We start from the raw sequence: 57671 nt of genomic DNA, 5'->3' as shown, positions 1-57671 counted from the left end.
TGGTACTGCCAGAGAATACAAAAATAAGAACATGGTGGAGGATACAACCTGTCTTGGAACTCAGGGATATGCGGCTCCGGAGCAGTTTGGAGGGCATGGTCAGACTGATGCCAGAACGGATATTTATTGCCTGGGAGCAACTATGTATCATCTGGTTACTGGTCATAATCCGGCTAAACCTCCATATGAGATGTATCCGATAAGACAGTGGAATCCGAAGCTTTCATCAGGACTTGAAGAGATAATTCTAAAATGTACCAGAAAGAACCCTGATGATAGATATCAGTCATGTAGTGAATTGATGTATGCGTTGGAGCATTACAACGAGCTGGACATTACATATAAGAAATCACAGAAAAGAAAAATGTTCGGATTCGCAACGGCGGTTGTGTTGTCGGCGGCGCTCTTTGGTACAGCAGGATATATGAATTACAAAGAGAAATCTTACAAGAGTCAGAACTTTGATACGTATTATACATATGCGGGTACGGCGACATCGGAATCGGAGTTTAAAGACATGGTTAGCAATGCTTTAAGCCTGGATGATACTTCACCTGAGACATATGATCTTATACGTACTAAGTATCTTGAATATTTTGAGAATGGACAGCCTCAGGGTTCTGGGGATAAATCGATAACATTCAATGAGCTCAACAGTATAAAGGAACTGATTGAAAAGGATGGACATCTGGATAATTTCAAAAAAGCAGATCCTCTTGAATATTACAATTTCTGTTACAATCTCGGACTTAATTTGTGGGCATATATGAATAACGGAAGCTCCGACGCAATAGCGTGGTTTAGCAAGGTTGAACCATATTCGGATGGAAATAAAAACAACAATAAGAATGCGTCAAATGCAAAACTTTTCATAAGGCTTGGAGGATATGTGAATTCTTCAGGTGGAAGCGGAGTGGATATATTTGATGAGGATGTAGATTATTCTGCCGAGTGGGATGATCTGGTAAGCTTGTATGACCTCACGATATCACAGGATGACAATTATACTGATGATAAATTCAAAGCGTATACATATCAGCTTATTCTTAACCAGATTGTTGCAAAGGCAAGGGAATATAACGGTTATATAGATGCGTCCCAAATGTATGAAATGATAGACAACATAGAGACACAGGTAAAGGGTGCTTTGGTGGAGGTTGTCGGTAACAGCTATGATGGAGTGTTTGACAGCCTTATAGATACAGCGCGGGGAAAGGTGAACAGTGCAGTCACCGGATCAGGTAAGACTGGGGGTGAGAAGTAATGTCACTTAGTGTAGATGAGATAGAACGTACCATGAATACATATCATACAGCGTGGCTTGTGTGTATGATAGCGGCATGTGTATTTCTTGTTGCAGCGGTTGTATTGTTTATTGTGTTTCGTATTCCAAGGGTGTTCATGAACCTCACAGGTATTGAGAGAAAACGCCAGATCAAGGAGATCACGGAGAATGTCGGAACAGAGGCACAGACTGCACGGCATAAGTCGGTACAGAAAAGAAAAACTGTACAGCCTGAGCCACCTGGTGTTCAGCAGAATAGTGCATACCAGATGAATGCCGGACAAATGCAGACGACAATGCTGGCGGGGCAGAATTCGAGTAACATTGATTCGACTGTCAAGCTGGCAAATTCTGAAAACACTGTATTGTTATCAAACAATGGCGGTGGTGCAGGGGCGACTGATGTTCTGGTTGCCAAAGCAAAGCCGGAGAAGTCAACAAGAAGCAGTGTGTTCAATATAACGCAGCAGATAATTCTGATTAATACAGAAGAAATCATATAAGTATAAGAGAGGAGCAAAGAGAAATGAGAAAATCAAGGTTTTTTAAAGCGTTGATGGCATGGACACTGGTTGTGATTATGATAACCGCAAATGCAGGAAGTGTACTTACATCAAGAGCAGTAGAGAGCACACCTGTATCTCAGGACGGACAGGATGGGCAGAGCCAGAAGGATCAGCTCAAAGAGCCTGCTTCAGAAGAATTTAAAAAACCGGCAGGAGTCGGTGATATCACATTTATACAGAATGAGATCAAAAGCGGGCTTGGACAGGTTACAACGGGCTTGAGGGTAGCCATAGACAATGGAGAAGAATTCAAGAATAGTGTTGATAAGGTGGAGTTCTGGATAGGGTCTATATGTGCAAGCTGTATTCACACTAAAGATTATGTGGATGAAGAATATTATGATTTTGATTTATTGGGTTCCCAGTTGAAAGCCGGGGATGAGCTGAGTGTCAGATTCTATCCGTTTCAGGGTGATTTTACTGCATGGACCGGCAATGTTGATTCAGATATAAATATAATACATGGAATTGACAGAGCATATGTATCTGAGGATAACGGCAGCTATAAGCTTAATATAAACACAAGCTTTGAGGGCAAAAGAAAATACAGTGTAGATATAATTGGAACAGATGATGGAAAGTCTCTTGCGGGACAGCCATATGAGCTTGTTACATCAGATGGAACAAGTGAAATAGAGCTCAGTTCAATTGTAAAGAATATCTCGGAAAAGAATTTCTATGTGAAAGTATCCGGTATAGATGCTTATGGAAACGCATTGGCAGAGGTAACTACAAAAGTTGTGACGAATTCGACATATCTTACGGTTAAGTATCCTGACAATGTAGAGATTTTAGCTGTCAGCGGAAAAAATGACCAGACAGCTATAGATGGCAGATATACTCTTTTAAAAAATCAGAAGATAACATTAAAAATAAAGGCAAATTCACCAAAGCCAATTATAAGCAGTATAACTGACAATGGAAATAACCTGGCATTTACTTCAACAGCTTCTGGCAAATCTGACAGCACGGTGTATTCTCAGACGAGCGTAGATATAGCTTTTGATGGAAATAATCATGAAGTTCAGATTGAGACTTCCGATGCACAGGGCGAGGGAGTATTGTCCTTTGCAAAGAATATAAAGAGTAACGAGTTCTATCCTACATATAAATATACTGCATTTTTCACAACGAGAAACGTGAAACCGGAGAATGCAATAGATGAGTATAGCGTGAAATTTAGCTCTGACTCTGCTGCAATAGAGTCGATCAATGCAAAAACCGGAGTATTCACAATTGCGGAGGATGCTCAGGAGAATTCTACATTTGAGATTAAGGCAACATACAAAATATGTGATACTGAGAAGACGGTTTCTATCAAGGGAACGGTGAAGTATGGTCAGTTTGACAATTTCAATTATGTATATGTAGATAAAAACAACACCACTTACCCGACAATGGTTGACAACAGCTATGTGTGGATGAATAGGCCGGTATTCCTCCGACTGGGCTTTGATACTGATAAGGTTGTATCCTATAAGGTAAATGATGGCGCATATACATCAATAGGAGACTCATCTCAGAAAGATATATATGCAGACGACAGTAACAGCTATTTTGAAAAGGAAACTAAAGTAAATATTACAACCAAAGCAATAGGTGATAACAAAAATCAGGATTCCTCTACGGATAAGAATAATTTCAAGTATAAGAAGGATGAAGTCCCTGTATATGTTGATCTCAATGCTCCTGAAGCAAAGGTTTCATACATGAAATTTTATGCAAAGAACTCAACAGAAATTCAGATAGACAATGCATCTGAGAAAATACCTGAGGCATATAAGAAGGTTGTGACACTTGACATATCCGATCCAGAGTCAGGCCTTGTTGACAAGGTTGTGTATTCGGATCACGAGCTGACAGATATCGATGTAAATAATACGACTACGGACAGTGTAAATAAGATATTGAGTAAGTACAGTAATCAGACAATATCCGTCAATTCAGGAAGAGCAGAGCTTACAGTTACTGCAGATAAGAATCCAAGCAATGACGCTCGGAATACGTATTATTTCTATACATTTGACAAATCCGGAAACTGTACTATGATCACCTGTGATATTGGTGCACTTCCACAGATAAAGGGTGGCGCAGTCAAGTATAAAAATGAGCTTAAGGATGGTTTTACAAAGGCTGGAAACAGTGTTTATTTCACAGTAAATGGTTCATTTGGAATATATGAAACAGATGTGGATAAGGAGTATGGCTCAGATACAGCTTATATCAAGTTCTATTACGTTAAGGCTGGAAATCAGAACAACAAGATTGCAATAGATAATATAAGTGTATCAGAAAATACAGAGCAGGGAGCATATGACGTAACAGGAACATTTGATATACCTAAGGGTAGTGATGCTGATGGCGTATACGATGTGTATATGGATGTTCAGGATGCTGCAGGAAATAAGCTGGATAATATGCTTCATGCACATTTTACAGTAGATAACACTGCTCCTGTACTGACTGCGAACAAGGAGTTTGGAGACAGCAGCTATACATATCTTAACGCATCAAGTAATAGCGCATGGGGAGTAAAGGCTGTTGAGAACAATCTTAAAAGTATAAGTGTAGAGAGCGTTGATATTGCTAATGTTGGCGACTCATCAAAGAGCGCAGAGGATATCAAGAAGATCGTAACAGATACATTTACATATCCGGGTCAGGCCACACAGTTTGTCAAGAACAATGATGGCACATACAGTACCGGAAGCTGCAAGATTCCTGCTGAGGCAAAGTATACAGTAAATCTTAAGGCTGAAGATGTTGTGGGTAACATATGCAGGCTGTCTATGAGATTTTATTATGACAAGACATCAGCCAATATATCCGGTTTTTCTGTTAAGCCGATGTCTGACGATACAAAATACGAGGATTATAAGTCCTTCTCCAATGGAGCAATCCAGTTATCATTCAGTGCAAATGATGATGTCAGTGGAGTAGGAAAGGTTGTCATTGATTTTGAATCGGCAGATAAAAAGAACAGTGACACAATTGATTCTGAGGTATGGACATGCGGATCAGGAGAGAAGCTAACTAAGGCGTTTACCAAGCTTATAGACAAGAACTTTAAGGGTAAAATAAACATAACTGTATATGATGTTGCAGGCAATAAGGCATATCAGAGCAAAGAGGATGTGACAAAGTATTTTGGTGTAGTCAGAGAGGACAGTAATCTTCATGAGAGAACGTCATCTGTGGATATCACTGAGAACAGTTCAATTGCAACAAAATATGGTAACGTATATTATTATGGCAAGGATGAGAATGTAAGCCTGTCAATAAAGGCAAATGATGATTTCTCGGGAATAAAGAATGTTGTGCTTAAGGACAATGGAAACGTTCAGACTCTATGTGATAATACTGATAAAACATCCATTAAGACAAAGTTCAGTGGATCATACACGATAGGTTCCGCAGAAGAAAACGAGGGAGAGCACCGTGTGATGGCAACGCTCACTGATAATGCGGGAAACGTAATTACATCTGGTGTATATCGCAGATATGTGATTGATACCATAGCTCCAGTTATAAGCTGTACATATGATTCAAATAATGACTCAAACTTCTACAACAGGGCAAGAACGGCACATATCAGAATTGATGAAGTGAATTTTGATCCTGAAAAGGTTACTGTGTCAGTGTCTAAGAATGGTGTTGTGACTAAGCTTAAGAATAACTTCAGTAAGGATGGTAATACATATGTAATGGACTATGTATTCTCAGACGATGCAGATTATATTCTTACAGTTACATGTCGAGATAAGGCTGATAATAAGGCAAATGATTATTCGTCAGGAAAGTTCACAGTGGATGCGACAGCACCTGTATTGGAGGTTTCGTACGATAATAACAGTGCTCAGAATGGCACATATTACAATGCATCCAGAACGGCTACAATAAGGGTTGAGGAGCATAACTTTGATGCTTCACGAGTTAATATAGCTGTAACATCGGAGGATGGAACATCCGCAGCTCCGGGAGCAAGTGGATTTACATCAAATGGTGATACGCACGTTGCGACAGTCAATTTCTCTGCAGATGGAAAGTTCCGTATAAGGGTAAGCGCAACAGACAGTGCGGGAAATACTGCATCAAATACAGTTGATGATTCATTTACCATTGATATGACTGCTCCTGAGATTAGCATATCGCAGGTAGAAAAGGATGGAGTATACACAGATGAGGTATCGCCGGTTATATCTGTAACGGATACAAACTATAACAAGGATGGCATATCAATAAGTGTGACCGGCACAAGAGGCGAAGCTGGCAGTGATGATGTGGCATACAGCGCCGAGACGGTTTCAAATGGTGAGAAATATTCATATTCTAACTTTAAACAGAGCGAGAATGTTGATGACAATTATACTCTGGTTGTGACTGCTAAGGATATGGCTGGAAATGAAACAAGTCAGGAAATAGGATTTAAGGTAGATAGATTTGGATCTTATTTCGTACTTGGAAAGGCTGCAAAGGCAAGCGTCGACAGATATTATACGAATCTGAGCGATGGTGACATAGTTATAGATGAGTATAATGTTGCCGGTTTTGCGGATTCTGATGTGTACTATACAGTTGGCGACAAGGTAGTAAACCTTGAGAGCAATGAGTATACAGTCAAGGAAGACAAGCCGTCAAATGGATGGAACAAGCGTTCATTTACAATTCCTGCTGATACCTTCAAGGACGAGGGTGTGTACAGTATAGTTATCCATACCAAGGATGCAGCGGGAAAAGAAACAGATAATGAAGTAAAGAATGCTGCGGTTAAGTTCTGTATAGATAGAACAGCACCGGAGTATCATGTAGCTGGTGTTGAAAATGGTGCTGTGTATGAGAATACGGATTCTGTAAGTGCGTCGGTTTCATTCCATGATAATCTTGCGCTGGGATATGCGGACATCACGGTTGACGGAGTCAAGACGAGATATGAAGCTAAGGACATTGAAAAGCTCGGCGGAGAGGTTAAGCTTGACGATATAAAGGCATCTGCAAAGAAGCACACAATAGTTGTGGAATGTTTTGATGCAGCAGGTAATGGCGCATCGGATAATGGTTCAGAAATAACATTTACTGTATCGAGTAATGCTATTCAGACGGCTATGGCTGAGGCTGGCAGCATCTCATGGATCATTATACTGATCATAGTTATTGTGGTATTGATTATTGCGGGAATAGTTATATTCCTTGTAAGAAAGAAAAAGAAGGATAATAACTAAGTTATTGGTATGGGCAAAGGGGATAGCCACATCTCCTTTGCCCATTATATATAAAAAAACTCATTAAGCATCATTTCCCCCAAAAATATGTTGACTAATAACTCTCAATGATATAGAGTAATGATTGCATTTATAGATATTAGAAAAACGCTCTTATTCAGAATGGTGGAGTCAGAAGGGACGAAGAAGCCATGGCAACCCCGATGTCAGATTCGGAAGGTGCCGACCTGAGCGACGCAGATATGTAGGTGATACAAGATCTGTGCTCGAACAATGAGAGGCTTGACAGACACGATCAAACCGCTCATACGAAGCGGTTTTTCTTATGTACAAAAAGGAAAGGAAGTAGTATGGAAAGAAGATTATTTACATCGGAATCAGTAACAGAAGGACATCCTGACAAAATCTGTGACCAGATATCGGATGCAGTGCTTGACGCGCTGATGGAGCAGGATCCAATGAGCCGTGTGGCATGTGAGACATCCATCACGACAGGTCTTGTGCTTGTCATGGGAGAGATCACAACCAACGCTTATGTGGATATTCAGAAGATCGTTCGTGAGACGATCAGAGAGATCGGATACGACAGAGCAAAGTACGGATTTGACTGCGATACATGCGGCGTTATCACAGCCATAGACGAGCAGTCATCAGATATTGCCATGGGAGTTGACAAGGCACTCGAGGCAAAGGAGCATCTCATGAGCGAGGATGATATCGAGGCGATCGGTGCCGGAGATCAGGGTATGATGTTCGGATTTGCAACAAATGAGACACCTGAGTACATGCCATATCCAATAGCACTTGCCCACAAGCTTGCAAGAAAGCTCACAGAGGTAAGAAAGAACGGAACACTCCCATACTTAAGACCGGACGGTAAGACACAGGTAACAGTTGAGTACGATGAGAATGACAAGCCTGTAAGACTTGATGCAGTCGTTCTCTCAACACAGCACGGAGAGGAAGTCAGCCAGGAGCAGATCCACGCTGACGTTAAGAAGTATATATTCGACGAGGTTCTTCCACAGGAGCTCATCGATGAGAATACCAAGTTCTTCATCAATCCAACAGGAAGATTCGTAATAGGTGGACCAAATGGTGACAGTGGTCTCACAGGACGTAAGATCATCGTTGACACATACGGCGGATATGCCCGTCACGGCGGCGGAGCCTTCTCAGGCAAGGATTGTACCAAGGTAGACCGTTCAGCGGCTTATGCGGCCCGCTACGTGGCTAAAAACATAGTTGCAGCAGGTCTGGCTGACAAGTGTGAGATACAGCTCTCATACGCTATCGGTGTTGCAAGACCTACATCCATCATGGTAGACACATTTGGCACAGGAAAGCTTTCAGATGAGAAGCTTGTCGAGATCATTAGAGAGCACTTTGACTTAAGACCAGCAGGTATCATCAAGATGCTTGACCTCAGAAGACCTATCTACAAGCAGACAGCAGCTTACGGACACTTCGGAAGAACAGATCTTGATCTCCCATGGGAGAAGCTGGACAAGGTGGATGTGCTGAAAGCATACTTATAAGCAGATTAAAAAAATTCAGACAAATATAAAAGCACATGTATCAGATTGAAACTGATACATGTGCTTTTTGTATATCACGTTATTCCGTGAGTATTAATCTTTGTATTTCTTTGCGGATTCAAGTGCCGCATCTATCTCGTCGAGGGATGCCTGGATCTTGCTCTCCGTACTCTCCGTATCCTCTTTGACGTCAAATGCTGAATCTATAGGCTCGCTGTCATCGGCGACATCCTCAAATGCAGTGTCGTCATAGTCGTCAGTGTGGATGACATCGTCCTCATCAGGAGATACCTGATTGTCGTAATCGGAGTCTGCGTAACTCTCGTGGATAACCTCGTCGTCCCCAGGGAAGAGCGCTTTGTTGTTGATGGTGGGCACCTCGCTATTGTCGTGGTGAGGCATTCTGACGTGTTCAGCGGCTTTTGCGGAAGGCTCGGCAGCTTCTGATGTTTCATTTGCTGTGCTTTCCTTCTCCTCGTTGTCCTTCTTCAGCTTGTCTATCTGAGCCTCGTAATCAGCGATGAGACCCTTGAGTGAGACAGCAAGGATGATGATGACAACGACCAGTATCACAAGAACTATGATGGCTATGAGCATTATTACGAACTTGTGCTTGTCTATGAAGCTGGACAGCGAATCCGTCTCCTCGATGAGATCCGTTGCGTCAAGGAAAGTTCCTTCATTTGGATTGAAGAAATACCAGCCCTGGTGTCCGTCGTTTGTTGCTGCGTAGAGGAGAACGGTGTTGGAACTGCTTCCCTTCATATAAGCTCTGATGTCCGTGTCGTTCAGGTTGATCTTCACTGGAAGATATCCGGTTGGCACTGAGACTGAATTAGGCTTTGGAATGATGTTATAAGTGTTGTTGTTTGAGTGAACGCTTACAAGGGTATCTGCAGGTGCGGATGCGTTCTGATCTGCCTCTGTGAGTGTTCCTACCTCATCCTCAGTAACAACAGGCTTGGTCTCGCTGTCGATCAATGCAAGAGGTGTTGCAGGCTCGGCTTCTGAACCGGTATCGCTGACAGTAGATGAAGCTGCTTCGGTGGAAGCGGCGGCTGACTTGTCGCTGATGGTTACCGAGTTGTATGACGGTGTCATGTCTATCGACTCTTCTGTGTCGGAGATGACCTCAACTGCTGATGTCTCTATGCTGGCAGTTCCGCTCGCAATGGCGGTAAATGTAAATGTTGCTGTCATTGCATCTCCAGGCTTTACATTTGCCTGGGAGTAGCTTACGGTGCCCTCAGATTCCACGGTGCCGCCGCTCACAGCCTTGAGCAATGTGGAATCATATGTGATATTGTAGCTGTAGCTTGATAAAGCCTGATCGGCTGCGTTTATACTTACCTTGATCTCCACGGTATCGCCAACAACGACCGTGGTGGATGGAACCTCAACACTAAATGCGACTGTAGCGGCATAAGTGGTATGAAGCATGAAAAGCATCATAGTCAACACACATGCAACTTCTGTCATAAACGTTCTAAAGCTAAATCTTGTAGTCCTCATAATATTCATATACGGTTATCCACCGAGTCCTCCTTATCCTCTGTTAATTATTATGGTGTAAGTACGTGTAGCTTTACTCTGGGATTTACATACTATCTTAAATGTATTCTTTCCTGATTTCAGGGTTTTTGTTCCCGTTCCGCTCACTGTGGAGTAGCTGCTTACAGGTGAAGCGTTTATTGTCGCACTTGATACAGATGAGCGCACATTTACCGTGTACTGTGTAGTGCTGTTTATTGCAAATGTAGGTGACAGCTTCTGGCCGCTTACAGAGAGTGTTTTCAGGTAGTTGTTCTGGTTGCCCGGATTAGCCGCAGGCATCTTCATTGCTGTGCTTGGCATATTCTTGTAAACAGGTATGGCAAATGTTATGGCTTTGTTGAGTGCTCCTGAAGACTTGTAGGCATCATATACCTTCCATGCCTCTGTTGTAGGGGCCTGTACATTTCCCATGTACTGATGCCAGTACAGGCAGTCTGTGTAGGTTACGTTGAACTTCTGAGTATACAGAGTGTTCTGACCCTTGTTGATGTAGGACTCTCCGATATACATCGCACCGCCGATTATTGATTTGGCAGGTGTTGTCCATGGCCTGTTGTACGATGTGCCCGATGAAGCCCATCTCAGACCGTTTGTTATAGCGTTGCCTGATGCACTCTCAAATGCACCGATATTGTAGAAGTTATATATGCCGGGATATGTGGCATTCTTACCGTTTGTTCCCGAGGTTATCGAGCCTCCGACCTCCTGCTTGATACGTGAAGCAATGTGGTAAGGGCTGACGCCGGATTTCTGTGCTGCGGTGATTATCATGGACGAATATGTGGTGGTCGAACCGGTTGGGTGCGCATTGTGCATAAACGAACCAGATAATATAGCCTCAACTCCTGACTTTGTCTGTGATGAGTCGTATGACAGCTTTTCAAATGCGAACATGGAGCTTGCGGATGACATATATGTTCTCGGATCGAGGTAATACTTTACAAGATCGTCCGAGGCTGCAAACCATGTTGAACCATCATATGATGAGTAGGAGTCTGTCTTGTAGTTGTATCCAACGGTCTGTGATCTCCAGCCGTAGTTAGGACTGGAAGATGTACAGTTTACAAGGTTGTTGACACGTCCCTGTACGTTGACCTCGTTCTTGACCACGTCGTTCCAGTTAAGGTTGGTGTGTACCGCCTTGAATATCCAGTTTGGGTGCTCCGCATGGAGCTTTCTGAGAAGCACCTTGTAGCTCTCAGGGAAGTTCTGGGCGGATAATTGCTTTTCAAATGCTGCATCCGATGTCTGGTTACCGTCAGGTTCCTTGTATGTTCCCATTGTGATGAGCGATGAGGAGATAAATCCTGTATACTTCTTGCTGCTGTATGTGAGGTTGACCTTGTACCATGACTTGTTGGATGTATCAGTCACGGAGAGTGCCTGTCCCTTCATGAGCATGATCGCGCTTCCGTTGTAGGTTATAGGTGTACCCGCTGCCGTCTTGCGGAAGTATACATAGTCTTCATTCACATAACCGCTCTTGGCTGCCTGAGCCGCTGTGGTAGGCTGCTGCGTAGTAGCCTTGGTCGTGGCCTTTGTTGTGGCTGAAGTGGAGTCGATCACGATGAACTTGGAATATACATAACCGGTGTAGCGCTTCTTCTTATATGTAAGCTTGACCTTGTACCATGTCTTGTTGGAAGTACTCAGTACGGTCATGCTCTGACCGCCCATGAGCATGATCGGCGATCCGTTATACTTCAGCGGCGTGCCGTTTGGCGTTTTTCGGAAATATACATAGTTTTCATTTTTTCGAAGGTGAGCCTTCTTGGAGGTTGTCCTTGTTACCTTGATAAATGCGGAGTACACATAACCGGTGTAGCGCTTCTTCTTATATGTAAGCTTGACCTTGTACCATGTCTTGTTGGAAGTGCTCAGTACGGTCATCTTCTGACCCTTCCTGAGGAGTATGGCCGAGCCGTTATATTTTATAGGCGTGCCGTTTGGTGATTTGCGGAAATACACGTAGTCAGACGTGAGAGTTCCCGTGGTCGCGGCTTCTGCGTGATTGTTTCCCACATACAGTCCGGTCACCGCGATGCAGACGACCGCCCAAATAAGCATTACGATAGAAATAGTAGTCCGGGTTCGTTTAGTATTGATATCCATAGTAACCTCCATTTTTCATAAAACAAATCTATATATAAAATAGTATTTATGACAAAATTACATCAGTCTAAGTTTACCATAATTATTGCAAATGAGCACCATTTTTGTGAAAAAAGTTATAAAAAAGTAATAAAATTGCAACAAAAAAGCTTTTGCCGGTCAGACAAGTGCTGACCGGCAAAAGCTTTTCGCCTTATGTCGTATATATTAACCTACTTTGAGCTTGAATTTCTGGATCTCTTTGTCCGTCTCTACCTTCTCGATGAGAGCACCAAGTCCGCGAAGCTTTTCGTCGAACTTCTCGTAGCCTCTCTGGATATACTTGATATCACATACAGTAGAGAAGTCGTTGGCCACAAGTGCCGCAATTACAAGTGCTGCGCCTGCTCTCAGGTCAGGTGCTGCAACATTTGCACCGGTGAATGTCTCCACACCATCGAGAATAGCGGTGTTGCCCTCGACTCTGATGTGTGCGCCCATTCTTGAAAGCTCTGCGACATACTTGAATCTGTTCTCAAATATGCTCTCGGTGACGATGCTTGTTCCGTTGGACAGTGCAAGTGTAACCGCCATCTGTGGCTGCATATCTGTCGGGAATCCCGGATATGGCAGAGTCTTGATGTTGGTAGCCTTGAGTCTCTTGTTGCACATTACTCTCACTGAATCATCGTACTCGATGACAGTGGCACCTATATCTGTAAGCTTTGAGGTTATAGCCTCAAGATGCTTAGGAATTACGTTCTTGATGAGGACGTTGCCTCTGGTGGCTGCTGCTGCAACCATGAAGGTTCCTGCCTCGATCTGATCCGGAATGATGGAATATGTAGTTCCGTGAAGTGACTTTACGCCACGGATACGGATGACATCAGTTCCGGCACCCTTGATGTTAGCACCCATACTGTTGAGGAAATTGGCAACATCAACGATATGTGGCTCCTTGGCTGCGTTCTCTATGGTAGTCTTGCCGTTTGCCATTACGGCGGCCATCATGACATTGATGGTGGCACCTACTGAGATCACATCCATGTAAATGTGGCTTCCGATCAGCTCATCAGCCTCAACGGATATCATACCGTTTGCTATATCAACGTGGGCTCCAAGTGCTTCAAAACCTTTTATGTGCAGATCTATCGGACGGGCTCCGATGTCGCATCCGCCTGGAAGAGCGACCTGTGAATGGTTATATTTGCCAAGCAGTGCGCCGAGCAGATAGTAGGATGCTCTGATCTTTCTGATATATTCGTCGTCGACACAGAGATCGGTATTCGGATTGATGGTTCCACCACATATAGCAACCGTGTGCTCGTCTATGTAACGGACCCTTGCGCCGATACCCTGAATGGCCTGAAGAAGGACTCTTGTATCTCTGACGTTCGGTACGTTTTCTATTGTGACTTCCTGGTCGGTCATGACTGCAGCGGCAAGTATTCCAAGTGCGGCATTCTTAGCACCCGCAATGGTAACTTCGCCCTCCAGAGGACGACCTCCCTTGATAACATACTGTTCCATATTTCACCTCTTAGATAATTCTCGGATTATCGCAACTTTATAGATTATAGCACATAAAACTGAAAAGTAAACAGTTACTTGTCTGCTTCACAGTATATACATCTGTAAATTCGCTTTTCTCTGTCTGTGAGTTTGAATATATGGGTTATTCCCTGCTCTGTGGTCGTAATGCATCTTGGATTGGTACATTTCTTTATTCCAACCAGTCTCTCAGGCAGTTCGATCTTACGTTTTTCAACGAGCTTGCCGTCCTTGATGATGTTGACGGATATATCCGGGTCGATATACCCCAGAACATCAAGGTTTATGTCGATATCTTGATCTATCTTAAGAATGTCCTTTCTTCCCATCTTCTCGCTTTTAACATTCTTGATTATAGCAACGGAGCAATCCAGCTTATCAAGATGAAGATCGTTGTATATCTGCAGGGCTTTGCCTGCTGTTATATGGTCAAGTACAATACCATTCTGAATACTGTCAATATTCATGATCATTCCTCCTATGCCTTAAAATCCTTGTCGAGTCCGAGAAGGTCCATGATGAGTGCCATTCGGACATATTTGCCGTTGAGTGCTTGTCGGAAATAACATGCTCTCGGATCGTCATCCACCTCAACAGATATCTCATTTACACGAGGAAGCGGGTGAAGGATCGACAGGTCAGGCCTAGCGAGAGCCAGCTTTGACTTGTCAAGAATATAGGTATCTTTCAGTCTTATGTAGTCCGCCTCGTTGAAGAAACGTTCTTTCTGGACTCTTGTCATATAGAGAACGTCCAGAGATCCGATAGCATCCTCAAGAGAGGAAATCTCCTCATATGGTATATTATTCTTTTCGATGACTTCTGTTCTTATATAATCAGGTAATTTTAATTCATCCGGTGATATGAGAATAAATTTTATGCCTTCGTATCGTGACATGGCCTTTATAAGTGAATGAACCGTACGACCAAACATAAGATCTCCGCAGAAACCTATGGTCATATTGTTTAGTCTGCCCTTCTCTCTCTTTATTGTGAGAAGATCGGCCAATGTCTGCGTAGGGTGATTGTGACCGCCGTCACCAGCATTAATAATAGGAACATCTGATTTCATGGAAGCCAGCATCGGGGCACCCTCTTTATAATGTCTCATAGCTATAATATCGGCATAACAGCTGACGATCTTGACGGTATCGCCCACACTCTCACCTTTTGTTGAAGATGAGGAGCTCGCAGATGAAAATCCGAGAACGTTTCCGCCAAGTTCCATCATGGCAGCCTCGAAGCTAAGTCTTGTGCGTGTGCTTGGTTCAAAGAACAGAGTTGCAAGCTTCTTGCCCTTGCACACCTCGCTGTATTTTTCTTTGTTATCGATGATGTCCTGCGCCAGAGTGAGCAGATGATCAACCTCCTCAACTGACAGGTCCATTGGGTCTATTAAATGTCTCATTTGACATGATCCTCCTTAGGTTATCAGAATGAATATTTTAAGAATTAAGAAGGGTATACATAACAGCCTTCTCAGCGTGACGTCTGTTCTCAGCCTCATCCAAAATGTGGTTGAGGTTCTTGTCGATAACGCCCTGTGAGATCTCAAATCCCTGGTGCATAGGCATGTCGTGGAATACTATAGCCTTGCTGCCCTCTGTAAATTCCTCGTTGAGCTGGTAAGGCATCATCTTGGCGAGAGTCTCTTCCTTCTGCTGCTTGTATGCAGGGTTGTTGAAGAACTCCATGTCTACCCATGTATCTGTGTAGAGGATATCCATATCCTTTGCGTACTTCTTTGCCTCCTCCATGCTCATGGTAGGATCGAGTTCAACATAGTGGCCTGTAGCCTTTGCTGCTTCAAAGAAGTCATCACCACATACAGTGTTGTTTACAAGTGGTGTGAGTCCATAGATGGTTCCTTTCTTCATCTTTGCGAAGAACTCAACAAGAGAGTTGAATACATTATTCTTGGCACCGATGTACATAAGTTTTACATCGAGACTGCCAAACTTTTCTATAATAGTGAGGGCATCTGCCAGGATCTGGCATGGATGATAAGAACTGTCACATCCGTTGATAAATGGAACAGTAACATTGTCACCGAACAGCTCAACAGTCTCGTTCTTTACAAGACGAGCCATGATGATATCTACATTTCTGCATACATACTTAATCTCTGATACAGGCTCACCGAGTGTAAAGTTGGAATCCTTCCAGAGCTGGTTGTAATATGTACCGCCGAGCTCAGTTATACCTGTTGTAAATGAAAGGAATGTTCTTGTGGAAGTTTTCTCAAAAAGAGTGTAGAGCTTCTTGCCATCAAGAGCATGAGCGTACTTCTCAGGGTTCTTCTTCATATCAAGTGCCAGATTGAGAATATCCATCAGCTCACCAGCTGTGAAATTCTTGAAGTTAAGCATGTTTTTCATAACAAATGTCCTCTTTTCTCTATAATTATAAATTACTTGCAATACGGACAAACATAATCTATGGATCCTGGCAATATATTTAGGATACGGGTGTTGATATATGTCTGCCTGAAATTTTATTATATAGCACATGGTTTCAAAAGTAAAACAGTTTACGACATCACATAAATTATGAATGTAAATATTTGAAGATTTATGCCTGATTATAAAAAAAATATAGATAATAAAGCAAAAAACAGCTTAATTTTTTGATTTTTATTGACAAAGATGTGCATATATGGTTTTATTATTTTATAAAATTTTTATAAAAAATTTATAATTAAATCAAAGGGAGGACATTTTATGATCAAGCAGAGAAACATTGCTTTGTGCATAGTATTTTCAATCATTACATTTGGAATATATGCACTGTATTGGTTCGTTTGCCTTACAAATGATGCTAATCAGGAATCTGGACAGACAGATGCAACAAGCGGTGGGGTAGCATTGTTGCTTACTATCGTTACATGTAATATCTATGGATGGTTCTGGGCATACAAGATGGGCGAGAAGATTGATGCCATAAAGACAAAGAATGGTCAGCCAGCAGGAAACTCAAGCATACTTTTCCTTCTGCTCCAGTTATGCGGACTTGGAATCGTATCATATGCTATTATGCAGGATACCATCAATAAAAATGCGTAATGAATCAAATTGCATACAAATATACATTGAAAAATGTATAGATGCAGTTGCATACAGACAAAATGTATGAGAAAATAGTCCCGTAGGCTGAGTTGTGTCTGCGGGGCTATTCTATTATTTTTATTGCAGTTATGTAGTGGTTATATAGGAACAGTATAATTGCAGTCATACACAAGTCATACATATGTAATTAAGGATCTAAATTTAAGGAGGATTATCAATTATGATCAAACAGAGGAATATTGGAATATGTATTCTGCTTTCAATTGTGACATGCGGAATATATGGATTGTATTGGTTTGTTGTGCTGACAGACGATATCAATCAGGAGTCAGGAGAGACAGATGCAACAAGTGGTGGAATGTCGCTTTTGCTCACTATCGTTACATGTAACATCTATGGATGGTTCTGGGCATATAAGATGGGTGAGAAAGTTGATATCATAAAGAATAAGAACGGTGTACCATCAAGCAACTCAGGCATCTTATATGTTCTTCTTCAGGTATTTGGACTTGGAATTATTGCATATGCGCTTATGCAGGACACTGCAAACAAATATGCAGAGGCTATACCTCAGATGAATACAGGATATGGTCAGCAGACCTACAGTCAGCAGCCATATGGTCAGCAGGGATATGGTCAGAATACATACAACCAGCAGGGATATGGTCAGCAGCCATACAGCCAGCAGGGATATGATCAGAACGCATATAACCAGCAGGCATACGGACAGCAGCCATACAGCCAGCAGGGATATGATCAGAACGCATATAACCAGCAGGCATACGGACAGCAGCCATACAGCCAGCAGGGATATGATCAGAACGCATATAACCAGCAGGCATACGGACAGCAGCCATACAGCCAGCAGGGATATGATCAGAATGCATACAATCAGCAGGGATATGGTCAGCAGGCCGGTTTAGACCAGAATACATTTGGCCAGCAGTCAGATCAGAATATTAACACATCAGCAGATGCTTCAGGCAGTGATAACAGCCAGCAGTAGTCGGCGGAGACAAAGAAATACAGAGCATGGATCAGATACAGAAATCAAGAAGAAATGCGATAATTAAAAGGGATGCCATCCTCGTGGGGATAGGCATCCTCTATTATATATTCATAAGAGTGACAGGACTTGCCATACCATGTATATTCAGAAAGATAACCGGATTTTTATGCCCAGGATGCGGGATAACACGGGCTATCCTTGCGGCCGTAAGGCTGGATCTTGCAAAGGCATTTGCTTATAATCAATTTATGTTTATAGCTCTTCCGGCGTTGGCATACATAATTGTAAAAAACGATTATGTATTCGTAAGATATGGAAACAGAAAATTATCGCGATTTGACAATATACTTATATTTATATGTATTGCCGGGGCGGTGATGTTTGCCGTTCTCAGGAATGTGATGCGCTTTTGAGAGAGAGACGATGACAAGTTTATTGGCAGCGTTATAGAATGACCATCGTAACAGACTTATTTAATATCCCATCTTCTTGACAATAAATAATAAAAAGGCATATAATTTACAATTACCGAGGAGTTTTTCGGTAAAGTTGCACAAGCATTTCATTTGTGCTTGTAGTATTTTTTCAGGGAGGGTTTTTGAAATGGCAAAAAAACCGTATTATATTACAACCGCCATTGCATATGCATCAGGTAAACCTCATATAGGCAACACCTACGAGATCGTGTTGGCTGACAGCATTGCAAGGTATAAGAGATTCGCAGGTTATGATGTAAGATTCATGACAGGAACAGATGAGCATGGACAGAAGATCGAGAACAAAGCTTTCGAGAACATGCAGACACCAAAGGAATTCGTGGATGAGACATCCGGTGAGATCAAGAGGATTTGGGACCTCATGAACACATCATATGACAAATTTATCCGTACAACAGACGATTATCATGAGAAACAGGTACAGAAGATATTTAAGAAGCTGTACGATCAGGGTGATATATATAAGGGACATTATGTAGGAAAATACTGTACACCATGTGAGTCGTTCTTTACAGATGGACAGCTCATAGATGGCAAGTGCCCGGACTGTGGAAGACCTGTTCAGGAGGCCAAGGAGGAGGCATACTTCTTCAAGATGAGCAAGTATCAGGACAAGCTCATGAAGCATATAGAGCAGCATCCTGAGTTTATACAGCCTGAGTCAAGACGTAACGAGATGGTTAACAACTTCCTTAAGCCGGGACTTCAGGACCTGTGTGTTTCAAGAACATCATTCAAGTGGGGAATTCCGGTAGACTTTGATCCAAAACATGTTGTATATGTATGGGTTGATGCGCTTTCAAACTACATAACTGGACTTGGATATGACGTAGATGGAAAGAGCGATGAGAAGTTTTATAAATACTGGCCGGCAGATCTTCACTTGATCGGCAAGGATATCCTGAGATTCCATACCATTTACTGGCCTATCATGCTGATGGCACTCGGACTTCCGCTTCCAAAGCAGGTATTCGGTCATCCTTGGCTCCTCCAGAGTGATGGCAAGATGAGTAAGTCGAAGGGCAACGTAATGTACGCTGACGATATGGTCAATATATTTGGCGTGGATGCTGTCAGATTCTTTGTTCTTCACGAGATGCCATTTGAGAATGATGGAGTTATCTCATGGGAGCTCATGGTTGAGAGACTCAACTCAGAGCTTGCAAATACACTTGGAAATCTGGTCAATAGAACCATATCGATGTCAAACAAGTATTTCGGTGGCATTGTGACAAATACCAACGTCACAGAGCCTGTCGATGAGGATCTTAAGAAGGTCGTTATGGACTGCAGATACAAGGTTGCAGAGTGCATGGATAAGCTCAAGGTTGCAGATGCGATCACAGAGATATTTGCACTGTTCAAGAGATGCAACAAGTACATAGATGAGACAATGCCTTGGGCACTCGCAAAGGAGGAGGACAAGAAGGACAGACTGAACACAGTTCTGTACAACCTTGTCGAGAGCATCGTTATAGGTGCAACACTCCTTGAGCCATATATGCCTGAGACAACTGAGAAGATCATGGCACAGCTCAATACCGAGAAGAGAAAGGTCACAGAGCTTGGAAAGTTTGGTCTGTACAAGTCAGGAACAAAGGTAACAGAGCAGCCTGAGATCCTATTCGCACGTCTTGACGTGAAGGAAGTTATGGCTAAGGTTGCCGAGTTCGCTCCAGTGGAGAAGGAGTCCATGTACGAGCAGGCCAAGAAGCAGAAGGAAGAGAAGGAGAATTCTGCTGAGACCAAGAAGATCAAGATCGCAGAGGCAAAGGTTCAGGCACTCAAGGCCAATCCTGATGTAGTTGACAAGCAGGAGATAAGCATTGAGGAGTTCCAGAAGATGCAGCTCATGATCGGCGAGATCGTTTCCTGTGAGGAGGTTCCAAACTCCAGAAAGCTTCTCTGTTCACAGGTAAGCTTTGGCAAGAACAATGTGAAGCAGATTGTGTCCGGAATCAAGGGTACATATTCCGCTGAGGATATGGTTGGCAAGAAGGTTGTGGCTATAGTAAACCTCAAGCCATGCAAGCTTGCCGGAGTCGTATCAGAGGGTATGCTTCTGTGCGCAGAGGATCCTGAGGGTAATCTGTCACTCCTGACCACCGAGAAGGACTTCCCAGGTGGATGCTTTATAAGCTGAGATATAAAATAGTGGATATAATGAGGGAAGCATCACAGGCCGGGCACACGGCCGGGATCCGTGGTGTTTCCCTGTTTTTATTTATAAAGCTGAAGTAAATTTTATGTTACAAAGATTATACGCAGAGGCCTTTCTGCATTGATTTATTAGATGTTTCATGATAGAATTTTGTTAGGTGCACGGACAGGAGGAGTGTGCCTTTGGAAAGATTTAGAAATCTTAGCGCCATGACCCCTGGGCTTTGGCTTTCAGGGATAACGAGGTTGAAGGTTATCGAATATTCGGCGGATGCCTTCACGCAGAGTCTGGATGCGCACATGATATCCAAATATGGGGGTAACTCCAAAACAAAGAATCATGACCGGACACCCATAGCTGTTATGTATGGTGGCTTCACCTTTTTTTAGTGCGCCATATTATAATATTATCAGTATACAGCGTGGTTATAAGCCGAAAGGAGATTAATTTAATATGTGTGGAATCATAGGATATGTAGGAAAGAAACCAGCCAAGGACATTCTTATTGACGGACTGGCAAAGCTCGAGTACAGGGGATATGACAGTGCGGGAATAGCACTGCTTAATGATGATGATACACTGACGATCAAGAAGAAAGCCGGCAGAGTGGAAGACCTCAGGGAGATGTGCAGCGACGACAGTCCTGTGTACAGATCAACCTGTGGAATAGGCCATACGAGATGGGCTACTCACGGCGGAGTTACGGATGTGAATGCACATCCACATAAGTGCGGAGATGTGGCACTTATACATAATGGAATTATAGAGAACTATAACGACATTGTGAGAGAATACGGACTGGCCGACAGGCTGGTATCCGAGACGGACACAGAGGTAGTAGCAGCACTTCTGGACACACTGTACGATGGCAATCCCATCGAGACTATCAGAAAGGCTGTTAAGGCTATAGCCGGTTCATTTGCACTCTGCATTATGTTTGCAGACAGACCGGGCAAGATATACGCAGTGAGAAATGTAAGTCCGATGATCGCTTCCTACACAGATGAGGGATCGATCATTGCATCAGACCTCACAGCGATAATATCATTTTCAAAGGAATACTTTGTTGTGCCGGAGTATCATATACTGACACTCTCAAGCACAGGCATCAAAGTAGAGGACATGAAGGGGAACATGGTAGAGCCGGAGATGCTCAAGATAACATGGGACATAACGGCAGCTCAGAAGGGTGGATATCCGCACTTTATGCTGAAGGAGATCTATGAGCAGCCAGAGGCACTGAGAAACACGATAACTCCTCGTATAGTGAATGAGCTTCCTGATTTCACTGAGGACGGCATCGATGATGAGGTGTTTAAGAATCTTGAGAACATCACAGTGGTTGCATGCGGAACAGCTATGCACGCCGGAATAGTCGGCAAGGCCATGATTGAGAAGGAGTTAAAGATTCCTGTTAATGTTGAGATAGCATCAGAATTCAGATACAAGGAACCACTCATAAATGAAAAGACTCTCGTAATAGTTACATCACAGTCAGGAGAGACTATTGACACACTCGAGGCACTCAGACTTGCCAAGAGATGTGGATCAAAGGTTCTGTCCATAGTCAATGTAAAGGGATCGACCATCGCCAGAGAGAGCGATTACGTCCTTTATACACATGCCGGTCCTGAGATCGCAGTTGCAAGTACCAAGGCATATTCGGTACAGATGGCTGCAATGTATCTCATTGGATGCAGACTTGGCTATGTCAAGGGTATATACTCTGAGGACAGGGCAAAGAAATTCATCAGACAGCTTCAGGGCGTTATCCCGGTGATAGAGGAGACACTCAAGCAGGCAGATGAAGTAAAGACAGTTGCAAACTATATAAAGATGGCTCCGGATGCATTCTTCATAGGAAGAGGACTGGATTATACACTGTCACTGGAAGGTGCACTGAAGCTGAAAGAGATTTCTTATGTTCACGCTGAGGCTTATGCGGCAGGGGAGTTAAAACATGGAACGATAGCACTCATAACTGAGAACGTTCCGGTCATAGCCTTGGCTACACAGGAATCTGTATACGGAAAGATGATTTCCAATATACGCGAGGTTAAGGCAAGAGGCGCATACGTCATTCTTGTCAGCATGGATGAAGAGTACAATGATAAAGATGTATGTGACAAACACATATCCATACCAAAGCAGGATGGATTGTTCACGGTATTTTCGGCTGCTGTCATCCTGCAGCTTATAGCGTATTACACGTCCGATGCAAAGGGGTTGGACGTAGATAAGCCACGTAATCTGGCAAAGTCAGTTACAGTAGAATAATTGACTCCGGGACTTACATGGATATCGTGCGATAAATATCGGAGGGTTTTATATGAGTGATAAGATGTATTTGTGTGATGAGTACAAATTGTACTTTAAGATTGAAGACGATGTAGAGGTTCTTCACAATGAGGTAGAGCTGTACAATGCTCAGTTTGTGGGCAATAATGCGTTCTGCCATGAGGAATATATAGATGGTCAGAGAGCTCTGACATATTCTATTCCAGCCATGACTACCATGAATCAGTTCCTTGAGAAGAAGATACACAAGGATGAGCTGGTTGATCTGATATTCAGTATTGCAGATCAGCTCATGTATCTCAAGGCGAATGATCTGTCCATTGGAAAGGTTATACTGAATAAGGGATATATGTATATAGACTTCCAGAATATGGCTGTTCAGCTCATATTCCTGCCTATAGATAAGCCTATGGACAGATGTAATATGGAGAAGTTTATAAGGGATCTTATGGGCAATATGAAGTTTGCGAATAAGAAGGCATCCGATGCCGGATATGAGCTTATCAAATACTTTGATCACAATCCTACATTTTATCTGTCAGAATTTTATAAGTTTATAACAGACCTGAAGAATGACAATATAGCACATCCTGAGGATGAGCAGGAGCTTATGAAGTCAGCGGGAGTCAGCCCGGTCAATGTGGCTAAGGTAGAGGTCCCTGAGACTCCTCATGTTACAACTTCTTCATTCAAGCTTGCAAAGGAAGTTAAGGATTTCTCATCAAATGATATTGGATTTGATGACAACGATGACGGTTCGACAACAGTTCTCACAGCCAACAACCGTGGCAAGAGCGGCCCTGTCATCATAAGAACTAGAACAGGCGAGAGGATAAGGATCGACAAGCCGATATTCTGTATCGGTAAGTCTACACAGGGAGTTGACTATCAGGTAACTGACAACAATTCAGTCAGCCGCCGCCATGCTTACATTATCAATGTCAACGGCGTGTACTATCTGAGAGATAACAAGTCGACCAACCACACTTACCTTGGTGGCAAGATCATAAGCAGCGGAACGGATATGATGCTCATAGATGGAATCAGATTCAAGCTTGCGAATGAAGAGTTCACCTTCAAGGAGAAATAAAATAGTATATTATACTGGATAAGGAGACTTGTTTATTATTATAATGAGTCTCCTTATTTTATAATAAATCCCCTGCATAGGTGCGCCGGAGTACATGTGGGTAAAGGGGTAATATAAATAGAATGTGAAAAAAGGGGGAGTATCAAAGATTATGAAAAGAAAAGGAAGCTTATCGGGAAGGACACTGTGTAAAAAAGCAGCAACAGTGGTAATGTGTGCAGTGCTGATGCTGACGGCAGGTATTCAGACGACAGGTATTCAGACTGTTAAGGCCAGTACCCTTGACCAGCAGATAGAAGAGGCTCAGAGTGAGTTGGAACAGGTGAAGAAAGATCAGAGTGAAGTGATGACCGTATATGATCAGGGCTCTATAGGTTTTGTAGACTGGATGCTTGCGAAAAGCAACCTGACAACAAAACAGAAATATGATCTGAATCGGGCCAAGACTGTCCTGCAGGAGGCATGTGAGGAAGATTTCTCCAAGTGGGCGGGAGGAAATAATACAGGTCTTCCGGAATCGAGAAATAACAAGGTTGTTGTTACCGGAGATAAGAAAGACGCCATATCGCTTGAAAACACAAAGGCGACATTTGCGGTATTGGATAAAATTAATTCGTTAAGGGACACAGACGAAAACTATGTCGGGGCAATGAAGAGGAATGCGGCTAAGACTAATTTCTATTTTATGGCGGTGGCACAGTCAGGCGCGGACAGAGGTGCAGGACTTACAAATCATTCACTTCTTCAGGTGTCATGTGAGAATCTGGCGTTTGGATATACTGATCCGGCGGCAGGATGGAACAGTGAGAAGGCATCTTTTAACAAGATAAGGGATGAGCTGGGATATTCATCCATAACTTCGCAGAGTCAGCTTACAGCTGTTGAACAAAAGGCGGATTCGGAGGGAGTCACGGTTGGACATTATACCAATATGTTCTGGGCAGCAGATCAGGTGATGGGAGTCGGATTCACACTCTATGGCAGATATGGCAATACTTCATGCTTCAATGCAAGCAAGCTTTCAAACTATACTAGCAAATATGAGGTGTACACAATAGCTGAATTTGAGAAGCTGTTTGATGAATATTATGAGACTGTAGATCCGGAGAAGTGGCAGAAAAAGGTGGATGCAGCGCAGGCCAAGCTGGATAAGCTGCTTGGACAGCGGTATGATGCATGCACGGAGCATGTGTATGGTGAAGGTGTGAAAAAAGAGGCCACATGTACAGAGACAGGTGGAACAGTATACACATGCGCTAAATGTGGCTACAAAAAGATAGAGGATAAGGTTCCGGCTCTTGGGCATAGCTTTACAGATGGCGTATGTACGAGATGTAAAGTAACAGGACCAAAGACGATGTACGTGTACTGGAGATTATCGGAAACTGCTTCATCAGCCACATATGATCAGGAGTTCGAAGTAGGAAAGGATATAGAGACATACATATCTTTCTCAACGGCATCAGATAGCAAATCCGATGACAAATTCGTGTTTGATATAGCAGACCCGTCTATTATTTCGTATACCCCTTCGTCTAACTATGCTGGAACATTCCATATGAACAAGATAGGAGAGACAACGGTGACTGTATATCCGGTCGTGAATCCGGATATGAAGAGGGTAATCACTGTGTCGGTAACAGATGTGGGTGGTCATGACTATGTAATAAGTCAGGCAGAACCGGGATCTGGAGAGACAGAAAAAATTTGTTCAAAGTGCGGGACGACAAAAACGGTGACAATCCCGACGGCGATAACACGTACTGTATGGTGGAGTGATAGTAATGGATATTACAAGCCTGCTGATGTGGAAGTAGGTGATGAGATCAATCTGGAAGTAGATTATGCACCAACGAAGGTCGACAACTCTGAGTTTATAGTTACATCATCGGATGAAGGTATTGTAAAAGTGAGTGATCCGGAATCTTCTTATAGAAGATATGATGCTAAGCTTACGGCGGTCGGAACAGGTGATGTAACCATAAGAATAGTTCATAAATATGACAGCTCAATTTGTCAGGAATACACGTTCAATGTGGCAGATCAGGGGGGACATGAGTATGTCATATCAGAGGCAGATGAGGGCGAAAGCCAGACAGTAGAGACGTGTTCAAAGTGCGGATATGAGAAGATCGTGTCACTTCCTACCAGTATCAGATATGTGTATTGGCAGGAGAAGGACAGCGATAACAGGACTACTTCACCAAGTGAGTATGAAATTGGAGCGGAACTGAGTATAAATATAATGGATTGGCCAACGAGAGCGGACATACATGAGTATGCGGTTACATCGTCGGATGAGACTGTTGTAAAGGTGAATGAAGTGTCTAGGACTACGGCATCACTTTCGGCAATCGGCAACGGCGTTGTAACGATTACGGTTGCCAGTAAATATAATCCGTGGGTGAAGGCTGAGTATGAACTTGATATAACAGAGATAGGCGGACATTCATACACTGCGGAAATAGTAAATGATGAAACTCTTGCACAGGCTGCGACCTGTACAACTGCTGCGAAATATTATTATTCCTGTGATAACTGTGGAAGAGTGAATCGCAAAAAGACATTTACACACGGGGATAGCCTGGGGCATGATTACGCCCCAAAGTATGAGTGGTCAGCAAATGGCAACACTTGCAAGCTGGTTCTCACCTGTACCAGAGATTCGAGTCATGTGATCAGTGAGCCGATGACTGTAACAAGCAAGATAACGCAGGCATCCTGCGAGAACGATGGTGCAAAGGTGTGTACAGCAAAATGCACGCTGAATGGCAAGAGTTATCAGAGTACCAAGAAGATAGCCATTGGTGCATTGGGACATAGATGGGATTCAGGCGTGGTTAAGAAAAAAGCTTTGTGTGCAGCAGAAGGTCTGATCAGATACACATGTGAGCGATGCCAAAAGACAAAGGATGAGAAGACAGAGCCACTCGGACATACCCAGGGAAAGGCTGTGTATGAGAATGTAAATCTGGCTACATGTCAGGCTGAAGGCAGCCGAGACAAGGTTATATACTGCACCGTGTGCAAGGCAGAACTCAGCAGGACTGCTGAGATTCTTCCAAAGACAGACCATGATAGAACGCTTGTAGGAGAGAAGAAAGCTACCTGTATGGGCGGCGGATATACAGGAGATGTTGTCTGCAGCATGTGTGGTGAGATTTTTGAAACCGGTACAGCAACAGACCCGGTTGATCACAGCTACACAGCAAAGAAAACAACTGAGCAATATCTGAAGAAGGCAGCAGATTATGATTCCCCGGCAGAGTATTACTATGCATGTGTATACTGTGGAGCAAAGGGTGAGACAAGCTATGTGTATGGCTCAAAGCTCACGCGTAAGAGCATATCGTCAGCAAAGGTTACGCTTAACAAAACAGAATATACATATGATGGTAATTCGAAGAATCCGGCTGTAACAGTAAAGCTTGGCAATAAAACGCTGAAAAAGGGTATAGATTATACGGTTTCATACAATAAGAACAAAGCTGCCGGAACAGCAGAGGCTGTAATTACAGGCACTGGCGCATATCAGGGACAGAAGACGATCAATTTTAAGATCAAAAAGGCGCCGAACAGCATAACGCTGAAAAAGCGCAGCTACAGAATAGAGATGTCAACCAGCTCGAAGAGAATATCTATTTCACAGAGCGTGAGCGCACGTGCCGGAAAGCTCAGCTACAGCTCGGATAACAAGGCTGTAAAGGTAGACTCTGCTGGAACAATAACGATCGCAGCCCGGTATATAGGCAAGGCAAACATCACCGTATATGCTGGAGATTCGAATCATGTGAAGGTGAAGAAGATAATACCTGTTACTGTCAGCCCGAAGATACCAGGTATAAGCCAGATAAAGAGCCCATCGGCTGCGTCTGTAAGATTAAAGTGGGGAAAGATAAGCTGCGCAAATGGCTATCAGATCCAGTATTCAACAACATCAAACTTTAAAAAGGGTACATATGCATTCACGGTGTTAAGCGGTGGAAGCAAGACGACTGCGAGTCTTGGAGCAAAGCAGCGGATTAAAGGCGGAAAAACATATTATGTAAGGGTTAGAAGCTTTTCGAACAAGTTTGGCACAAGATGCTACTCAGCATGGAGCAAGACAAAGTCAGTCAGGGTGAGAAAGTAGCCGGAGATAACATATATATAAAGCTCAGCCTGTGTGATGGATTCAGTAGAAATCACACAGGCTGAGCTTTTCTTAATGTATATTCTTAAGACACATTCTTAATGCATATAGTTACTCGGCGGTCTCGCCACCTGAGGAGATATCGCCTTCGTCTGAACTGTCCTCGCTTGAGCTGTCAGAGCTGTCAGAGCCTGAGCTCTGCTGGGAACCCTCTATTGCAAGCATGGATGCATCAACCTGGGACAGCCCCGCCGGGTCAGCACAGTAATATTCACCGTCATCGGTTATCTTCACAGAGACCACAACAGGACTGCGGTAATCCATGTCTGCGGCTTTATTCTGAAGGATATCCGACACGCCCTGGGCAAATTCTTTCTCGTAATCTTCCTTTGTGGTGTTGTTGAAATCGCCGGCGCTGATCTTCTTGTTATAGTCGTCGATATATGCGAACACATCGTCAAATGCCTGATTGAGAATGTCCATAGGATACACGGTCACGTCCACATAGTAGTCGCTTCCGCTCTTATAGGCTCTTGACACCTCATATTTGGCCTTGGAGTAGATGACCTTTGCGGTCTCGTCAAATATAGCATCCACCTCGTCTGTCTCTGCGTTGTTCAGTGAGTAATGATTGATGAGCTGGCCGGCCAGATAATCTATGCTGTCGCTGTACATGGCTGAGGCGTCCTCCTCGGAGCCGTCGTTGTCCTTCACGTATCCGTCAAAGCTTCCTTTGTAGTTGACGTCGAGAACGTTCTGCATGTATGTCTGATAGGTGGTCTTCTTGCGGTGAAGACAGCCTGTGAGTGATGTCATCACGAGGGTTGCCGCGAGACCTAATATGACAAGTTTTGAATGGTGTTTCATCTATATGATCCTCCGTAAAATTTAAATTCAATGAGCAGTTACAATATAGCATAAAAAAAGTGGTTTGTAATCATAAAAGGTAAAAATACTTTGCTTACAGAATTATGTGTGCTATAATTACGGAGTATCTACAATAGGATTAGTTTTTCGGAGGTAAGGTCATGGCAAAACAGGTAGAAGATGTTGTAACTGACGATAGAGTAGAATCACTGAAGACAGTGAAGTTTGGTGGATATGATAAGGCATCCGTTGATTACTATATTGATGAACTTAAGGAAAAGCACAATAAAGAAGTAGAGGAGCTTAAGGCGAACGTCAACAAGCTCAGCGAGGCTGTTCTGAGTCTCAAGACCATGAGAGAGGTCAATATGACAGAGTCTTCCAAGACCATAGAGACTCTCAAGAAGACCAATTCAGAGCAGGAGAGCGAGATAGAGTCACTCAAGGAGCAGATCAATGCATACAAGCAGAGAGAGCTTGAGAATGCAGGAAGATACGAGTCAATATCAAGAACACTTCTTGAGGCCCGTGAGAGCGCAGACGCACTGATCGCACAGACTGAGAAGGAGTGCACAGACAAGAAGAATACTATAACTGCAGAGCTCGAGGCATATGAGACAGATGTCAAGGAGAGATGCACAAAGCTCCAGACAGATACAGAGATACAGTGCCAGCAGATGTATGATCAGACCGAGGCAAAGTGCAACAGCATGAAGGATGAGGCATACTCAGAGGCAGAGAAGACAAGAAATAAATCTCACGCAGATGCAGAGGCTCTGTCGGCAAAGACAGATTACGAGTGCAAGGTTATGAGAGAGGAAGCTCAGAAGGATGCTGCCAATACAAGAAATGCAGCCACAGATGATGCAACCAGACTTCGCAACAATGTGAAGAAGGAGTGCGAGAGCGTAAGCAGATATATGTCAGATCTTCTGTCATCACTGGACAATGTTATTTCTGCATGTGCTTCAACAAAGGATGTTGCCGACAAGGCATTTACCGGACTGAAGAGCGAGGCAACTGCTATGGTTAGTGATGCTGAGGATGCACAGTAGTAATATATGATATATGGTAACATGAAACTTTTCTATGTGATGGGACATAGGAAAGTTTTATGTGCATTAAGGGGTAAATAATATACGGGGTGTATAATAATGGGATAAAACTGCACTTGTGCAGTGGATATATGGAGAGATATTTATGGAGATAAACAGACTTAGTGGTTATTCAGATTTTCTGGGAATAGTTGAATATCCTGCGGTTGTGTTCTGCGAGGATGGTGAAGTCATCAGCATAAACAATGCCGCAGTTAAGATCGTGGGTTCGGATGTTGAATCCATTGCCATGGAGCCGGATAAGTTTATGGTCAGCGATGAGTTCTGGCCGACACTTGACGACAAGAAGGCTATCATATGGCACAGACTTGGACTTATAGTTAACGACAAGGACAGATATGTAGTCAGTGGATTTGTCAACCAGTTTGAATATGGTGACAAGAAGGCGTATATGGTATTGTTTGAGCTTCGATCAGACGTTACGATAGGAAGCGTGAGTCTTGAGAGGATCATAAACCATATAGGCGTTATAGCTCTGTATCTGTATAAGCCGGAGGGCGTATGGAGAACGAGATACGTATCTAAGAACATATCTGAGTATGGATATACAGATGGCAATTTCTACAGTGGGCTGGTGGGACTCAGCGACCTGCTCCCTAAGAGTGATTATGACCTTCTGATCGGACAGCTCTACAAGGTTCAGAATACCGGAGTGGATGATTTTGAGATGGAGACTAGGATCGTATCAGCTCACAGAGATATAAATAAGATGAGACTTAAGTGTCACATCGTGAGAACCACAGATGGCGACATGGATGGAATAGAGCTCCTGTTCATAAAGGACAAGGAGACCGGATACAATGAGGATCAGGCGGCGTATATATTATCTGCCATGTCTAAGATCAAGAGCTTTGTCATGGTACAGCAGTACGAGAATGGCAGACCGATCTTCAAGTATATAACCCCGAACGCCAAGCAGATGGGAATAAATGTGGATGCCATCAAGCTTGGTGACAGACTCATAGAGGATTATATCCATCCGAAGGACAGAAGCAGGGTTATGGCGAATGTCAGAAACGCCACGAAGCGCGAGGACAAGGACTACGAGGAAGAGTTCAGGATAGTCAACGACAGAGGCGAGGTTATCTGGGTGAAGTCCCAGAGCTCTGTGACACAGGCGGCTGATAACACATACACGGTTGAATATTTTATATCTGATATTACGGACAAGAAGGCTCTTGAGAACAGTGTTGAGCGCGCTAAGAAGGAGTTCGATGACAAGCTCTCATACATTATGAAGACAAATACCCAGTCGGATGAGGAAAGGAATCAGATAGATACCGAGAAGTGGAATCTGATAACGAAGGCGTTCTCTGCACTCACAGGACTTTATACAACTATCATAGATCCTGTGGGCAAGAAGATGGTTGAGCCGGCCGGCCCTCAGAAGCATATGGGTTATTTCTATGATATGTTTGAGAAGCCTCAGTATAAGCAGATATATATGAAGCTCAATGAGGTAGTTCTCAGGAACAATGTTCCGGTTATGATGGAAATGGACGATGACATCACGGGAAGTATGATCTGTGGTGCACCGATCATGATAGATGGCAAGCATGTGGCAACATGGATATGCTGCTCATATGATGACGAGGATGCGAAGAAAATGGAGAGCGTATACAAGGTGCAGTGGCAGCTTGGACGCATTTTCTCCGAATACGCATTCAGCTCTCAGATCCTGGCAAAGGAGGCGATCCGTGCCAAGTCAGAGGAGGTCATAATGGAGAACAAGCTGCAGTGGCAGAAGATTCTGCTTGATGCCCTGAACACTTCAGATAAGAGCTCCCAGCAGGTTATCAATGACGTGATAGCACAGGTGGGCGAGGTCTTAAATGCTGACGTGGCAGCCCTGTATGTGAAGGACAAGCAGGGAGATCTGGATTGCCAGTATATCTGGTCCAAGAATCAGAGCATGTCTGCGGAGGAGTATGTGACAGAGTGGCAGCGCGCCAACATGAAGTTCAGATCATGGCAGAATGGTCAGGGCTCGGGCAAGCTGGTGGACAAGGGATACCTTGTGATAGATGCAAAGCATATGGATGAATCAGCTAAGAAGATCATGTCAGCGGGTCCTGTTAAGAGCTTTACCGCAGTTCCTGTGTATGTCAATGGCAATTATGGAGCGGTATTTGTGCTGGCGAATACCTCTATCAACAAATTGTGGACCACAGAGGAGATTGAATTTGTAAAGCAGACAGGTGATGTACTCAGAAGTGCCCTTGAGAAGATAGAGAGCGATGACAGCGTTAAACGCATAAACAGTGTTCTCCTCGATACATATAACTATATTGATGAGGGTATATTTATTAGAGAAGTTGATACTGGAAGAGTGCTGTTCTCGAACAGGACTCTGAACGATATGCTTGGATATGATTTTACAGACAAGGACAGTAAGCTCCTTATAGAGAATCTCAGAGATAAGTACAAGCTCATGGGAGGTCCGGATCAGCATCTGGCTACGGACAGCAAGGAGGTCAACTGGAGAAGCTATATAAGAAGTCTCGACAAGATCATGGATTTGACTGAAGTTAGCATGAAATGGCTTGACGGCAGCAATGCATCTCTTGTAATATTAAGGGACGTGAACGAATAGAAGGGAGACTTGTGATGGCAAGCGCAGATATTGGTATAGATTTAGGTACAGCCAGTATACTGGTGTATGTGAAAGGCAAAGGAGTCGTACTCAAGGAGCCTTCAGTAGTTGCATACGACAGGGATACTAATAAGATAGTGGCTATTGGTGAAGAGGCGAGACTTATGCTTGGAAGAACTCCGGGTAATATAGTGGCCATCAGACCTCTCAGGCAGGGCGTAATCTCTGATTATACGATAACAGAGAAGATGCTCAAGTATTTCATACAGAAGGCTGTCGGAAGGAGTTATTTTGGAAGACGACCTAGGATCAGCGTATGTGTACCTTCTCAGGTTACAGAGGTTGAGAAGAAGGCAGTTGAGGATGCAACTTATGCGGCCGGTGCCAGGGATGTGTCCATAATTGAGGAGCCTGTGGCAGCAGCCATTGGCGCAGGAATAGATATATACAGACCATGTGGTAATATGATAGTTGATATAGGTGGTGGAACTGCCGATATAGCAGTCATCTCTCTCGGAGGTCCTGTTGTCAGTGCATCCATTAAGGTGGCCGGAGATGATTTTGATGAGGCAGTTGTCAGATTCATGAGAAAGAAGCATAACCTTCTCATAGGAGAGAGAACCGCCGAGGAGATCAAGATCAAGATAGGTACATGTTACAGAAGACCTGAGAATATAACGTTGGATATACGAGGCAGAAACCTTGTAACCGGTCTTCCGAAGACTGTTACGGTCACATCGGATGAGACGGAGGAGGCACTTCGTGAGCCTGCGTCCCAGATATGTGAAGCTGTTCATTCAGTTCTGGAGAGAACTCCTCCTGAGCTTGCTGCTGATATTGCAGATCGTGGTATAGTTCTGACCGGTGGTGGTGCGCTGCTCCACGGACTTGAGGAGCTGCTTGAGGAGAAGACAGGAATAACCACCATGACAGCGGAGGATCCACTCAGAGCGGTGGCCATTGGTACAGGAAAGTACATCGAGCTTCTCAGCGAGAAGAACAATTAAGACAGGAGCTGAGGACTCAGTCTTCAGAGGAGAGAAAACTTGGTAAGAGAAGGTTACGTAGAGAAAGTTATATATAAGAATGAAGACAATGGGTACGCCGTCTTCGCCGTTGAGGGCGAGGACGGCGAAGATATTTTTGTGGGGAATCTTCACGGCGTTGCAGAGGGGATCTATGTATCGGCGGAGGGGGATTATGTAGAGCATCCAACTTATGATTTGCAGTTCAAATTCACCTCATGTGAGATCAAGATGCCGGATGATGTGCTCAGTATTGAGAAGTACCTCGGTTCGGGCATCATAAAGGGTGTCGGAGAGGCTCTGGCAAAACGTATAGTGAAGAAGTTCCGCATGGACTCACTCAGGATAATCGAGGAAGAGCCGGAGCGCCTTGCGGAGATACGTGGAATATCAGAGAGGAAGGCCAGAGACATTGCCGTGTCATACAACGAGAAGAAAGAGATGCAGGATGCGCTCATGTTCCTGACCGGTCTCAATATCCCGGTGAACCTCGCTGTAAAGATCTACAATGAATACGGTGACGAAGTGTACGACATAGTGAGGACAAATCCCTATAAGATAGCAGAGGATATAACGGGCGTTGGATTCAGGACAGCGGACGAGATTGCGGACAGACTTGGTATCGGAAGAGATTCGGATTTCAGGGTAAGAGCTGCTATTATGTATGCCCTATCCGGTGCAAATGGACTTGGCCATATGTATATTCCCCAGAAGATGCTGGTAGACAAGACATATTCATTGCTGATGAATGAGTACATGCCATATGATCCGGAGCTTGAGATGTCCATATGCAATCAGATACTTGAGCTCAGCGTTGCCGGCAAGATAATCATAAAGGAGCTGAAGGACGATCCAGATTCAGGGGAGCTTCCAGATGTGAGCCTTGATGATCCGGTGGCTGACATAGACATGGATTTGCTGGATACGGAGTCAGAGTCAAACGTGACAAATGCCGTGTATGCAGCACCTAATTATTATATGGAGCTCAATTCGGCAAGACTTCTGTGTGAGCTCAACATAGATTTCTCAAAGGCAAAGCTCAAGATAGACAAGGTTGTTGAGACGGTAGAAAAGTCAGAGAATATGAAGCTGGCTGATGCCCAGAGACTTGCCATAAGAAATGCCGTGGATCACGGCGTTGCGGTCATAACCGGAGGCCCCGGAACCGGAAAGACAACGATCATAAATGTACTTATCAAGATATACGAGAGCTTCAGGATGAAGATAGTCCTCGCTGCGCCTACAGGACGTGCAGCCAAGAGGATAACCGAGGCCACAGGATACGGAGCACAGACCATACACAGAATGCTCGAGCTTACGGGCGGAGTGGAAGGAGAAGAGACTTCTGCGTATACATTTATGCGGAATGAGAGCAATCCACTTGAGGCCGATGTTATCATAATAGATGAGATGTCCATGGTTGACAGCAGCATTTTCTACAGTCTGCTCAAGGCTGTGGCTCCGGGCACAAGACTTGTGCTTGTGGGTGATTCGGATCAGCTTCCGTCAGTTGGCCCGGGAAATGTGCTCAAGGATATCATAGCGTCCAGTGTGTTCAGCGTGTCGGTGCTGGACAGGATATATAGACAGGGCGAGGACAGCGATATCATAGGCAATGCCCACAGGATAAAGGATGGAGAGCATGTGGAGATCAAGAACAAGAGCAGGGATTTCTTCTTTGTTCCAAGGAATGGCTACAATGAGATCGTGGCAGAGCTCAAGGTGCTTCTGACAAAGCAGCTTCCATCATATTTTGGTGTGGATAAATCGGATATACAGGTGCTGACACCTATGCGTAAGTATGATATGGGTGTTGAGAACCTCAACAAGCAGCTTCAGGATGTCCTCAATCCGGAGGGACACGGAAAGCCCGAGCATGACCGGGGCGATGTGGTGTTCAGACAGGGCGATAAGGTCATGCAGGTCAAGAACAATTACAAGCAGGAGTGGAAGATACTGGATCCGTCGGGCAGATTTGCCAAGGAGGAAGGAGTCGGAGTGTTCAACGGCGATATTGGATTTGTAAAGGCTGTTGACGACTACGAGCAGAGGATCGTGGTGGAATTTGACGATGGAAGACAGACTGAGTATCCATACAACCAGCTTGAGGAGCTTGAGCATGCATTTGCGATAACCATACATAAGTCGCAGGGAAGTGAGTATCCCGTGGTTGTGATCCCGCTTCTCAGATGCCCACCTAAGCTTTTGAACAGAAACCTGCTGTACACGGCGGTGACGAGAGCCAGAAGAAGCGTGGTCATAGTGGGCAATATAGGACTGGTAAATACGATGATAGACAATGAGGATGAACAGAAGAGATACACCTCATTTGCACTGAGACTCAGGGAGATGGAGAGAAGATGAAACGATGCGCAGATAAGTTCGGATTCGGACGACTGCTCACGGATCTCCTGTATCCCCGCCGGTGTGCGATATGTGACGAGGTGCTTCCGATGGGAGAAGGGCTGATATGCAGAGGGCATAACAGCCTTCCATATGTGAAGGATCCGTCATGTATGGTGTGCGGCAAGGAGGTCGACAGTGAAGAGCGGGAGCTCTGTCTGGACTGTGAAAAACATTCAAGAAATTTCGAAAGAGGTTTCCCCGTATTTAATTACATGGAACCCGTCAAAGCTAGTGTTCTGGCGATAAAATACCATAACAAAAAAGAATATTGTGATTTCTACGGAGCTAAGATGGCGGAGAAGGTGCGCCCGTATGTCAGAAGGTATGGAATAGATGCGGTCACCTGTGTACCTTTGCACAGGAGAAAGCAGAGACAGCGCGGCTACAATCAGGCGGCTGTACTGGCGAAGGTTGTCGCTGATGAACTGGGGCTTCCATTCTGTGAGGATATGCTGGTGAGAAGAAAGTACACCACACCGCAGAAGAAACTGGACAACCTGGAGAGGGCAAACAACATAAAGACATCCATGGACATAGGCAGAGTGTACCCGGAGTACAGAAATATCCTGCTTGTGGATGACATATATACAACCGGTGTCACCATAGACGTGTGCGCCGGCCTTCTGAAGAAAGCCGGCGCACGCCATGTATATTATTCATCTGTATGTGTTGGCAATGGGTGTTAGTCCTCGTCTGTATCGTCAGCTATATGGAAGTCCTCGTCGCTCTTCTCTTCCTCCTCCGGCATGTACTCGTTGAAGATGTGTACAAATACCAGTGAGCACAGATAAGCATGAAGTCCTGCGACACATATGAGCATAAGACCGAGCACGGTGGAGCTGAAATAGCATCCCGCTGCGATCGCTGCCGTTATCGCAACCATGAGAAGTGTCCATGGAAGATTCTTGATGGACATGAGGAATGCGTTCTTGATGGTCGCTTTGACTGTGTTCTCAAACTGCGCCTGAAGAGGGAATACATACAGGACAGTGAACAGGTAGATAAGTGACATGATGGTGAATATGACCAGCATACTCTTGATGTTCCTGCTCACGGCGAACCACATGTCAAATGCACACAGGACACCGGCAAGCAGAGCCAGAACGCCTATCCCTGTAGCCTGTTTGAAATTCTCCCTGAAGCTCTTGAAGAACAGCTTGACCACGCCGCCCTGACCGTTTCTGATGCATTTCATGGTGGTGTAGTAGAGTGCTGTGGTCGATGCACCTATCGTGAGGATTGGCAAGGAAGTCAGCAGCCACAGAAAATGCAATATTACTATATCGCACACTATGGTTAGAAAATACATGATAGGATTATCTGTCGATAATGATCTGTTCAAAATAAAATACCTCTCTTTCTTTATCCAAAAAATATTACAAGCCTAAGCCATCAGATCTTCCTTTGTAAGGGTCTCAAGTGTGGCTACGTCAATGTTGTTCATGGAAACTATTCTGGTGGCCTGCCTGGATATGGCGGATTCCATAAAGTTACGGACTTCACGGGCGTTGGCAAATGTATCGTCGTGATGTGCGGCTTTGTCGTGCCAGTATTCTGAGGCGTATGCGCGGGCATCATCGTCCAGCTTGTATTCCTGCTTGGAACACATGCTCTCGAAGATGGACATAAGCTCGTCCCCGGTGTAATCCTCAAATGTGATGAATTTGTTGAATCTGGAACGAAGTCCCGGGTTGGAGCTCAGGAACCGTTCCATGAGATCCGGGTAGCCGGCAACTATGACTATGAGATCATCTCTGTGATCCTCCATAGCTTTGAGCAGTGTGTCCACTGCCTCCTGGCCGAAATCATTCTCACCTTTGCCTGCGGTGAGAGTATAAGCCTCATCTATAAATAAGATCCCGCCGAGGGCTGATTCTATGACCTCGGTTGTCTTGACGGCTGTCTGACCAATATATCCCACAACAAGTCCGCCTCTGTCGACCTCGACAAGCTGTCCTCTTGACAGTATGCCCAGACCCTTGTAGATATTTGCAAGAAGTCTTGCCACCGTGGTCTTTCCTGTTCCCGGATTGCCGGAGAATACAAGGTGGAGAGATACGGACGGTTGTTTCATGCCGTTTTCCTCGCGGAGCTTCTTGATCTTCAGAAGGTTTACGAGGTTGGTGATGTCCTTCTTCACGCTCTCGAGACCGGTCATGGAATTCAGTTCCTCGAGAAGAGTGTCCACATCCTTGACGGGTTCAGCCATTTCGGAAGCTGTCGACTTAGCCGGAGTCTGTGAGACTGGGGAAGCACTCTTTGGGAGTGCGTTGTACTTGTCGAGCAGTGGGCTTGGATCTATGGCGTACAGGTTCATGGACTTGAGATATTTGTCGAGCATGAGGCAGTAGCCTGTGAGCCTTGCTATCTCGTTGTCGTCAGTCATGTTGTTGCAGGCGATGAATTCCTGACCCATGAGCTTGAACATTCTGACGTAATCTCTGGAACGGTATACTGATCTGGGATTTACCTTTGCCCGGGCCAGATCGCCCTGTACAAAATATGTAAGGGATCTAGGTGGTGTCACGGCAAAATCCCTGGTTGTTCTCTCATATTTGAATGTGCGGAATTTGTCTGTTGTAAAGTGCTGGTTCAGGTATTCGCGGACAAATTTTATCTCCAGGGTAAGTTCTGCCTGGTCGGAGCTGGACAGATATGCAAGAAACTGAAGCAGGTCAAACTGAAGCATCTCTCTTGTCTTGAGTCCTGTCTTCTGGCGCGCACCGTAGCCGTCGTTGTCCAGCGAATCGGCATAGGAATAGCAGTTGTCCAGTTCGGCTTTTAGTGAGTAATTCATAAGTTGTTCCCCATCCTTTCCATAAAGCACATAATTGTATCTATTGTAAAGCCTTTGGCCCATGTAATCAAATAAAGTTTTGCCTGGTTAATCCATTTATTGTGTCATATTTGTATTTTGTATGATAAAATAGCAGTTATATGAGCAAAATTTACACCAAAAGGTGACAAACGCGACAGGAGACAGACGATATGAAATTCAGACCATGCATAGACATACACAATGGACAGGTAAAGCAGATAGTTGGAGGCAGTCTCTGTGATGAGGGTGACAGAGCAGATGAAAACTTTGTATCACAGAAGGACGGAGACTTCTTTGCTGAACTGTACAAAAGCTATGGACTTAAGGGTGGTCATATCATACTTCTCAATCCTGCGTCCAGCGAATACTATGACGCCGATGTAAGACAGGCACAGCTCGCTCTGGCTGCATATCCGGGAGGACTGCAGATAGGCGGGGGAATAAATGCTGACAATGCACAGTGGTTCATAGATATGGGTGCGTCACATGTCATAGCCACATCATTTGTGTTCAGGGATGGAGAGATCAACTACGACAACCTGAAGGCACTTGAGAAGGCTGTGGGCAGAGAGCATCTGGTGCTGGATCTGTCCTGCCGGAAGAGGGACGGAGAGTATTATATTGTCACTGACAGATGGCAGAAATTTACAAATGTAAAGGTGGAGGAGGCAACGCTTGACCGGCTCTCAGAATACTGCGACGAGTATCTCGTTCATGCGGTGGATGTGGAGGGCAAGGCGTCAGGCATAGAGACCCATGTTGCGGACATGCTTGGAAGATGGGGAAAGCTGCCGATGACATATGCCGGAGGTGTGGCATCATTTGACGATCTGGAACAGCTCAGAAGTCTCGGAAGGAACAGGATAGACGTGACCATAGGGAGCGCACTGGATATCTTTGGGGGACATATGGCGTTTCAGGAGATTATAAGGTTTATGGAGGGTTAACATGGCAAAGATGAAGAAGGTACTGGCCATTGCGATGGCTGCGGCTATGGGTATGTCCATGCTGGCTGGCTGCGGAGATCAGGGCAAGGACGATGTGACAGAGGCGACAAGCCAGGCGGAGACCAGCGAGGCTGCGACCTCGGAGGAGAAGACAGAGGAGGAGAAGACAGAGGAGGCTGAACAGGAGAAGACAGAGGTCAAGGCAGGGGATGTTCTGATAGACCTGAACTTTGATGACAATGACACGGACGAGTGCCATACATATTCAAATGGCGGACAGGCCGTACTCGGAGCAGAGAACGGAGAACTGTGTCTGGATATAACCGGAACAGGAAGCCTGGATTATGCGAACCAGATATACTATGACGGATTTGGGCTCAACCAGGACTGTGTGTATGAGCTGTCATTTGACGTGCACAGCACCATTGAGAGAGGACTTCAGTACAGACTTCAGATAAATGGCGGTGATTACCACGCTTATGTGATGGATGACATAACGATAGGCACTGAGACACAGCACATATCCAAACAGTTCACCATGAGTGAGGAATCGGATCCGGCACCTAGAATGTGTATGAATCTGGGACATTTCGAGGACGTTGGTGATGACAGCGTGCCTCACAAGGTATACTTTGACAATATCAAGCTCACTGTAGTTGACGCCTCAAGCGCACAGAGCGTTGAGGGTATTCCTGATCCAAAACTGGTTGGCATCAACCAGATGGGTTACGGCAAGGATGCGAAGAAGCTTGCCACAGTGACTGACAGAGACGCCAAGAGCTACGAGGTAAAGAGCATCGCTGATGACAAGGTAGTCAGCAAGGGTGACGTATCTGGCTGGGATTACGATCCTGCTGTGGGCGACAAATGTGCGGTTATAGATTTCTCTGATGTCAAGGATCAGGGTACATACAAGATAGTTCTCGACACCGGAGCAGAATCATACGAGTTCCCTGTTGGGGATGGCGTGTATGACGATATATACAAGGCGTCAGTGCTCATGTTCTATGACCAGAGATGTGGAACAGAGCTTGATTCAGCCATAGCCGGTGATTTTGCACACGCTGCATGTCACACGGGAACTGCCATAGTGTACGGCTCAGATGTTGCAAAGGATGTGACCGGCGGATGGCATGATGCCGGAGACTACGGAAGATATGTTGTTCCGGGCGCAAAGGCGGTACAGGATCTGCTCCTTACATATGAGGATTCAGAGTATGCGGCAAAGGACGACGCTATCGGAATACCTGAGAGCGGCAACGGTGTTCCTGACGTTCTGGATGAGGTCAGATACGAGCTTGACTGGATGCTCAAGATGCAGGATGAGACCAGCGGCGGAGTTTATCACAAGGTTACCGGAGAGGTGTTCCCTGGGATGGTGGCTGCTGTTGAGGAGACTGCACAGATGATACTCTCACCTATATCCAACACAGCAACAGGCGATTTTGCGGCTGTTATGGCAAAGGCTTCAGTTGTATACAGAAAGTACGATGCAGCATTTGCAGATTCATGTCTTGCTGCAGCTCAGAAGGCATGGAAGTATCTTGAGCAGCATCAGGGAGATGCAGGCTTTAAGAACGTTGGAAGCATAGTTACAGGTGAGTATCCTGACAGCAATGACAGCGATGAGTACCTGTGGGCAGCAGCGGAGCTGTATATCGCAACAGGTGATGAGAGCTACAATGATTATGTGAAGACAGCCATCGAGGGAAGCATTAAGTACGGCCTTGGATGGGCGGATGTCGGATATTATGGAATATATGATTACTGTGTAAATGTAAAGGACTGCGCAGCAGAGAAGGAGATACTTAAGAAGGGTGCTGACAAGCTTGTAGATAACTATGCCGGCAGCGGCTTCGGTTCAACAACAGGCGGCTCTTATGTATGGGGAAGCAACATGGTCGTTGCGGATAACGGAATCCTCCTGCTCATGGCATCAAAGGTTCTGGGCGACGATTCATATGTGGACTATGCGGCAGACCAGCTCAACTATATACTTGGAAGAAATGCAGTCAGCTACTGTTATGTGACAGGATATGGTTCACAGACTCCTGAGAATCCACACCACAGACCTTCAGAGGCACTGGGCAAGGCAATGCCTGGAATGCTTGTGGGCGGTGCCGATGGAAACCTTGAGGATCCATATGCGAAGGCTGTTCTTGCAAAGCTTCCAAAGGAGAGATGCTATGTCGACAACGTACAGAGTTATTCATGTAATGAGGTAACGATCTACTGGAATTCACCTCTTGTATATCTTCTTGCGAACTTCAAGTAGCAAATATTTAAGAATATGTAACTATCATTAGTACATCATATTTGATATAACTGTTGAATATCATGTAAGGAATCGGTATGGAAATATGAATGAATATGTGGACAAAATAAAAAAGCTTATGGAGAAAGAGATGGTCAGATATGTTATAGCCGGAGGAATGACCACGGCTGTGAATCTTGTATCATTCTTTGTGTTGAGACTTGTGACGGATCTGTCGCGAAGTGCGGCGAATATCATAGCGATAATGCTTGCCATATTATTTGCCTACTTTGCAAATGGATTTTACGTGTTCAGGTCGGAGCAGAGGAAGAGCATAGGCCGGATCATAAGGGAGTTCATATCATTTGTGGGAATGCGTCTGTTTGCCATGGTGGTGGAGGTCGTTGGAACCAACCTACTGTGCGACTCCTTCAGATACAATGAGTTTATATCAAAGATAATAATTCAGGTAGTTGTACTTGTAATAAACTATATATTCAGCAAATGCTTCGTATTTAAGAAGGATAAAAAGCCTGTAAAGGATATATTTGCTGACAACTATATCATGATAATCGCTTTTATCATCCCGGCGATATTTATGTTCGTGCTGTGGGTGGTGGCGGAGATAGGACCATTTGGCGGACACAGCCTTACCATGGTGGACAGTCTTCACCAGTATCTGCCATTCTTCTCTGATTATCATGACAAACTGGTGAACGAGGGAAGCCTGTTCTATACATGGGACATAGGCATGGGAAGCAATCTGCTTGACATAATCGCCTACTATATGGCTTGTCCTCTGAACTTTATAATCGTGCTGTTCAGCAGGGAGCATCTGTACATAGCGATGTGCCTGCTCATAAGTATCAAGATAGCTCTGTCCGGTATGACCATGGCGAGCTATCTTGGATACAAGTGCAGGAACAAGAACAACCTGCTCATCATTCCATTTGCTGTGGCATATGCGCTCAGCAACTATGTCATAGGATATTCATGGAATCTCATGTGGATGGACTGTATACTGATACTTCCGCTTATCATGCAGGGCTTCGAGCAGATGATGGAGGACGGCAGCAACTACAGACTGTATACGCTCAGTCTGTTCTACGGACTTCTGTGTAACTACTATATATGTTTCATGATATGTGTGTTCCTGGTTCTCCAGTTTATACTCACCAATCACAAGAACATATACAAGGGCGCAGAGGACACTTTGAGATTTGCGGGAACATCTGTCATGGCTGCGGCTATGTCTGCGTTTCTGCTGATTCCAGCTTATATCGGGCTTAACACCACGGCGTCTGCCACCAGACATTTCCCTAAATGGGAGTGGTACGGAAGCATATGGGATATGATAAAGCAGATGTTTGTCCTGACTGAGCCGATAAAGAGCCAGCAGTTTGACGGCGGTGTGAACCTGTACTGCGGTACATTTGCCATACTGCTGATAGGAATATATATTTTCAATACAAAGATCAAATGGTATGAGAAGCTTAAGAATGTGATACTGATCGTATTTCTCATGATGAGCTTCAACAATACGCTGCTCAACTATATATGGCACGGCTTCCATGATCAGTACGGAATCCCGAACAGATTTTCATTCCTGTTCATCTTCATTCTGCTGAGCATGGGATACGAGGCCCTTGCAAATACAGACAAGAAGCAGATACTGGGAATAGTCCTGGGAATTATCGTGTCGTTCGGTTTCCTGGTTTATGCAGACAAGAATATTGATATGGACAGGACGGTAATTATCCTCACATGGGTGCTGTTTGTTGTGTACTCGGCGGGAATCCTGGTGCTGGGACTTGTCCGAGGCAAAGGCAGATTCGCAGTGGCAGCTATACTTTCAGTGTTGTGTCTGACTGAGATCGTGTTCAGCGCGGCAAAGGGATACGAGAGCAACGGAACGGTGAACATACCGGATTACTATGGCGATGCTGCTAGTGTGCAGGCCGCTATAGATTCAGTTAAGACAGGCCATTTTCCATATAGGACGGAGCTCAACAACACCAAGGTGGTGGATGAATCTACCTATTACAATATGCAGGGAGTCAGCCTGTTTGGTTCGACGGTTTCAAATGACCTTGTGAATGCCATGCATGGACTTGGTTTCTACACAGGTGCCAATGAGTTCCTGTTTGACGGAGCAAATCCGGTGTCAAGTTCGGTTCTGGGCATAAGATATTTGTTCAGGAGACAGGATGAGCATATGTCCTACGATATGGACTATGTGGATACAGTGGATGGCGTTGATGTATACCAGAACAGCCGGGCGCTCAAGCTGGGCTTCATGGTGAATAACGAGCTGAAAGACTGGACTTCTGATGCATCGAATATGTTTGACAGTATAAATAATTTCGTGGAAAAGTCGACTGGGGTGGCTGGTACGTTCAGCCAGATATATCCGGAGGTAACTGGCTCTTCAAATGACATCACGATAACACATGACAATCCGTACAGTGAATACTTTGGACTTTCCAATATCACACCGGGTATCGTGAGCTTTGGACTCAGCTTTGACATAACAGAGGAACAGAATGATCTGTACATCATAGCGAACTGCAATGGAATCACCAAGATAAGGATATATGTGAACGGTGAGGAGCAGAATTACGAGAGACTTCAGTACCAGACATACCATGTGGGACATCTAACAAAGGGAACCAACGTGGAGGTCGAGTATTATTTCTCTGCGGGTGTACCTGACAATACATCTGCAAGACTTACGATAGCCACTCTCAACGGTGCTGCATTTGACCAGGCGTATGAGAGATGGGCTGACAATCAGTTAAATATCAACAAATTTGAGGATGGATATGTGAAGGGACATATATCAGTCGATGAGGCTGGCCTGATGTTCACATCCATACCATATGATTCGGGCTGGACTGCCTATGTTGATGGCAGAAAGACCGATATACAGACTGTTGCGGGAGCATTTATCGCACTGGATCTCGAGAAGGGAGACCATGTGATAGAGTTCAAGTATTTCCCTAGAGGACTCAAGAGCGGCCTGATATTCACATTTGCCGGATGGCTTGTGTTTGCGCTGCTTATGAATGCGAAGATCATCAAGGAGAAGCGCGGCAGCAAAAAGGGGAAGCCTGAGGATGAGGATCGGACAGATGATGAAGCAGTGATAGAGTAATGCAGATCTGTTGAGAGATAAAATATGCATAATAACGAGGTGGAATGGCTGGGAGATCATAAAAAGTAGTCCAATATGTACAAAATAACAGAGAAAATTTGTACATTATTCAGCATAAAAAACTATATGAGCGTTGACCTTAATAATTATTTATAATATAATGTATCCATGTGGATATGCATAGGAGTGTCTATGTGGCAAACGCAATATTTATAGAAACAGAGGTGCATTAATGGACAAAATTAAGGAAATTGGGATTAAGCCGCTTGCACTGGCCATGGCTGTTCTGGCTTTGCTGGCGGGAGTGCTGGGAGTCGCCGGTATCGGTGTGGGAGCTATTATATGTGGCGTCCTGGCAGCGGTCGTTGCTGTTCTGGTATTACTGGTATTCGGAGATGGCAACATGGGATCAGCAGGAAAGTCTGATAAGTATAAGAAGCTTTTCATGAACCTTCCTATAGGATTTGCACAGGCGAGGATCGTTAATGATCCTGTCAACGGAACAAACTACGAGATAGTAGACGCCAATGAGATATTTGGGGAGTATTTCAAGCTCGATGTGTCTGACTACAAGGACAAGATACTGAAGGAGAGTAAGATAGAGGTACTTCAGGATATCAATGCATGGTTCACAGCTTATAACAACTCCGGCACCAAAGAGGGAGATCTGATGGATGTTGAGATCACCATGGAGTCACTTCAGAAGGTGTTCAACACAGTTATGTATAAGTCAGAGGCTGATTACATCAACATGGTAGTCATAGATGTGACCAAGCAGAAGGAGACTGAGGAGAAGCTCAGCAAGGCCATCGTGGATGCGAATGCAGCATACAAGACACAGGCCGAGTTCCTTGCAAACATGAGCCACGAGATAAGAACACCTATCAACGGTATTCTCGGTATGCTCCAGCTCACACTTATGGCTGAGGATCTTCAGGCTGATTACAGAGATAACCTTATCACAGCTAAGAACTGTGCAGACACACTGCTCAGACTTATCAATGATATTCTTGATATAAGCAAGCTTGAGGCTGGTAAGTACAAGATCAAGGAAGAGACATTTGACATCAGGACTGCCATCGAGGACACAGTTGCTGCACAGGTTCCAATCGCAACCAACAAGGGACTGCAGCTCGACTGTTCATTTGGAAGCAATATTCCAAAGCTTGTCCGCGGTGATGGACAGAGAATCCAGCAGGTTCTCAACTGTCTGCTTTCAAATGCTATCAAGTTTACATCCGAGGGAAGCGTAAGAGTCAAGATAGCATCCATGGATGATGGGGACAACAAGATTAAGATCAGAATGGCAGTTGCAGATACCGGTATAGGTATCTCAGAGGCTAACATGAGCAAGCTGTTCATAAGATTCAGTCAGGTAGATGCATCAGATACAAGAAAGTACGGTGGTTCAGGTCTGGGACTTGTCATCACCAAGCAGATTGTTGAGCTGATGGGTGGTAACATAACAGTTCAGAGTAAGGAAGATATAGGTTCAACATTCATCGTCGAGATACCACTCAAGGTTATCAAAGCGGCAGATGCAGCAGATGAGTTCCTCAAAGAGAAGGAGGAGCCGGCGGTATTCTCCATCAATGCACACAGCAAGGCAAGGATACTTGTTGCAGAGGATGAGCCGGTCAACCAGCAGGTTATCGGTAAGCTTCTTGGTATGGCAGGATTCTCATACGATATAGCTGAGAATGGCCAGAAGGCTGTTGAACTGTTCAAGACCAAGATATATGATGCGGCACTGTTTGACGTACAGATGCCAGTTATGGACGGTATAGCAGCTACACAGGAGATCAGGGAGATAGAGCGCAAGGAGAAGAGAAAGAGACTTCCGATCATTGCGGTTACGGCGAGAGCCATGTTCGGTGACAAGGAGAGGATTCTTGAGAACCAGCTTGATGATTATATCGCAAAGCCTTATAATCTCAATGATGTGGTTGATACACTGAATAAGTACATAGACGACTGATGTGAAAGGTCATAAGTATACATGACATAGTGAGAAACAAAGTCAAATAAAAAATCGGGGATTATGGAATCAACACCCATATTCCCGGTTTTTTTAGTTTTACATGGATATATTAAGGCAGATAAAGAAAGATCTATATTACATGGAGGTATATGATATGTCAGATTTTTTCCAGGATGTGTTCAACAAGACCAAGAAGTTTGCAAATAATGCGGTGGATGAGACGAAGGACGCAGCGCAGAAGGTAAAGCTCAACAACAAGATATCAAATGAGGTGCAGATGATAGACAGGAACATGGTTGAGATCGGCAAGTATTTCTACGAGCAGAACAAGGAGAATCCACCTCAGGAGCTGCTCCAGTATTTCAACAATGTAAAGGTTCTTCAGGACAGTATAGCCATAAGCAGGAGCGAGATACAGAATATTGATAATGCCATGGCGGCAAGGAAGCAGGCTGATATGAATCCTAATCAGAGTCCTAACCAGAACTATAACCAGAACCCAAGTAACAATCAGAACATGGGAAATGGACAATTTTAGTAAAAAAAATTATATATACATGCTGTAAAATCAGAAGCCCGTTCGTAACAGGACGGGCTTTTTGTATATTGAAATTGGGCAATATACAGCCTGTATATAGTCGCAATTTATAAAATTTTCTTTATGAAATCCCCCCTTTACAAAGGCTGAGAGAGGGTGTAAGGTGTGCTTACAACTCAGAGAGAAGGGAGGACAGAGATCATATATTATGTAATACCATTGATCGCAACTGTGAGCATGGCGGTGGTATCGGACTTCAGAGACTGGAGGATTCCGAACAGGCTTATCGCAGTTGGCATGATACAGGGATTCCTGATGTCGGCAGTTGTCAGAGGACCGTGTGATGGACTTCTGAGCAGTGTGGCAGGCTGTGTTATTCCTGTGGTGATCTTGTTTGTATTATTTCATAAAAAAGCCTTGGGGGCAGGTGATATCAAGCTGCTGGCGACGGCTGGCACATTTGTAGGAACCGATGTGATCCGGGTGATTGTTTACTCCTTTTTGGCCGGAGGAGTTATATCTTTATTTTTTCTTTTAAAAGAAGTTTTAATGTCAGTTACGAATCGTAAAGAAATTTCAACAAAACAATTTTATAGGAATCTGATGAAGTCCAGGGTACATTTCTCTGCTGCCATAATGGGCGGAGTCATGTATTACGTGTGCACTACAGAGTGGAGGTGACAAAATTCAGCAGTACAAGATTGGAATACTGGATGGTGACAGGGCTTACATGATAAGTCTTATGAACCATATCAATTCGGACAGGGACAATCCGCTGTTTGCGCTTGCATTTTCATCGGAGGGAGAACTGTATGGGTATCTTGAGACTAAGACTCTGGATGTTCTGCTGATGGATGAGAATATTCCTCTGGATGAGAGCAAAGTGCCGGTGGCCTGCCGGATGATATTTATGACGAGGGATAGAGTCGATGGATCAGAAGAGATCAGCCATAACAGGATATTCAAATATTCCAGGGTACGGAACATTTCTTCAGAGATCCTCAGATATATGAATATAGACGATACGGACCGCAGAAGAAAGCTGTTCAGGTCGTATGCAGTTATATCACCCATAGGGAGGTGTGGTAAGACAAACCTTGCGGTCAGCCTGTGCATGAATGATGAGGTGCGGGGCGGCCTGTATGTGGGCATGGAGGAGTACAGTGCATTTCACGACCATGAGGACGTTCTGGCGAATGTGATATATCTGGTGAAACAGAGGTCGCCAGATCTGACCGGATATATGGAGAAAAATATCGTGGAGCTTGAGGAATACAGTGTGCTTGGATATCTGGGATCGTACATAGATGCACTGGAGCTGAACACGGAGGATATGGTGTGGCTCATCGACGAGTTCCGCAGATGGGGCAGATATACAACGGTTGTATTTGATATGGGACAGGCGGTTCTCAAGGATCTGGCGATACTTGGGGCATTTGACGAGATAATGGTTCCGGAGCTTAAGGATGAATTGTCCCAGGACAAGCTTGGGATGTTCGAGAGGGTTCTGGAGAGAAGGGAGCTTGGCAAGATTGCTCGGAGGCTGCACAGGTTGAACGTGCCGCTGGCGGTTCCGGGAAGTGCGGAGATGCTGAGATTTATAGAAAGTGAAATAGGAAGCAGAAGATGAAACAGGATGACAGACAGTTGATACGAAGCAAGGTCATGCAGAGTATAGATATGTCGGGTGACATAGGAGATGAGCAGGTCAGCGATATGATCGACAGGTGTATTCTCGAATCTGAGTCCGGGAATGTGCTGAGCGTGAGGGATAAGCTTGCGCTGAAGAAGGAACTGTTCAACAGTCTGAGGAGGCTTGATATATTGTCCGAGCTTCTCGATGATGAAGCGGTGACTGAGATAATGATAAATGGCTACAGCAATATATTTGTCGAGCGGGCAGGAAGGATGTACAGATATGACAAGGCATTTGAGAGCGAGGAACGGCTCAAGACCATAATCCAGAGCATCGTAGCGGAGTGCAACAGGATAGTAAATGAGGCGTCGCCGATAGTGGATGCAAGGCTTAAGGATGGTTCGAGAGTGAATGTGGTGCTGCCGCCGGTGAGCCTGAGCGGCAGCGTGATGACCATAAGAAAGTTTCCGAAGGACAAGATGACCATGGACAAGCTGGTGGAGATCGGATCAGTCACCATGGAGGTTGCTGATTTCCTGAAGAATCTGGTCGTGGCGGGCTACAACATAATCATCTCGGGAGGAACCGGCGCGGGCAAGACGACATTTCTGAATGCCCTGTCAGGGTATATACCGGCGGATGAGAGAATTGTCACGATAGAGGATTCGGCGGAGCTTCAGCTTGCGGGCATCGACAATCTGGTGAGCCTTGAGGCGAGAAGTGCAAATGTCGAGGGCGAAAATGCGGTGAGCATAAGGAATCTTATCAAGACGAGCCTCAGAATGAGACCTTCACGGATAATAGTGGGTGAGGTCAGGGATGCGGCGGCGATAGATATGCTTACAGCCATGAACACAGGACACGATGGAAGCCTGTCAACAGGACATGCAAACTCTGCCCGGGACATGCTGACGAGGCTTGAGACCATGGTTCTGATGGGTGCGGATATGCCTGTTCTGGCGATAAGGCAGCAGATAGCGTCGGCGGTGGACATAGTTGTCCAGCTTGGAAGACTGAGGGACAGATCCCGAAGATGTATAGAGATAAGCGAGGTCACAGGACTGGAAGGAGGTGAATTTGTCATGAATAAATTGTATGAATTTCATGAGAGCAATATGGGAAAGGACAGGGGGCGAGTGGAAGGAATGCTTAGAAAGATAAATGATCTTCACAACACATCAAAGCTCGTGGCGGCTGGACTTATAAGCGTTAATGAGAGCAGTGATTCAAGGAGGGATGTGTGCTGAGACAGGGTATAGATTATGATTCTTATAAACTAAGTGTCAGGGAAATCGTAACCGGTATCGCTGTGTATTCAGTCATAGCGGTGATGGTGTCGGTGCTCTTCTTTGACAGTCTTATACCGTGCCTGGTGTTCACGCCGGGGATTCTGGTATTTCTCAGGAAAATTGCCGATGGTAAATGCCGGCAGAGAAAGAATAAACTTAATAATGAATTTAAGGAAATGCTGCTGTCCCTGTCCGCAAATATGGCGGCGGGATATTCATTGGAAAAAGCGTTTGTTCCAGCTTGTCACGAGCTGGACGGAATGTATCAGGGGAAATCTTATATCAGACAGGAAATGCTGCTCATAATAAACGGCCTTGAGATGAGCTCTGATGTTGAAAGTCTTTTGAGGGATATGGCTGACAGGTCAGGACTTCAGGATGTGAAGGAATTTGCTCATGTGGTCGCAGTTGCAAAGGGCTCCGGGGGAAATCTCATCAGGATGATGAAGAAGATGGTTGAAAATATTGACAGGCGTTTGGAAGTGGAGGAAGAGATAGACACGATGATAACGTCAAAACGGCTGGAGCAGAATATCATGTCTGCCATGCCATTTGTCATCATTCTGTATCTGAGGGTGTGTAATCCTGGATATATGGATGCGCTGTATGGCAATGCTCTGGGGATAGCTGCCATGAGTGCGTGTCTGGTGATCACGGCGGCGACGGTGATATGGGGCAGAAAGATCACAGATATACATATGTGAAAGGATGATGGATATGCTGAAAAGGGCTGCGGGAAAAATATACGGCTGGATAGAACCGCATATGGACAATGACAAGATGCTCACGAAGATAAAGAGGATATACATATGTACGGATGCCGCGGCGAGGGATAAATGTGCGGAGATGTACACAGACATTATTGCGAAGATCCTGCTGGCGCTTTTGGTGACATGTATTCTTGCGGTGATCCTTGTGGCAAAGGAAGCATTTGCGCCTCATCAGGTGGTGCTCACCAGAGATGGGTACGGAGGGGATGTGTCCACCGTCACTCTGGAGACTGACATAGATGGAGAAAAGACTGATTTTGATGTGGATGTCATGCCGCTGGAATATGATCCTGACGATATGGAAGCTGTGTTTGAGCAGGGATTTGGTGAGATTGAAGACCTGTATCTTGGGGAAAATGAATCCCCCGACGAAGTGATATATGATCTGGAGCTTGTGGATCATCTGGATGCGCTCGGACTCGATGTGCAGTGGATAAGCGAGGACAACGAGCTGGTGTCGTCCGATGGACGTATCGGCGATATAGCGGAGGGAGAAGACAGAATAGTGTCCATCACGGCTGTTATTACATACAGTGAGCTGAGCGCGGAGAGAACATATCAGATACGCGTGTGCGGAAGGGAAGAGACAGGCAGGGAAAAGGCTCTGAAGGATATAAGGGAAGGCATCAGGGAGATACAGGCGGGAAGTGGAGATTCGAGCGAGGTGGCGCTGCCGGAGCAGATAAACGGATATGCGGTCAGGCCCACCTCGGGAGGCGGAAGCGGTCTTATGATACTGTTTCTCGGTGGTTTCGCAGCCATTTGTATATGGGGTGGAAACAGGTCGAAGATCCGGGGAATGGAAAAAAAGAGATCCGACGAGCTCATGTCGGAGTACCCGGAGCTTGTGGATAAGCTGACGCTCTATCTTGGAGCAGGAGTCACGGTCAGAGGTGCATTTGCAAGGATAGTGAAGAGTGGCAGGGAAGATTGTGCCGGTACGGATCAGAGCGGGAGTGTCCTGACCAGGGAACTGATTTATACGCTAAATGAGATCCAGGCAGGAGTATCCGAGAGTGAGGCTTACTACAACATGGGGCACAGGATAAATCTGCCGGTGTATATAAAGCTCATGTCGCTTTTGTCACAGAATGTGAAGAAAGGCACGAGAGATATATTGATCATGATGGCGGGCGAGGAGCAGAACGCAATGCAGACCAGAAAGGAGATGGCGAAGAGAAAGGGGGAGGAAGCCGGGACAAAGCTGCTTCTTCCGATGGTGGTTCTGCTGGGAGTGGTCATGGTAATAGTCATGCTGCCCGCAATAATAAATTTTTAAGATAATAAGTTTTTAAGGAGGAAAAATGTATGAAGAGATGGGAAGATTTTATGGAAGATGAGTCAGGTATGGGAGTGGTCGAAATAATCCTTATAATGGTGGTCTTGATCGCGATGTGCGTCATATTCAAGCAGCAGATAACTTCTCTGGTGAACAACATATGGAACTCGATCAACAAGAGTGCAAAGAAGATATATTAAGGGGGAGCTGTATGAGAAATCAGGGACATGTAACGGTTTTTCTGAGTATAATCCTGATCTCCATGCTGCTTCTGGGGCTCTCCGTGCTTGAGATGGCGCGGATAAGAATGGGCAGTGCCAAGGCCGCAATGGCGGCCGAGGGCGCAGCCTGTGATGTGAAGGCGGCGTACGACAAGGAGTTGTTTGAGGAGTATCATCTGCTGGCGGTCGACAGCACATTTGGCGGACACGGTGAGGGAAAGCTTGAACAGATGGCGCAGGATTATCTGGAATATACTCTGGAAAATGGTCAGGGCGACAATATGAGCGTTGAAGATGTGGCGCTGGCAGAGTGCAGGGGACTTCTGGAGAATGACTGCGAGAATATGAAGCTGCAGATAACCGACCATATGAAGGTGTACATGGAGGAGAAGGGAATAGAAGACATTCTTGAGATGATAACATCCGGGGATAAGGCCATGGAGGATGCTTCTGGAGCTGTGGAAAATGGTAAGAATGAGTCGAATCAGGATGAGAGCAGTTGGAGCGGTACGGATCCTAGAAAAGCGCTGAAAAGCATCCTGACAGGTGGACTTCTGAATGTTGTCACGCCATCCGGGCGGGTGGTGTCAGATCAGGCATACGATCTGGATGGCTTTCCGTCAGACGGACAGGCGGAGGATACGAGACAGTGGGAGGACATAGAATTTGACGATCTGGATAAATTCCAGAGGCAGCTCATGTCGGATGGAGAGAGATCACAGACCGGAATAGTGGATGACATATATGGTGTCGGGTATGCACTGGCGAATTTCAATACATTTACCGACAGGAAACAGGACAGACCATTTGAGTGTGAGGTGGAATACATTATCGCCGGAAAGGATAATGACCATGACAATCTGCAGGGGGTCGTGAACAGGATAGTGCTTCACAGACTGCCGCTCAATCTGGCATATCTGCTCTCAGACAGCGCAAAGATGGCCGAGGTGTCATCCATAGCTGCGGTGCTGGCTCTTGTGCCGGGGGTCACCTATGGGGCGGCGAAATATCTGCTGCTCGGATGCTGGGCTTATGCTGAGACAATTGTTGATATAAGGCTGCTGCTTGACGGCAAAAGCGTTCAGTTTATGAAGACGGACGAATACTGGGTGACGGACATCAACAATCTTGACAAGCTGATGAATCTGGATTCCGTGGACTATGAAGGCGTGGATGCTGTGAGCTACAGGGATTATCTGGCGATACTTCTGATAGAGAATAAAGGAGGCATGTATTACAGGATGGCGGATCTTATACAGCTTAATTTCAGACAGACGGATGAGTCGTTTGAGATGAAGAATATGATGTATTCTCTGACATTTGATGTTGAGGTCAGTCAGGACAGGAAATTTGCATCGTTTATAGAAGATCACGAGGGCGTATCGAAGATAGATGACGGACTGTACAGGTACAGCTTCAGGCAGTGTGTGAGTTATTGAGATATGAAAATATCCTGAAGGGGGGTGTTATATGTTCTCTTGTTGTATGTTGAAAAGTAAATATATGAAAGATAAATCGCCTCTCCAAGCGCATATTACTATAGATTTTGTTCGGATCAGGTATGGCAGGAGAATATATAAGACAGCTCCTTTGGGATGTGACCGTGGTAGTGCCAGTGTGGAGGCATCGCTGGTGCTGCCAGTGTTTATATTTGCCATGCTGACTGTGTTTGCCATGGCCGGATGTATACGGACACGGACTGTGATATATGAGGGCTTACATGAGACGGCTGCGTATCTTGCGGAATACAGCTATGCGTATGAGCTAGCCGAAAAGGGCGCGGACATGGGGCCGTATGCTGAAGGTATGGCAGATGGTGTGTCGCTCGTGCTGGCGAACAGGAAGATCAGGGAGTACATAGATGACAAAGGCACGGTGAACACATATGTCGACGGCGGAATGTCCGGGGTTAAGGTGATAAATGCAGAGCTGTCGGATGACGGATTTGTGTGCCTCAAGGTCAGATATATGCTGAAGATCAATCTGCCATTTGCCGGAGGATCCACCGTGGGGTGCGTGGACAGGATAAGACAGAGGGCATACCTGGGATATGACAGGTCGCAGGATGATGATGATGATGATGAGTATGTGTATGTGGCTGAGAATGGTTCGGTGTACCACAACTCGCGGAGCTGTTACCATATCAGGATATCTGTGAGAAGCGTGAGTGGGGAGGTTCTGGATGACAGATATTCCGGGCTTTCGGCGTGCAGGATCTGTGGAAGATATAAAAGCAATGGTGTGATCTATGTCACTGAACAGGGAGACAAATATCACTATTCGCTGGGCTGCTCCGGCTTGAAGCGGACGATATACAGAAAGAAAAAGTCAGAGTGCGGGGGACTTCCTCAGTGCTCTGAGTGCGGGAAAAGATAGGAGAAGAGAAGAAAAGACAGGAGGAGTCAGATATATGGATGACAATGGATCTATAGTTCTGGAGATGTGCCTGATAACACTGATACTTGTGTGTGCCGTGTTTGTGGTGATGAACATGTTGTTTATAGCGTTTAACCATGCGGCGGCATCGGGGGAGGCATATCTGGTACTGTACAACCGAGAGGAATACAGGATCAATGAGAGTGGTGAGGGGGATACGGACAGTGCAGAGAAAGCGATGTCCACAAATGTATCCGAGACCGTGATATGTGCCGATGGTGTGAATGCGGAAATGTCCATGAATGGGAAGAATCTGGTTGCGGAGATAACTTACAGAGAGTCATTTCCGGGGATACAGATATTGATAGATGACGGCAGACGTGACAGAAAGACTGCGGCCAGACAGGAGATAAGGAATATAGGAAATGAACTTAGGAGGTGGCAGGAATATGGTAAGTTATTGCCAGGTAGAGGGAATTAACACTTTTTTTGTGGTGGAGGTCAGTGCAGCAGTCATAAATTCCTATGAGACGGACATGCTGTACAATAATTTTGTCGAGGGAATAATACAGCCGGAATTCAGGGCCATCAACGGAGATATGTTCATATACTGCAAAATAAATGGCATGAAGAGCCTGGACGATATATCTGACAGGGGGATAATGTCCATGGAGCAGGCTGTTGCTCTCATGAGATCGTTGTGCAGTGTGGTCATGGAGACGGGAGAATACATGCTTGAGCCGGACAATCTTCTGATAGAATCCGACAAGATATTTTACTCGGATGCAGAGAAGAGTTTCAGATACGTGTATGTGCCGGGACAGGGAACGGATGTCAGAACAGGAATAAAGAAGCTGGTGGAGAAGATCATAAAGAGGGTAGATCACAGAGACACTGAGCTTGTGGATTTTATGTATGAGATATATGACATGGTGGTGTCGGCAAATTATGACATGGAGCGGATGCAGAAATATGTGGATGAGGCCTCTGCCCGTGAGCAGGAAAAATGCTGCTCCGGCAATAGAAAAAGAAATGTGGAATCTTTGGATGCGGCCCGTGAGCAGGAGCTTTTGATGGATGAGGTGTTCGGAACGGATCAAAGCAGTGCGGCGGCGTTGACGATACCGACAACGGAGAAAAACAAATATGATAGGATATTTTTCATACTCATAGGATTTACTGTGGCGGCATTTACGGGAATAGCGGCTGTTCAATTTTATATACAGGGGCATGCGGCGGATGTGAGATTTATAATGCTGGCACTCATCGTGCTGTCCGTGGAGTTATTTGTCTATGTGGAGATGAAGAGGAAGCTGTCTGCTGCTGAGGATGAACGGCGGGGACAGGAGGGCGTGGAGTGCTCAGAGCTGCGATATGCGGAGGAAGATGAAAACAGAAGACCTAAAAAACAGAATATTGATGCATTGGAACATGTAAGTCTGGCTGACGAAATACCTGGCGATACCACGGTGCTTGGCTCGGAGGATGACTGTACAACCCTGCTTACACAGCATAATCTCGATGACAGAGCGTCCGTACAGGAGCAGAGACTGTCTGTGAGACTGATCGAAGACGGAGGCATTGTGGCTGCTGAATTTCCGGTGACGCCGGAGGGAGTTGTATTGGGGCGGGACAGACGACAGGCGGATCAGGTTATAGAGGATATCAGCGTCAGTAGAAGGCACATAAGGATATACGAGGATGCAGAGAAGATCTATGTCGAAGATCTTGATTCCACAAATGGAACTGTCATAAATGGGATCAGGCTTCCGGCGGGCAGGAGCTGGCAGCTTGCGGACAGAGATGTTCTGTGTATAGGCACCAGGCAATACCATATTCAAATATTGCTTATCTGATTGATATAAAATGTAAATTCAGATATAATAGTCTGTGTGAGTTTTATGATACAAAGGTAGGTATTGGTGATGTCGTATGTAGCTTTATATAGAAAATGGAGACCTGATACTTTTGACGAGGTAAAGGGGCAGGATCATATAGTTACCACTCTTAGAAACCAGATTAAGAATGATAGACTTGGTCATGCCTTTTTATTTTGCGGTACGAGAGGAACAGGTAAGACTTCGATCGCCAAGATATTTGCCAAGGCATGTAACTGTGAGCATCCGGTGGACGGAAGCCCATGTAATGAATGTGCAAGCTGCAGAGCCATATCGGATGGATCATCGCTTAATGTCATTGAGATAGATGCGGCCTCCAACAATGGTGTTGACAATATAAGGCAGATAAGGGAGGAGGTAGCATATCCTCCTACTGAGGGCAAGTATAAGGTATACATCATAGATGAGGTTCATATGTTGTCTCCGGGAGCGTTCAACGCTCTGTTAA

At 45.0% G+C, this 57671-nt stretch carries 42 protein-coding genes and 1 riboswitch (2 of these 43 cut by a window edge); of the genes, 33 read left to right on the top strand and 9 right to left on the bottom strand.

Annotated features, from left to right (window positions below):
- The 4 genes from DWX57_RS05915 to metK all read left to right on the top strand — a co-directional run.
- Positions 1-1264 carry the 3' portion of a serine/threonine protein kinase gene (locus DWX57_RS05915; protein WP_082431230.1) on the top strand. The gene continues 470 nt to the left of window position 1, outside the view, so 1264 of the gene's 1734 nt are visible here — the last part of the coding sequence; its start codon lies beyond the left edge, outside the window; it ends in the stop codon at positions 1262-1264.
- The gene (locus DWX57_RS05910; protein WP_055222437.1) at positions 1264-1788 is read left to right on the top strand and encodes a hypothetical protein; all 525 of its coding nucleotides are present in this window, start codon (positions 1264-1266) and stop codon (positions 1786-1788) included. The genes DWX57_RS05915 and DWX57_RS05910 overlap by 1 nt, the downstream gene beginning before the upstream one ends.
- 23 nt (positions 1789-1811) lie before the next feature.
- Positions 1812-7070 carry an Ig-like domain-containing protein gene (locus DWX57_RS05905; protein ID WP_120123229.1) on the top strand — a complete coding sequence of 1753 codons (5259 nt, stop codon included), beginning with the start codon at positions 1812-1814 and terminating at the stop codon, positions 7068-7070.
- A 150-nt stretch (positions 7071-7220) separates the two neighbouring features.
- Positions 7221-7350: riboswitch (SAM riboswitch) on the top strand.
- A 70-nt stretch (positions 7351-7420) separates the two neighbouring features.
- The gene (gene metK / locus DWX57_RS05900; RefSeq protein WP_022217499.1) at positions 7421-8608 is read left to right on the top strand and encodes a methionine adenosyltransferase; all 1188 of its coding nucleotides are present in this window, start codon (positions 7421-7423) and stop codon (positions 8606-8608) included.
- 93 nt (positions 8609-8701) lie between these two features.
- Here metK and DWX57_RS05895 read toward each other — a convergent pair whose 3' ends face one another.
- From DWX57_RS05895 to DWX57_RS05870, 6 genes are all read right to left on the bottom strand, one after another.
- Positions 8702-10129 carry a cohesin domain-containing protein gene (locus tag DWX57_RS05895; protein ID WP_055222439.1) on the bottom strand — a complete coding sequence of 476 codons (1428 nt, stop codon included), beginning with the start codon at positions 10127-10129 and terminating at the stop codon, positions 8702-8704.
- Between the two features lie 24 nt (positions 10130-10153).
- Positions 10154-12274, bottom strand: a complete 2121-nt coding sequence (locus tag DWX57_RS05890; RefSeq protein ID WP_243106180.1) for a cadherin-like beta sandwich domain-containing protein — start codon at positions 12272-12274, stop codon at positions 10154-10156.
- 207 nt (positions 12275-12481) lie between these two features.
- Positions 12482-13783, bottom strand: a complete 1302-nt coding sequence (locus DWX57_RS05885) for a UDP-N-acetylglucosamine 1-carboxyvinyltransferase (RefSeq protein WP_015534313.1) — start codon at positions 13781-13783, stop codon at positions 12482-12484.
- Positions 13784-13857: 74 nt separating this feature from the next.
- Entirely contained in the window at positions 13858-14271 is a 414-nt protein-coding gene (locus tag DWX57_RS05880) for an aspartate carbamoyltransferase regulatory subunit (RefSeq protein ID WP_015534312.1), read from the bottom strand.
- 11 nt (positions 14272-14282) lie between these two features.
- The gene (gene pyrB, locus DWX57_RS05875; protein ID WP_120123228.1) at positions 14283-15212 is read right to left on the bottom strand and encodes an aspartate carbamoyltransferase; all 930 of its coding nucleotides are present in this window, start codon (positions 15210-15212) and stop codon (positions 14283-14285) included.
- Positions 15213-15249: 37 nt separating this feature from the next.
- Positions 15250-16182 (bottom strand): ornithine carbamoyltransferase, encoded by a 933-nt coding sequence (locus DWX57_RS05870; RefSeq protein WP_117549762.1) that lies wholly within the window; start codon positions 16180-16182, stop codon positions 15250-15252.
- A 342-nt stretch (positions 16183-16524) separates the two neighbouring features.
- Between DWX57_RS05870 and DWX57_RS05865 the strand changes: the two genes are divergently transcribed.
- The 8 genes from DWX57_RS05865 to DWX57_RS05830 all read left to right on the top strand — a co-directional run bounded on the left by DWX57_RS05865 (position 16525) and on the right by DWX57_RS05830 (position 28056).
- Positions 16525-16866 carry a DUF4234 domain-containing protein gene (locus DWX57_RS05865; protein ID WP_117549759.1) on the top strand — a complete coding sequence of 114 codons (342 nt, stop codon included), beginning with the start codon at positions 16525-16527 and terminating at the stop codon, positions 16864-16866.
- A 223-nt stretch (positions 16867-17089) separates the two neighbouring features.
- Positions 17090-17875, top strand: coding sequence for a DUF4234 domain-containing protein (locus tag DWX57_RS14530; RefSeq protein WP_120123227.1), 786 nt, complete (start codon positions 17090-17092; stop codon positions 17873-17875).
- Between the two features lie 26 nt (positions 17876-17901).
- Positions 17902-18291, top strand: a complete 390-nt coding sequence (locus DWX57_RS05855; RefSeq protein WP_015534309.1) for a DUF2752 domain-containing protein — start codon at positions 17902-17904, stop codon at positions 18289-18291.
- A 190-nt stretch (positions 18292-18481) separates the two neighbouring features.
- Complete coding sequence (gene metG / locus DWX57_RS05850) at positions 18482-20518, top strand: methionine--tRNA ligase (protein ID WP_055222442.1); 2037 nt, start codon at positions 18482-18484, stop codon at positions 20516-20518.
- A 200-nt stretch (positions 20519-20718) separates the two neighbouring features.
- The gene (locus DWX57_RS05845) at positions 20719-20925 is read left to right on the top strand and encodes a hypothetical protein (protein ID WP_117549755.1); all 207 of its coding nucleotides are present in this window, start codon (positions 20719-20721) and stop codon (positions 20923-20925) included.
- Between the two features lie 64 nt (positions 20926-20989).
- Positions 20990-22813 carry a glutamine--fructose-6-phosphate transaminase (isomerizing) gene (gene glmS, locus DWX57_RS05840; RefSeq protein ID WP_015534307.1) on the top strand — a complete coding sequence of 608 codons (1824 nt, stop codon included), beginning with the start codon at positions 20990-20992 and terminating at the stop codon, positions 22811-22813.
- 52 nt (positions 22814-22865) lie between these two features.
- Entirely contained in the window at positions 22866-23924 is a 1059-nt protein-coding gene (locus DWX57_RS05835; RefSeq protein ID WP_015534306.1) for a DUF6382 domain-containing protein, read from the top strand.
- A 151-nt stretch (positions 23925-24075) separates the two neighbouring features.
- Positions 24076-28056 carry a hypothetical protein gene (locus DWX57_RS05830; RefSeq protein WP_120123226.1) on the top strand — a complete coding sequence of 1327 codons (3981 nt, stop codon included), beginning with the start codon at positions 24076-24078 and terminating at the stop codon, positions 28054-28056.
- 111 nt (positions 28057-28167) lie between these two features.
- Here DWX57_RS05830 and DWX57_RS05825 read toward each other — a convergent pair whose 3' ends face one another.
- Positions 28168-28923: a hypothetical protein gene (locus DWX57_RS05825; protein ID WP_120123225.1), complete on the bottom strand. Its 756-nt coding sequence runs from the start codon at positions 28921-28923 to the stop codon at positions 28168-28170.
- A 161-nt stretch (positions 28924-29084) separates the two neighbouring features.
- Here DWX57_RS05825 and DWX57_RS05820 point away from each other — a divergent pair, with 161 nt between their 5' ends.
- The 5 genes from DWX57_RS05820 (at position 29085) to DWX57_RS05800 (ending at position 36748) form a co-directional block, all read left to right on the top strand.
- Positions 29085-29978, top strand: coding sequence for a hypothetical protein (locus tag DWX57_RS05820; protein WP_015534304.1), 894 nt, complete (start codon positions 29085-29087; stop codon positions 29976-29978).
- A 145-nt stretch (positions 29979-30123) separates the two neighbouring features.
- Complete coding sequence (locus DWX57_RS05815) at positions 30124-32631, top strand: PAS domain-containing protein (RefSeq protein ID WP_120123224.1); 2508 nt, start codon at positions 30124-30126, stop codon at positions 32629-32631.
- Between the two features lie 14 nt (positions 32632-32645).
- Positions 32646-33638 (top strand): rod shape-determining protein, encoded by a 993-nt coding sequence (locus tag DWX57_RS05810; RefSeq protein WP_015534302.1) that lies wholly within the window; start codon positions 32646-32648, stop codon positions 33636-33638.
- 39 nt (positions 33639-33677) lie between these two features.
- Positions 33678-36020: an SF1B family DNA helicase RecD2 gene (gene recD2, locus DWX57_RS05805; RefSeq protein ID WP_117549745.1), complete on the top strand. Its 2343-nt coding sequence runs from the start codon at positions 33678-33680 to the stop codon at positions 36018-36020.
- A complete protein-coding gene (locus DWX57_RS05800; protein WP_120123223.1) occupies positions 36017-36748 on the top strand; it encodes a ComF family protein in 732 nt (243 codons plus the stop codon). The genes recD2 and DWX57_RS05800 overlap by 4 nt, the downstream gene beginning before the upstream one ends.
- Here the strand turns inward: DWX57_RS05800 and DWX57_RS05795 are convergent.
- Both DWX57_RS05795 and DWX57_RS05790 read right to left on the bottom strand, forming a co-directional pair.
- A complete protein-coding gene (locus DWX57_RS05795) occupies positions 36745-37404 on the bottom strand; it encodes a YesL family protein (protein WP_117549742.1) in 660 nt (219 codons plus the stop codon). The two genes, DWX57_RS05800 and DWX57_RS05795, sit on opposite strands and share 4 nt — an antisense overlap.
- Positions 37405-37446: 42 nt before the next feature.
- Positions 37447-38859, bottom strand: a complete 1413-nt coding sequence (locus tag DWX57_RS05790; protein ID WP_120123222.1) for an AAA family ATPase — start codon at positions 38857-38859, stop codon at positions 37447-37449.
- A 191-nt stretch (positions 38860-39050) separates the two neighbouring features.
- Between DWX57_RS05790 and hisA the strand changes: the two genes are divergently transcribed.
- The 16 genes from hisA to dnaX form a co-directional block, all read left to right on the top strand.
- Positions 39051-39827 carry a phosphoribosylformimino-5-aminoimidazole carboxamide ribotide isomerase gene (gene hisA / locus DWX57_RS05785; RefSeq protein WP_118757970.1) on the top strand — a complete coding sequence of 259 codons (777 nt, stop codon included), beginning with the start codon at positions 39051-39053 and terminating at the stop codon, positions 39825-39827.
- Between the two features lies 1 nt (position 39828).
- Positions 39829-42102 carry a glycoside hydrolase family 9 protein gene (locus tag DWX57_RS05780; RefSeq protein ID WP_120123221.1) on the top strand — a complete coding sequence of 758 codons (2274 nt, stop codon included), beginning with the start codon at positions 39829-39831 and terminating at the stop codon, positions 42100-42102.
- Positions 42103-42232: 130 nt separating this feature from the next.
- Complete coding sequence (locus DWX57_RS05775; protein WP_243106179.1) at positions 42233-45235, top strand: GtrA family protein; 3003 nt, start codon at positions 42233-42235, stop codon at positions 45233-45235.
- A gap of 232 nt (positions 45236-45467) precedes the next feature.
- Positions 45468-47213 carry an ATP-binding protein gene (locus DWX57_RS05770; RefSeq protein WP_015534296.1) on the top strand — a complete coding sequence of 582 codons (1746 nt, stop codon included), beginning with the start codon at positions 45468-45470 and terminating at the stop codon, positions 47211-47213.
- A gap of 157 nt (positions 47214-47370) precedes the next feature.
- Entirely contained in the window at positions 47371-47754 is a 384-nt protein-coding gene (locus DWX57_RS05765) for a hypothetical protein (protein WP_120123219.1), read from the top strand.
- Positions 47755-47919: 165 nt separating this feature from the next.
- Positions 47920-48435: an A24 family peptidase gene (locus tag DWX57_RS05760; RefSeq protein ID WP_022217516.1), complete on the top strand. Its 516-nt coding sequence runs from the start codon at positions 47920-47922 to the stop codon at positions 48433-48435.
- On the top strand, positions 48407-49384 hold the full coding sequence (locus DWX57_RS05755; protein WP_330514556.1) for a hypothetical protein: 978 nt from the start codon (positions 48407-48409) through the stop codon (positions 49382-49384). The genes DWX57_RS05760 and DWX57_RS05755 overlap by 29 nt, the downstream gene beginning before the upstream one ends.
- Complete coding sequence (locus tag DWX57_RS05750; RefSeq protein ID WP_120123217.1) at positions 49381-50637, top strand: CpaF family protein; 1257 nt, start codon at positions 49381-49383, stop codon at positions 50635-50637. Before DWX57_RS05755 ends, DWX57_RS05750 begins: the two co-directional genes overlap by 4 nt.
- Positions 50631-51383 (top strand): type II secretion system F family protein, encoded by a 753-nt coding sequence (locus tag DWX57_RS05745; protein ID WP_055271948.1) that lies wholly within the window; start codon positions 50631-50633, stop codon positions 51381-51383. The genes DWX57_RS05750 and DWX57_RS05745 overlap by 7 nt, the downstream gene beginning before the upstream one ends.
- Before the next feature lie 13 nt (positions 51384-51396).
- A complete protein-coding gene (locus DWX57_RS05740; RefSeq protein WP_120123216.1) occupies positions 51397-52728 on the top strand; it encodes an immunoglobulin-like domain-containing protein in 1332 nt (443 codons plus the stop codon).
- A gap of 29 nt (positions 52729-52757) precedes the next feature.
- The gene (locus DWX57_RS05735) at positions 52758-52928 is read left to right on the top strand and encodes a Flp1 family type IVb pilin (RefSeq protein ID WP_015534291.1); all 171 of its coding nucleotides are present in this window, start codon (positions 52758-52760) and stop codon (positions 52926-52928) included.
- A gap of 11 nt (positions 52929-52939) precedes the next feature.
- Positions 52940-54388, top strand: coding sequence for a DUF5702 domain-containing protein (locus tag DWX57_RS05730; RefSeq protein WP_118757978.1), 1449 nt, complete (start codon positions 52940-52942; stop codon positions 54386-54388).
- A 64-nt stretch (positions 54389-54452) separates the two neighbouring features.
- Positions 54453-55325 (top strand): TadE/TadG family type IV pilus assembly protein, encoded by an 873-nt coding sequence (locus DWX57_RS05725; protein ID WP_133300876.1) that lies wholly within the window; start codon positions 54453-54455, stop codon positions 55323-55325.
- A gap of 34 nt (positions 55326-55359) precedes the next feature.
- Positions 55360-55806: a hypothetical protein gene (locus tag DWX57_RS05720; protein ID WP_120123215.1), complete on the top strand. Its 447-nt coding sequence runs from the start codon at positions 55360-55362 to the stop codon at positions 55804-55806.
- The gene (locus DWX57_RS05715) at positions 55775-57181 is read left to right on the top strand and encodes a DUF6382 domain-containing protein (protein WP_165852770.1); all 1407 of its coding nucleotides are present in this window, start codon (positions 55775-55777) and stop codon (positions 57179-57181) included. Before DWX57_RS05720 ends, DWX57_RS05715 begins: the two co-directional genes overlap by 32 nt.
- Positions 57182-57250: 69 nt before the next feature.
- Positions 57251-57671, top strand: partial view of a DNA polymerase III subunit gamma/tau gene (gene dnaX / locus DWX57_RS05710; RefSeq protein WP_120123213.1) — the 5' end (the start) only. Its footprint extends 1226 nt past the window's final position; the window shows 421 of its 1647 coding nt (coding positions 1-421); its start codon is at positions 57251-57253; its stop codon lies beyond the right edge, outside the window.

It is taken from the genome of Coprococcus sp. AF19-8AC, from assembly GCF_003603115.1.
GTDB lineage: Bacteria > Bacillota > Clostridia > Lachnospirales > Lachnospiraceae > Coprococcus > Coprococcus aceti.
The sequence above is the reverse complement of the archived record's forward strand: the minus strand, read 5'-3'. Positions and strand labels throughout refer to the sequence as shown.

What these genes read in the sequence shown, in the direction of transcription:
- DWX57_RS05835 (WP_015534306.1), top strand. Translation starts at nt 22,866, where the DNA reads ATGAGTGATAAGATGTATTTGTGTGATGAGTACAAATTGTACTTTAAG.
- DWX57_RS05885 (WP_015534313.1), bottom strand. Translation starts at nt 13,783, where the DNA reads ATGGAACAGTATGTTATCAAGGGAGGTCGTCCTCTGGAGGGCGAAGTT.
- DWX57_RS05730 (WP_118757978.1), top strand. Translation starts at nt 52,940, where the DNA reads ATGAGAAATCAGGGACATGTAACGGTTTTTCTGAGTATAATCCTGATC.
- DWX57_RS05865 (WP_117549759.1), top strand. Translation starts at nt 16,525, where the DNA reads ATGATCAAGCAGAGAAACATTGCTTTGTGCATAGTATTTTCAATCATT.
- DWX57_RS05855 (WP_015534309.1), top strand. Translation starts at nt 17,902, where the DNA reads ATGGATCAGATACAGAAATCAAGAAGAAATGCGATAATTAAAAGGGAT.
- metG (WP_055222442.1), top strand. Translation starts at nt 18,482, where the DNA reads ATGGCAAAAAAACCGTATTATATTACAACCGCCATTGCATATGCATCA.
- DWX57_RS05770 (WP_015534296.1), top strand. Translation starts at nt 45,468, where the DNA reads ATGGACAAAATTAAGGAAATTGGGATTAAGCCGCTTGCACTGGCCATG.
- metK (WP_022217499.1), top strand. Translation starts at nt 7,421, where the DNA reads ATGGAAAGAAGATTATTTACATCGGAATCAGTAACAGAAGGACATCCT.
- DWX57_RS05880 (WP_015534312.1), bottom strand. Translation starts at nt 14,271, where the DNA reads ATGAATATTGACAGTATTCAGAATGGTATTGTACTTGACCATATAACA.
- pyrB (WP_120123228.1), bottom strand. Translation starts at nt 15,212, where the DNA reads ATGAGACATTTAATAGACCCAATGGACCTGTCAGTTGAGGAGGTTGAT.
- DWX57_RS05740 (WP_120123216.1), top strand. Translation starts at nt 51,397, where the DNA reads ATGCTGAAAAGGGCTGCGGGAAAAATATACGGCTGGATAGAACCGCAT.
- DWX57_RS05715 (WP_165852770.1), top strand. Translation starts at nt 55,775, where the DNA reads ATGGTAAGTTATTGCCAGGTAGAGGGAATTAACACTTTTTTTGTGGTG.
- DWX57_RS05810 (WP_015534302.1), top strand. Translation starts at nt 32,646, where the DNA reads ATGGCAAGCGCAGATATTGGTATAGATTTAGGTACAGCCAGTATACTG.
- DWX57_RS14530 (WP_120123227.1), top strand. Translation starts at nt 17,090, where the DNA reads ATGATCAAACAGAGGAATATTGGAATATGTATTCTGCTTTCAATTGTG.
- DWX57_RS05735 (WP_015534291.1), top strand. Translation starts at nt 52,758, where the DNA reads ATGAAGAGATGGGAAGATTTTATGGAAGATGAGTCAGGTATGGGAGTG.
- DWX57_RS05905 (WP_120123229.1), top strand. Translation starts at nt 1,812, where the DNA reads ATGAGAAAATCAAGGTTTTTTAAAGCGTTGATGGCATGGACACTGGTT.
- DWX57_RS05750 (WP_120123217.1), top strand. Translation starts at nt 49,381, where the DNA reads ATGAAACAGGATGACAGACAGTTGATACGAAGCAAGGTCATGCAGAGT.
- hisA (WP_118757970.1), top strand. Translation starts at nt 39,051, where the DNA reads ATGAAATTCAGACCATGCATAGACATACACAATGGACAGGTAAAGCAG.
- DWX57_RS05725 (WP_133300876.1), top strand. Translation starts at nt 54,453, where the DNA reads ATGAAAGATAAATCGCCTCTCCAAGCGCATATTACTATAGATTTTGTT.
- DWX57_RS05720 (WP_120123215.1), top strand. Translation starts at nt 55,360, where the DNA reads ATGGATGACAATGGATCTATAGTTCTGGAGATGTGCCTGATAACACTG.
- DWX57_RS05765 (WP_120123219.1), top strand. Translation starts at nt 47,371, where the DNA reads ATGTCAGATTTTTTCCAGGATGTGTTCAACAAGACCAAGAAGTTTGCA.
- DWX57_RS05820 (WP_015534304.1), top strand. Translation starts at nt 29,085, where the DNA reads ATGGCAAAACAGGTAGAAGATGTTGTAACTGACGATAGAGTAGAATCA.
- glmS (WP_015534307.1), top strand. Translation starts at nt 20,990, where the DNA reads ATGTGTGGAATCATAGGATATGTAGGAAAGAAACCAGCCAAGGACATT.
- DWX57_RS05910 (WP_055222437.1), top strand. Translation starts at nt 1,264, where the DNA reads ATGTCACTTAGTGTAGATGAGATAGAACGTACCATGAATACATATCAT.
- DWX57_RS05775 (WP_243106179.1), top strand. Translation starts at nt 42,233, where the DNA reads ATGGTCAGATATGTTATAGCCGGAGGAATGACCACGGCTGTGAATCTT.
- DWX57_RS05780 (WP_120123221.1), top strand. Translation starts at nt 39,829, where the DNA reads ATGGCAAAGATGAAGAAGGTACTGGCCATTGCGATGGCTGCGGCTATG.
- DWX57_RS05825 (WP_120123225.1), bottom strand. Translation starts at nt 28,923, where the DNA reads ATGAAACACCATTCAAAACTTGTCATATTAGGTCTCGCGGCAACCCTC.
- DWX57_RS05895 (WP_055222439.1), bottom strand. Translation starts at nt 10,129, where the DNA reads ATGAATATTATGAGGACTACAAGATTTAGCTTTAGAACGTTTATGACA.
- DWX57_RS05815 (WP_120123224.1), top strand. Translation starts at nt 30,124, where the DNA reads ATGGAGATAAACAGACTTAGTGGTTATTCAGATTTTCTGGGAATAGTT.
- DWX57_RS05800 (WP_120123223.1), top strand. Translation starts at nt 36,017, where the DNA reads ATGAAACGATGCGCAGATAAGTTCGGATTCGGACGACTGCTCACGGAT.
- DWX57_RS05830 (WP_120123226.1), top strand. Translation starts at nt 24,076, where the DNA reads ATGAAAAGAAAAGGAAGCTTATCGGGAAGGACACTGTGTAAAAAAGCA.
- DWX57_RS05890 (WP_243106180.1), bottom strand. Translation starts at nt 12,274, where the DNA reads ATGGATATCAATACTAAACGAACCCGGACTACTATTTCTATCGTAATG.
- DWX57_RS05790 (WP_120123222.1), bottom strand. Translation starts at nt 38,859, where the DNA reads ATGAATTACTCACTAAAAGCCGAACTGGACAACTGCTATTCCTATGCC.
- DWX57_RS05870 (WP_117549762.1), bottom strand. Translation starts at nt 16,182, where the DNA reads ATGAAAAACATGCTTAACTTCAAGAATTTCACAGCTGGTGAGCTGATG.